The organism is Catellatospora vulcania (genome assembly GCF_009720385.1).
Classification (GTDB): Bacteria; Actinomycetota; Actinomycetes; order Mycobacteriales; family Micromonosporaceae; genus Catellatospora; species Catellatospora vulcania.
The window spans coordinates 57410-112750 of record NZ_WARX01000007.1 but is presented as its reverse complement, the minus strand read 5'-3'; the positions used below and the strand labels follow the sequence as shown (position 1 = coordinate 112750).

Below are 55341 nucleotides of genomic sequence, written 5' to 3'. Positions count from 1 at the left end.
AGGGGTCGTGGCTGAGAATCCGGAGCAGGTAGCGCACCGCGTCATCGCAGTCCCCGGCCCGGCGGCTCAGCTCGGCGAGGACCCGGGTCACGTGCAGGTACACCGCGCGGGCCTCCTCCCGCAGCGCCTGCAACCAGGTGTCGTAAGGGTCCCCGGCGAACACTTCGGCGTAGCTGGCCTCGGCGGCCCGGAGCAGCGGGCCGGCCTGGTCGGATGCCCCGCGGGCGTGCAGGCGCAGGCCGTGCCGGGCGTCGTCGAGGAAGGACTCCACGTCGATCACCAGCCGGTCGAGGTTGAGTGCGAGGTTGGTGGCATCGGCGGTGATGAAGTGGTCGGTGGCGGCCCGTCGGCCCGGGTCGAGGACGCCTCGGAGGATGGACAGCAGTGCGGCCAGCCGGTGGCCGACCTTGTCGGCCTCGTCCGGGGTGGGTTCCCAGAGCAGTTCGGCGAGTTCCTCCCGGGACGTCGGGCGACCGCGGCGGGTGATCAGGATCCGGAGCAGGTCGCGGGCCTTGCGGGACTGCCAGCTCGCGGCCGGCACCGGCTCGCCGTCGACCACCACCCGGAACTGGCCCATCGCCCGGATCTGCACCACCGGACCGTCCGCATCCGGCACCACCACGTGCAGTTCGGCGAGCCGGCCGGCGGCGAGGCGGGCCCGCGACTGCACGTCGGCTGCCGCGCCGGGCAGTCGGCCGAGCGCGACCCGGACCAGGTCCGCGTGGACCTCGGCGCCGGCGTCGCGGTGGATGGCCAGCGCCTCGCAGTACGCCTGGCGGGCCTCGCGGGGGTCGGTGCTGGCCGCGCCGCGCAGTTCCAGGGCCTCGGCGAGGCCGCCGGCGTCGCGGTGTGCCCGGGCGGCCGCAGCCGCGTGCTGGGCCCAGTCGACGGCGGTGGCGAGATCACCGGCGGCCAGCGCCACCCAGCCGTGCGCGAGCTGGGCCGGACAGAGCAGCGGGCCGGTCGCGAGTTTCAGCGCCCGGGCGGCGTGTTCGGTTGCCCGGTCGGGGTCTTCGGCGGCGAGGGTACGGGCCAGGCCGGCCAGGGCCGGGATCAGGCCCAGCCGGTTCTCGTCCTCGGCCGCGATGCGGGCGGCTTCCTCGAAGGCGGCCAGCGCCTGGCTGGTCCGGCCACGTAGGCGATACAGGATGCCGAGTCCCGACAGCGGGTAGGAGACCTTTCTGGAACCCATTTTCTGGTACGCGGCCACGCAGCGCTCATAGGTCGTGACCGCCTCGTCCAGTCTGCCGAGCTGGGACAGCAGGCTGGCCAGGTTACCGAGCGCGAGGGCCAGGTTGGCGGTGTGCCCGATCCGGTCGGCGTCGGTCACCGCCGGGGTCAGCACCGCGAGCGCGTCGGCGTACCGCGCCTCGCGTTCCAGCGCGACGGCCAGGTTCGTCCGGATCCGGATCGCCTGCACCACGTCACCGGCGGTCTCGGCCAGGGCGAGGGCCCGCTCGTAGTGGGTGTGCAGGACAGCCTGGCCGCCGTCGAGATTGGCTACCAGAGCCAGCGCCACGTACGCCGCCGAGCGGGCCCGGGGATCCCCGGTCGCCTCAGCCGTCCGATGCGCGCGGTGCGCGGCCTCCCGGCTCGCGGCGGCGTCGCCGGCCAGCCAGTGCGCCGCAGCGGTCCAGGCCAGCAGTTGCGCCTCGTCGGCCGAATCGGCGCCGGTGAGCCGGCCGCGGCGAAGGACGGCCAGGGCGTCGCCAGCGGTGCCCGCGTAGTACAGGGCGGCGCCGTATCGCCACGCGAACCCGGCCGGCAGCTCCTCGGAGCCGTCGTCGAGTGTCGCGTAGGTGTCTACGGCGGCAGCGGTGTCACCGGTGATCGCCAGGGCCTCGCCGAGCAGCAGGGTGAGCCGTTCGTTGCGGTAGCCGGCGGGCAGGGACCGGATCGTGGCGGCGACGTCCACGGCCGCCCCGCCTGCGAGCAACGCGCTGCCGGACCCGCTGAGCAGCGCCGCACAGCTGTCGGGGTCGTCGGCGGCCAGATGCAGGCGCAGGGCTTCGGCGGACCGGCCGTGCTGGACATGCCAATCGGCGGCCACCCGGAGCACCCGCCGCCGGGGCGGGTGCTGGGCGCGGACCACTGCGGCGAGCAGCGGCACCAGCCGGTGCCACTGATGGTCTGGTGTGGCCGGAACGACCAGGCCGAGCCGCGCCAGCCAGGCCAGGGTCCGCTCGGCGTCGCGGTGGCCCAACTCGCGGGCCATCTCGGGAGAGACCGCCTCGATTCGGGCACAGTCCGTGACCAGGCGCCGGGCGACCGTCGACAGGGGGGCCAGCACTTCGGTGTCGACGTACTCCGCGATGGGGTTGCCTGGCATGGCCAGCTGATCGGTTCCGACCCGGTCGCCGGCCAGCGCCGCGCCGGCCAGCAGCACCAGGGCCGGCCAGCCGGCCGTCAGCTGGTGCACGTGCGTGGCTTCCGGCTCGGCGATGCCGTACCGCTGGTGGAGCAGCCGAATCGTGCGCTGCCGTGACAGGGCGAGCTTGCCCGGCCCGACCTCGACCGGAACGCCGCCGGCCCACCGCAGGATCGCCGGCGTGGGCGGCTGGCGGGTCAGCAGCACCAGCCGGGTGGTCGGTGCCGGGCGCAGCACGGGCAGCTCGGCCGCGAGGTGCAGATCATCGATCACGACGATCGGTGCCGTCGCCGATGGACCATCCCAGGTCGGTGGGCTCAGCCAGGTGTGCTCGGCATTGCCGAGCCAGGACCGGACCGCTGTCGTCTTGCCATAGCCGGCCGCCGCCAGCACCACGGTAAAGCGGCTTGTCAGCATCACTTCCCCCTGTGGCCGACCCTGAAAAAACGGTGATCCCACCGTGACGGTTCGGCCGATGCTGAGAAAGGCAACAGTCGACATCACGATAAGGAGGAACAATGGACAATCGATCGTCGGTCCTCGTCCGGCTCGCCGTCGGACTCGCCACCGCGGTGTGCGCGATCGGGTTCGCGGGTCCGGCCAACGCCGCGCCGACCGCCGTCCAGATCGACCAGATCGGCCAGAAGATGGCGGCCCCCCAGGCCACGGCCGACGCGGACCCCGTCACCTACGAGGTGCTCCGGGTCTTCTTCCGCAGCCCCACCGGCCGGCTGATGGAACGCTGGCTGGACAACGGCTGGCACACCGCCGACCACGGCGGCGCAGACATCATCGGCGAGCCGACCGCGGTGGTGACCCCGAGCGGACTGCGGGTCTACTCCCGGTACGAGAACGGCCAGATGCGGGAGGACCGGCTGAGCAGCGGCGGAAGCTGGAGCGTCAGCACGCCGGTTCCCGGGCTGGTGTTCGCCGGCGACTTCGCCGCGGTCCACTACGGCACGACGCGGGTGTTCGGCCGCACTTCCGCCGGGGCGCTGGTGGAGGCCTGGATCGGTTCGGACGGCGACTGGCACCACGCCAGCCACGGTGGGGCGGCCATCATCGGCAACCCGTCGGCGGTGGTGGACAGCTGGAACAAACTGCGGGTGTACAGCCGGTACACGAACAATCTGCTCCGCGAGGATGTGCTGCCGAGCACTGCGGGGTCGTGGACCATCGGCACGCCGGGCGGCGCGGCCTTCACCGGCGACGTGACCGCGATCGTGGCGTTCGGCGCGCTGCGGGTGTTCGGCCGCGGCACCACCGGCACGCTCTGGGAGCTGTGGCTGGGCAATGTGGCCGGCCCCTGGTCCGTATCCGAGCACGCCGGCGGCTCGATGATCGGCAAACCGGCCGCGGTGCTCGCGTCGGGCACGCTGCGGGTGTACTCCCGGTACTCCGGCAACGCCCTCCGCGAGGACCGCCTGGCCTGCTCGGCCTGTTCCTGGGTGACAGGCAACCCGTACGGCGCGGTGTTCACCGGCGACCCGGCCGCCATCGTCTCGGTCGGCGCGCTGCGCGTGTACGGCCGCGGTACCACGGGCACGCTGTGGGAACTGTGGCTGAGCGGCAACGGCACCGGGCCGGCCTGGAACGCCTCCGACCACGGCATCCCCATGGCCGCATAGGCGGAGTCTGGGCCGGCGGGCCACACCCCGCCGGCCCAGCCGTGACCGCACTCCACGTGTTCCTCAACCATGGGATCGAAGCGGTCTTTGACACGCTCGAAAACCGACTCAGCTTCGAACGACACGGCTAACGCACCCGGCCATCGCGTCGATCGCGTTGTCGATGAGGTTCGCCCAGACCTGGATCAGCTCACCGGCGTACCCGTCGATGCCCGGTACGGCCGTAGGACCGCTGGACGGTGATGCCCGACGCCCCGGCCGCCGCGGTCCTCGCCGCCGCCCTCGACACCCGATCGGCGGCGCCGGCACGGCGCGGCTCGCAGCTCGCGCAGGGCGACACCGCGCCAGGCGTGTCCGTGGACCTCGACTGGTCGTACGACGACAGCCCAGGGCTGCTGGTGAGCCTGCCCCAGTTCACCGTGCGATCGTCACACAACCTGCTCGCGCACGCCGACCTGTTCGGACTGCGTACGGTGTCGGAAGTGTTCGGGCAGCAACTGCCGGGCATAAGTGACGTCCCGCTGCTCGTCGGCGCTGCAGCGCAAAACTTGACTGCGTCGTTCACCGCGAAAGGGTTCGAGGCGGTCGTGGCGACCGCGATCGAGGTCCAGTACACGGGCGCGCCGCCGTCGAAGCGCCCGCTGCAGGTGCGGCTGCTGCTGGACCGGCCATTCGGGTTCGTGGCCAGGCACCGCGACTCCGGGCTGGCGCTCGTCGCCGGCTGGGTCGCGCAACCAGGGTCAAAGTCCACGTAGACCGGCGCGCCGACGGACGACTGGTCGAGCCCGCCAGCCCAGCACGGATTCCATGGCCGTGGTCGATGCCGGTCTCCAGCCGCACCAACGAAACCTGGTCAGTGCGATGCGTCGACAGACAATGCCTACTCAGGCAGCTGGCGGACTGGGTTAGCCTCGCCCCGTGCGATACCTGAGCGAGTCGTTCGCGATCGGCGCCCTGCGCCGGTCGGTCTCGATCGAACAGTTTCTCGGCCCGGCCTTCCACCAGGAGCGTCGCGGCATCCGGTGGGTGGCCATCGAGCCTCGCGGCAACGGCCGGTACACGGTGGTGCTGTACCTGAGCTGGGACGTCGGCGGTGAGCATTTCGGCGATCTGTTGGAGTTCCCGCCACTGGTTCCCGACGCCGACGACGGCGAGGTCCTTGCCGAGGTCGATGACGCCGTCGAAGCCCTCGAGCTCGCCGAGCGGGTCACGGACGCCGTCCGGGAACGGTGGGCGAACTTCGGCGTCGCCGCCGAGGACTACTTCGACTACGTACGGTCTGGACGGCTGCCTGATCCGCTTACGAAGGACGCCGCGACCGACATTGTGCGCACACTCCTGACCGCTGAAGGCGGGGACGAACGATCCACCTCATGGAGGCTGGAGGGCTTGGCGCGGCGAACCGGATGTCTGCACATCAGCGACATGATCTACTGGCCTGCCGGACGATCCCGAACGGCCGAGGAGATCATCGAACACGTCGAGGCGTGTATTCCGACCGCCCTGTGAACGATCTGCGGTGGTCGCAGACCAGCCGGATCCCAAGATGGCGGACGTGTCGACGTTCCGTGTTCAGCGCCTGCGCCATCTGCGTTCTCGGCCGACCGCCGGCTCGACAACGGCAGCCTGCACCTACCCGACGACCTGACGACACTCGCGGGTTCGGTGACCACACCTGCCGCGAGCGATCACGTCATGCCGTCTCGCCGCTGAACGCGGTCATCCGGATCGACACCAGGACGCCGGGCAGTTCGACACCGAGCTTGGCCACGTAGCGTGTCGGTGGCGTGCCGGGGAACCAGGTTGCGTACTCCTCGTTCATACCGGCGAAGTCGACCGGGCGGGCCAGCAGCACGCCCACCTCGACGATGTCGTCCCAGGCTGCCCCGGCCGCCCGCAGAACTGCGCGGCAGTTGGCCAGGGCCTGTCGGGTCTGCTCCTGGATCGTCGTCCCGGCCAGCGCGCCGGTGGCGACGTCCACGCCGACCAGGCCCGACACGTAAACCATGTTGCCTGCCTTCACGGCCTGGCTGTACAACGGCGAGCTGGGGGCTTCGGCCGTATTGACGATCTCGCGCATGCGTCGCTCCAAGGTCGAGCCGCACAGGTCATTCCGGTGCGGCAGGTGGTCGAATGCGGCGGGTGCCCGAATCGAGTATGAGCGATCCGGCAAGGCGTTGAGATCCGAGCCGAACGTCCAGGCCGCCATCAAGCGCCCGACGACACCCCATGCGCCATCGACATCGACATCGACGGACGGCACGAACTCGGGCTGTTCAAGCTGTGACGTGGCGTCAAACAGCGGTGACATGCCGGGTTGGCCAAACAGTTGGTCGATGCGGCATGCCGTCAGCTCTCGGTGAGCCGCCCGCTCAGGCTTTGTGCGAGGGAGGGCCAAAATCGCTGGGCCCAGGCGAACCAGCTCTCGTCCCCGGGCGGCGGGGAGGGCAGAGACGAACCGGAGAGCTCGTCTGCGTCGGGCACCTCGAACTGCTCTCTCCAGGAGTCGAGCTCCGCCTCGGCCATGGGGAATGTCTGCTCAGGCGCGTGTTTCCAGCGATTCTGAATCCGGCTCCACTGCACCTCGCGTTCCACCGGCAGGTACACGACCTCGCATGACGCTCCCGCTGAAGCGGCCATCCAGCGCAGGGCGGAGCGCTCGTCGCGCGACCAGAGTCCGAAGTCGAGAATGACGCTGAGCCGCAGGCGCAGGGCGTCGATGGCCAGTGCGATGAGTCGGCCTTCCAGCAGCCACCGCTTGCCGTCGGGCCGTTCCTGGTGACGGTCTTCTTGGCCGAGCAGGGACAGCGCCCAGTCGTCGGCGGTGAGCAGCAGGGCTCCGCGCTCCGCCGCCAGTTCCCGCCCTCGCACGGTCTTCCCGGATCCGGGCAGACCCACCATCAGGAACAGTGTGGGCGCATGACCCGCCTGCGTATCTCTCACCGTCTCAGCCACGTGGCCCATGATGCCCGGCGTCCCCGACGAGCTGCGGGTGTCCGGGCTGGTCCTGGAGGAGACGCCGCCGCCGGACCCGATGGGTTTCACGGTGCCCGATCACGAGATCCGGCGGCACATCGTGGGCCAGCTCAACGCCCCCGATCCGGCCTGGTGGGACGCGGTCGACTCGATCACCTGCCCGGTGCTGACGGTGCGCGGCGGCCCGGACAGCTTCCTGCCCCGGGACCGCATCGCCGCGATGGCAGCCCGTTTCCCCCGCGGCCGCCTGCTGACCATTCCGGTGGGTCACTGCGTCCACCGCGACGCGCCCGACGCCTTCCTCGACGCGGTCCGATCACACCTGATCAGTCACGCGGGGCCGGGCGGCGCACCATGAACACGTCGACCGGGTCCTCGGACTCGGCCGTGAAGCCGTGCCGCTCGTACAGCCGACGGGCTGGGCTGCCCTGCAGCACCTGCAGCCGGACCACGGTGCCGTCACGATCGCACTGCTCCAGCAAGCCCGCCAGCACGGCCGCGCCGATGCCGCCGCCGTGCAGGTGGGGGGCCAGGTAGAAGTTCTCCAGCCAGTGGGTGTCCTCGGCCGGGCGCAGCGACACGCACCCGGCGAACGTGCCCGCCACCTCGATCACCCAGGTCTGCTCGGGCGCGAACCGGTCGCGCAGCCGCTGCCGCACCCGGTGCTCGTCGTAGCGTCCGAGCCGTTCCAGGTCCGCCCGCAGCACCACGGCCCGCAACTCGGCCACCGTCTCGACATCGGCCGCCGCAGCAGGCCGGAGCACCCAATCCGCCATGATCGACAGGTTAGCGAGCCGTCACCGGCATGCGTTCACCAGGTGACTGTTGCCGGCAGGCGTCAGTCGGGCGTGGTCAGCCGGGCGTCGACTGCTCCGAGCGCGGCTCGCTCAGCGGGCGGCCGCCGACGCCGACGATGTGCCAGCCGAGGTCCGGGAATCCGGCGCTGCGCGCGGTGCGGTCCGAGGCCGTGTTCGCCGGGTCGTGCAGGTAGATCGGCACCGCACCCTGTGCGAGGATCCAGCGCGCCGCCTGCGCGACCAGCGCTGTGGCCAGGCCGCGCCCCCGGTGCGCCTCCTCGGTGCCGACCGAGATCTCCATACCGGCGGTGTTGTGCCGTTTCACGCCCACGCCCGCCGCGTACCGGCCCGCGTCGTCGAAGCTGATCAGCACCTGCCCGCCGAACGGGTGCAGCCACTCCGGCACCCGCGGGTCCAGCGCCGGCACCCACTCGCCCGCGTCCGGCAGCCCGGTGGGGGCCTCGGTCCACCGGAACACCCCGCGGTACGCGGTCGCCTCCGGCCGCCCGAGCGCCCCGGGCAACCGGTCAGCCACGTCGCCCCAGGTCCGCACCGCGTCGCGTACCGCGGTGACGGCATGTGGCGCGACGGACAGCACCCCGCCGTGCGGTGTCGACACCCCGACCACGTCGCGGACCTGGCCGTCCCACCCCGGCCGGGTCCGGGCCAGGCTGCCGACCACGGTCAGGCCTTCCGCCTCGGTCCACTCCCCCAGGTACTCGACCAGGAAGTCGGTGAGGCGTCGGTCCGTGCAGATATCGCGGCTGTCCATCGCCCGAAGAATACGTCGCCCGCCCGCTGCCCCTCGGCAACCGCCCCGGTACGCCGTCGCGGTGACAGGTCCTGTCGGGCGGCGGGTGTAGGTTCGCGGACGTGGAGGAGATGCTCGAGGCGCACCGGCGGGAACTGACCGCCTACTGCTACCGCATGCTGGGTTCGGCGTTCGAGGCCGAGGACGCGGTGCAGGAGACCCTGATCCGCGCCTGGAAGGGCTACGAGCAGTTCGAGGGCCGCTCGGCGGTCCGCTCGTGGCTGTATCGCATCGCCACCAACGTCTGCCTGGACATGCTCGGCAGCGCGCAGCGCCGGGCCCGTCCCATGGACCTGGCCTCGGCCGGCGCGCCCGAACGGGTCACCAGCGCGCCCGTGCCGCTGGCCGAGTCGGTGTGGGTCGGCCCCGCACCCGACGACCGGCTGCTGCCCGACACCGCCGACCCGGCGGACCTGACCGTGGCCCGCGAGTCGGTCCGGCTCGCCTTCGTCGCGGCGCTGCAGCACCTCGCCCCCAAGCAGCGCGCGGTGCTGATCCTGCGCGAGGTGCTGGCCTGGAGCGCCGCCGAGACCGCCGAGCTGCTCGGCCTGACCGTGGCCTCGGTCAACAGCGCGCTGCAGCGGGCCCGGGCCAGCCTGAGCGCGGTCAGCGCCACCGACGCCGACGTGCTGGCCCCGACCGACGCCGACCAGGCCGCCCTGCTCGCGCGGTATGTCGAGGCGTTCGAGCGCTACGACCTCGACGCCCTGGCCACGCTGCTGCACGAGGACGCGACGCTGTCCATGCCGCCGCTGGACCTGTGGTTCCGTGGGGTCGACGACATCCGCACCTGGATGCTCGGCCTCGGCTGCGGCTGCCGGGGCTCGCGGCTGGTGCCCGTCGTCGCCAACGGCCTGCCCGCCTTCGGGCAGTACCGGCCCACCGAGGACCCGGACCGCCATGAGCCGTGGGCGCTCATCGTCCTGGAGATCTCAGCCGGACGGATCGCCGGGGTCAACAACTTCCTCGACACCGAGCGGCTGTTCCCGCTGTTCGGCCTGCCCCCCGTGCTCGTGCGGGGCAAGGAGGCCGAACTCGTCGGCTGAGCCGCCCGGGTGCGACGGCAGCACGCTGCGCAGTCCGGTCAGCTCCAGCAGCAGCCGCAGGTGCGCGCCGGCCCGCCACAGCCGCAGCGTGCCACCGGCCCGGGAGGTGTGCAGCCGCAGCCGGGCCAGCACGTCCAGCCCGGCCAGGTCCGGCCGGGCCAGGGCGCCGACGTCGCAGAGCACCACCAGGGCGCTGCCCGCCGGCACGTCGCGGGAGGCGTCGTCGACCCGGGCGCACAGCGCGGCCAGGTCCCCCGGTCCCAGTGCGGGGCCGAGGACCAGCACCGCGTACGACTCCCGCCCGTGCTCGCGCACCGCTCGCCTCCTCCGCGGCGCGCCCGCCCGCCGCCGGTCGCGGTCCGGGCACGGGGCACCTTCGTCAGATAGGACGGTCGGCGGCACCCGGATTCATCGGTCTCCCCCTGTCGACCATGTCTACGCAGGTCAGTGCCCATTCGGGCGAGCCGACAAAATTTTCTTCCCGGGACCGATGAGTTTCCGGAGGCCCGTTCGTCAGAGTGGGTGTACAGCAGCCGGGCCAACCGGGCACGGCGCTGGCACCGACCGGAGGTCATCATGAGGAAGATCGTCGCTGGGCTGTTCGTGTCACTGGACGGCGTCGTCCAGGACCCCCACACCTGGCACTTCCCGTACTTCGACGACGCCATGGGCGCGGCCGTCGGCGCGCTGATGGAGGGCTCGGACGTCATGCTGCTGGGCCGCACCACCTACGACGGCTTCGCCGAGTACTGGCCCAAGAGCGAGGACGAGTTCGCGGCCGTGATGAACGGCAAGCGCAAGGTCGTCGTGTCCAGCACGCTGCAGGACCCGACCTGGGAGAACACCGAGGTCGTACGCGACCTCGACGAGCTGGCGGCGCTCAAGGCCGAGCCGGGCAAGAACCTCGGCATCACCGGCAGCGTGGTGCTGGTGCGCTCGCTGCTGCGGGCCGGCCTGCTCGACGAGCTGCACCTGCTGATCCACCCGATCGTGGTCGGCCACGGCCAGCGCCTGTTCGACGACGGCGAGACGGTTCCGCTGACGCTGGTGTCGTCCGAGACGTTCAAGACCGGCGTGCTGAACGTGGTCTACGCCCCCGCCCCCGCCCCCGCCGAAGCCTGATCCGGAGACCACGACCATGACCGAGAAGACCACTGCCGCGAAGCTGCTGATCAAGCCGAACAGCACCTACTGGACCGGGTCGGACGAGCAGTCCGCGCTGCTCGGCCCGCTGCCCGACGGGGCGACCCGGTCGGCGGCGCTGGGCGGGGCCGCAGTCGCCGTCATCTTCGCCGAGGACGCCGCGGCGGCCCACCGCGAGCTGACCGCGCACCGCGACGAGCTGGCGGGGCCGGGCGTGCTGTGGGTCGCCTACCCGAAAGGCAACCGCAGCGACGTCAACCGGGACACGCTGTGGCCGATCGTCGCCGAGTACGGCCTGCGGCCCAACGGGCAGGTCGCCGTCGACGACACCTGGTCGGCGCTGCGCTTCCGCGCGAACAAGCCGGGCGAGGCGCCGTTCACCGGCGGCGCGAAGGGCTGACCCGCACGACGGCTCCGGGCCGTGTCTTCCGGCCGTGTCTTCCGGCCACGGACACGGCTGCGGCCCACACCGCGATCGGATGGTCGCGGCCGGTGGGCGAACGGCCGGTCGCCGCTCAGGCGGTGGTGCGGGCCAGCACCGAGATGTCGCGGTTCGCATCACCCGCGGCGACGCCCGCCGCGGCGACCTCGCGGGCCGCGCCCGCCACCGGCAGCGGCCGGCGTGCCCGGTCCAGTGCCAAGCCGAGGTCCTTCTCCAGCGCACCGAGCGTGAATGGCGCGCCGTCGTAGTCGTCCGCGCCGAGCCGGTCGCGGCCGCGTCCGGCGATGCGCTCGAACGCGCCCAGCGCGAGGGTGTCCAGCACCAGGTCGCGGGGCAGGCCGAAGTCCTCGCCGAGGACGACCGCGTCGCGCATGCCCGCCGCGACCACGCCCAGGGCGAGGTTCGCCACCAGCTTCAGCGCCGTCGCGGCGCCGACCGGGCCGGTGTGCCGCAGCCGTCCGGCGTGCGACCAGACTGCCAGCACCGGCTCGGCGGCGGCCACGTCGGCCGGTTCACCGCCGGCGAGCACGGTCAGCGAGCCGCCGCGCACCGCGGGCACCGAGCCCAGCACCGGAGCCTCAACGTAACGCAGCCCGACCGCGCCGGCCCGCGCCGCGAGTGCCGTCGACTCCTCCGGGCCGATGGTGCTCAGGTTGACCACGGTCGTGCCCGGTGCCGCGCCCGCGAGCACACCGTCCGGTCCGGACAGCACCTGTTCGCAGGCCGCTCCGTCGAACAGCATCAGCACCACGATCGCGCTCGACGAGGCCGCCGCGGCGGGGCTCGGCGCGGCCGTCGCACCGTGTGCCACCAGGGCAGCGCTCGCTTCCGGGCTTCTGTTCCAGACGGTGACCTGGTGTCCGGCGTCGAGCAGGGTCTGCGCCATGGCCGAGCCCATCCGGCCCAGGCCGCACACCGCGACGCGGTCATGCGCGCTCGGGCGCGACGACCGCCCAGGCCTCGATCTCCAGCAGGAACTCGGGCGCGACCAGAGCGGCGACCTGCACCGCCGTGCTGGCCGGCAGCTGTGCGGCGTCGATGAACTCGTCGCGGGCGGCCCGTACGGCGGGCATGTGCGCGGCGTCGACGACGAAGTAGCCGAGTTTCACCACGTCGGCGAAGCTCGCGCCCGCCGCGGCGAGGCAGCGGCGCAGGTTCTCGAACACCTGCCGGGCCTGCGCGGCCGGGTCGCCGGGGCCGACCAGCTCGCCGTGCTCGTCCAGGGCCACCTGGCCGGAGACCGCGATCAGGCGGCCCGTGCCCCAGGCGACGTGGCTGTATCCGGTGGCCGGCGCCATCCCGTCCGGCGCCGGCAAACGTACGACGTGCGTCATCGTCACTCCCGTCTCGTGTGCTGCCCCGTGATCCTCTCCCGGGTCCGGGTATCGCACCAACGCATACTTGCGATGGCAGCCATGCGTGCCGCGCATGTGCGGCCTAGCATGGCCGCCGTGGATCTCACCGCGTTGCGCTCGTTCCAGCAGGTGTGCCGGCTCGGCTCGATCAGCGCGGCGGCCTCGGCCCTCGGCTACACCCAGTCGGCCGTGTCCCGCCAGATCGCCGTGCTGGAGGCGCAGCTCAAGGGCCCCCTGCTGCGCCGCCACGCCCGCGGCGTACGGCCCACGCCGACCGGCGAGGTGCTGCTCGGCCACGCCGCGGCGATCCTGTCCCGGGTGGACCAGGCCGTCGAGGAGGTGGCGATCGCCCAGGGCAGCCGGGCTCCGGTGCTGCGGGTCGGCGCGGTACCTACCGCGAGCGCCGACCTGATGCCCCGGGCGCTGACCGCGTTCGCGGCCGCCTACCCGGGCACCCGGGTCACGTTCGCGACCGGCGTGTCCCCGCAGCTGCTCCCCCGGCTGCTGGAGGGCGGGCTGGACCTGGCCGTGGTCACCGACTACCCGCCGGGCCTGCCCGCGCACGACGGCGTACGCCTGGTGCACCTGCTCGACGATCCGCTGCACGCCGCCCTGCCCGCCGGGCACCCGCTGGCCGGACGCGACGTGATCGACCTGGCCGAGCTGTCCGGCGAGACCTGGGTCGAGGACTACGCCGGGGCGGCCGCGATGCTGGTCAACGCCTGCGCGCGGGCCGGGTTCACCCCGCGCGTCGACATCGAGTGCGGCGGCTGGCTCGGCAAGCAGGCCTTCGTCGCCGCCGGCTTCGGCGTCACCCTGGTCCCCGGGCTCCTCGTGCGGGCGCTGCGCCCCGACATCGCGGTACGCGAGTTGCGCGACCCACCGGTCCGCCACGTCTACGCCGCCCTGCCCGCCGGCGCCTCCACCGACCTCGCGCTGGCGTTCACCGAAGCTCTCACGTCCGTCACCGCCCGGCCCTGAGCCCGATGACCGCGGCGGGCGGTCGCGCCGTCCCGCGACCGCCCGCCGCATCGGTCAGTGGCTGGACACGGCCGTGAACCGGGTGTGGGTCGGGTCGAGCAGGTGGATCCGGCTGGTGGCGATGTCGAAGTACATGCCGACCAGTTCCAGGTGTCCGTCGCGGACCCGTTCGGCCACCGCCGGGTACGTCATCAGGTTCTCCAGCTGCTGGACCACGTTCTGCTGGCAGAGCCGGGTCAGGTGGTCGCCCTCGCCGCCGGTCCCCGGCCGCACCCGGTGCAGGCTGGGCTGGGCGTGGCGCAGCCAGCGGAGCAGGTCCGGCATCGGCGTCGAGTGGGTGGCCGGGCGTAGCAGCGCGGCCAGCGCCCCGCAGCCGGAATGCCCGCACACCGTGATGGTGCGCACCTGCAGCACGTGCAGCGCGAAGTCCATCGCGGCGGGCACGCTGCCGTCGTGGTCGTCGACCCCGTGCCGAGGCACCAGATTGCCGACGTTGCGCACGGTGAACAGGTCCCCCGGGCCGGTCGACGTGATCATGCTGGGCACGATGCGCGAGTCGGCGCAGGTGATGAACAGCTGGGTGGGCTGCTGGCCGGTGCGGGCCAGCTCGGCCAGCAGCGGTCCGACCCGGCGGGCCCCGTGGCGGTGGAACAGCCGCGCGCCGCGGGCCAGGCGCTCACGGGCCCCGTGCGGCACCGCGCGGTGCACCCGGGGCAGCAGCCAGGCCGTGGGGTGCATCTTGCGGGCCGGGGAGCGCTGGCCGGTGATCGCGTCGGCGTACCAGTGATGGTGCAGTTCGTGCACCTCGACGTTGCCGCCGCCGCGCTCGTGGCCGGTGCGCCAGTCGTGCAGCGCGGTCACCGCGGCGTGGTCCATGAAGTCGGCGTTGAGCTCGACGCCGACCGCGGCCCCGGCGGGCACCTGGGCCAGGGCACGGGCCAGCTGCGGCACCGCGAGGAAGGTCAGCGAGCCCTCGATGGCGACGTGCCAGCCGTGCTCGTCCTGGTAGGCCCGCACCGTGGCGTGGGTGAGCCGCCAGATCGACAGCAGCAGCGCGCACGCCATGCCGACCAGGACGCCCTCGAACAGGCCCAGCACCACCACGGCCAGCATGGTGAGCAGGTAGACCGGAATCTCCCGGTGCTGGTGCACCGACTGGGCGTGGGTCAGGTTGACCATCTGCACCCCGGTGTAGACCAGCAGCGCGGCCAGCGCGGGCAGCGGGATCAGCTCGATGACCGGCGCGGCGGCGAGCACCAGCACCAGGATCCACACGCCGTGCAGCACCGTGGACAGCCGCGACCGGCCGCCGGCCTTGACGTTGGTGGTCGACCGCACGATCACCCCGGCGACCGGCAGGCCGCCGAGCGCCCCGGCGACGATGTTGGCCGCGCCCTGCCCGGCCAGCTCCCGGTCCAGGTTGACCCGGGGGCCGTCGTGCATCCGGTCCACCGCGACCGCGCACAGCAGCGACTCGACGCCGGCGACGAGCGCCACCGCGCCGACCGCGGCCAGGAACGTCGACGGGGACGCGTCGGGCCAGATCGGGCCGGCGTCGAAGGCGAGCAGGTCGTCGGGGATGTCCACCCGCTGCAGGTCCCACCCGGTCGCCGCGGCGACGGCGGTGCCGACGACGATCGCCGCGAGCGGCGCGGGCACGAGCCCGGCCAGGGTCGGCACCGCCCGCCAGCCCCACAGCACGGCGAGGGTGAGCACGCCGACGAACACCGCCGGGGTGTGGTTGTGCAGCAGCTCCGACGGCAGGGCGCGCAGGTTGGCCAGCGCCGACGCCTGCGGGGCGTCGCCGAGCAGCACGTGCACCTGCGACAGGACGATCACGACGCCGACCCCGGCGAGCATGCCGTGCACGATGGCCGGTGAGACGGCCAGTGCCGCCCGCGCCACCCGGGACGCGCCGAGCAGCAGCTGCAGCACGCCCGCCGCGACGGTGACCGCGCAGGCCCCACGCCAGCCGAAGGTCGCCACGGTCTGCGCCACGATCAGTGTCAGCCCGGCCGCCGGGCCGCTCACCTGCACCACGGACCCGCCGAGCGCCCCGGCGACGATCCCGCCGATCACCGCGCTGATCAAACCCGCCATCACCGGGGCGCCGGACGCCACCGCGATGCCCAGCGACAGCGGCAGCGCCACCAGCACCACCACCAGGGACGCGGGCACGTCCGTCCGCAACCGCTCACGCCATTGTGCGCTCATGTAGACGACCACCTCTCCTTACGCGTTCTGCCCACCTCAACTGCGCCAAGCTGAGAAAACGCTGATGAAGAGATCGTCGATCAATCCAGCGGACTGTCCGGATCGTGCGGCCGGTAGAGACCGAGCAGCAGGCCGTACCGCATGCCGTCGTCTCCGGCGTCAGGAGTGTCCTCGGCCAGCGCGGTCAGCGTCGCGGTGAGTTCACGCACCTGCTCGGCGGTGAGCCGCACGTGGCGCAGCACCAGCAGCGGGTCGGGCGCGGCGGCGGCGATCTCCGCCCCGAGCGCCTGGAACGCGACCGCCGTGTTCTCCGCGGCTGCCGGGCCGGTGTAGTGCAGCGCGCGGGCCGGGCGGGCGTAGTACTGCTCGGTGCCGCCGCGCACGGTCCGGGTGCCCGCGGGCCGCACCAACCCGGCGTCCACCAGCACCTTCAGGTGGTGGGCCACATTGCCCTTGTTGGTACGCAGCGCCGCCGCGAGCCGGCTGACCGTGGCGGGCCGCTCCAGGGCGAACAGCAGCCGGTGGCGCATCGGGTGGGCCAGCGCCCTGTAGTGCTCCGGCGAGGTCACCTGCATGACCGGCGCGTCCCGCTCTGCCGCCGGTGGGTCCTCGGAGTCGTTGTCGCGTGCTGTCATGACTCAAGCGTCAAGAACTCTTGACGCTTTGTCAAGCGGCGTGCTTACCTGGACGCCATGCAGAACCCTGAGATGACCGGACTCGTCGACCGGCTGCGGACCCTGATCGAGGACCGCTACGTGTTCCCCGACGCGGCCGCGGAGATCTCCGCGCGGCTCGCGGCCCGCCGCGACGGCTACCCCACCGACCCCGCCGCACTCGCCGCCGCGGTCACCGCCGACCTCCAGGCCGTCAACGGCGACAAGCACCTACGGCTGCTCCACCACGCCGAGCCCCAGCCGGAGCAGGCCCCGGGCGACGACGCGGCCGAGTACGCGGCGATGGCGCAGTGGGCCGAGCGCACCTGCGGCGGGATCGCCGGAGCGCGCCGCCTGCCGGGCGACGTCGGCCTGCTGGAGATCACGCCGGTGCTGTTCCCGGCGGTCCTCGTCGGCGACGTCTACGCGGCCGCGTTCACCCTGCTCGCGCCCGTGCAGGCGCTGATCGTGGACCTGCGCGGCTGCCTGGGCGGCGAGCCGTCCGCCGTGGGCCTGTTCATGAGCTACCTGTGGGACCACGAGCCGGTGCAGCTGACCGGGATGTTCGAACGCGCCACCGGCCAGGTCCGACAGTCGTGGACCCACGCGCACGTGCCCGGCCGCCGGTTCGGTCGCGACCGGCCGCTGTACGTGCTGACCAGCGGGGCCACCTTCTCCGGCGGCGAGGCGCTCGCGTACGACGTGCAGCAGACCGGCCGCGGCACCGTCGTCGGCGAGCAGACCCGCGGCGGCGCACACCCGCGCGAGGGCTTCCGCCTGCACCCGCACCTGGAGGCGACGATCTCGGTAGCCCGCGCCGTCAACCCGGTCTCCGGCACGAACTGGGAGAGCGTCGGCGTCACCCCCGCCGTGCCTGTCCCCGCCACCGATGCGCTGTCCACGGCGTACCGGGCCGCGCTGGAACAGGTCCGTGACCAGGACGGACCGTCCTCCGCCGAGGCCCGCGCCGCACTCGACGCAGGCGCTCCGCTCTAACCCCTACGGCGAAGGAAGGGCACCTTCACATCGCTATGTGTTGTAGAAGGTGCCCTTCCCATCACAACAGGCGTGCCAGGTAGGACTCCATGACGGGCAGCGGGGCGGCGTGCGGGCCTTCCCACTCCATGTCGAGGAACGCGAGCAGGTCGGCGGCCGGGTCGTGGTCGTCGAGCAGCGGAAGCAGGGCGTCGGCGGTGTCCTGGCCGTGGGTGATGAGCAGGTTGACGCGCAGGTAGCCGAAGTCGTAGCCGGGCCTGCCGCGGGACGCGTTGGTCCAGTCGACGATGCCGGTGAGGCGGCCGTCGTGCCAGAGCGTGTTACCCGGGTGGTAGTCGCGGTGGATCAGAGTGGACCGGGCGGGCGGCCCGATGGCTGCGCCCGCCGCGATCGCCCGCTCCCACAGCTCGGGCCTGGTGCTGGCCTGCGGCGGCCGCGCTTCGGCGAGCACGACGTACGGCTCCCACGGGGCGACGCCCGTGCCGTCGGCGGCGTGCACGGTGCGTGCGGCGGTGACGAGCTGGCGCAGCATGTCCGTCGACGGCGGCGGTTCGGCGGCTGCGCGGTGCGTGGCGCTGGGCAGCATCGTGCCCGGCAGCCAGGTCATCAGCAGGGCCGGGAAGTCGGTGTACGCGCCCGTCGGGTCCACTGCGACGACCTCGGGCACGGGCAGGCCGGTGCCGGACAGGGCAGTCAGCGCGGCGACCTCGTTCGCCGGGGTGAACCACGGGTCCTCGACCTGCCAGCCGGGCCGGCACCAGCGGCGCAGCGCGTACCGCCGCCCGTCGGCGGTGTCGACGGCGCTGACGGCGTGCGCGATGCCGCCGACCAGCGGGGTCACCGAATTGATCGGAGTTCCGAGAGTGCGGTGCAGCCAGTCGAGGGTCTCGGGCGTCGGCGGCGGATAGGCGTTCACACTCCCACCATCGCAGCCCGGCGGCCATCACCACATCCCGCCTCGGGCCCGCCGTGTGACAGCCCCACACACCAGCTACGGCACGAAATAACCGATGCCCTGGTGCGAGATCAGTTCGCTGCTGGCCTTGAGCCGGTCCAACGCGTTGCGCACGCTCCCCAGGCTGCAACCGTAGTGGTCCCTGAGCGCGGGCAGGCTGGGCAGCTGATCGCCGGATTTGAGTTCTCCGGCCGAGATCTGGCGTCGGATGTCCGCGACGATGTTCGCGGCGTACGGCGGGCTGATGGGCATGGCTGTACTCCTGGCAGGTCGGCCCCGCCATCAAAGCACCGACAGCGGCTAACCGTCTAGCACTGCCAGCACTGATCACAGCCTTCCAGTTGACACTGCTAGCAGAGTTAGCAGAGACTGTTGTCGCTGTCGGGCAGGTCGGCAAACTCGCCAGGCAGCACGAGCCTTCCTGCTGCCGTTGGTCGGCTCAACGGGTGGCCGCGCCCTGCGTTTGGCCACCCGCCTTCAAGGCCCTCGCCGTATCAGCAGTTTGACGGTGCGGCGGGTGCGTTCTGGACGGACGGAGGCACCCGTGCACACACCCACGACCTCACGGCCCGCGTGGGCCGACGAACAAGCGCGTGAGCTGACCCCCGTTGATCGGGTCGCCCGCGACTTTCCAAACCTGATCGCTTGGAACACTTCAACAAGCGTCTTACTCGAAGTGCTCACGCGCCTGCGCGCTGACCTCGACGACATGTCATGAGCGCGCCGTCGTTCTGGGTGATCGCCGACGGCACCGGCGTACGGCTGGGTGATGTTGTCGCCACGGAGGACGGCGAGGGTCCCATCATCGCAGTGACTGTGACCGGCTTCCCGATCGTCGAGGTTACCTCCGGGAAACGCTCCGGCGACCGCCTCGGCGTGCGGCCCTTCGACATCCTCGCTCTGGTGCGCCGAAGACGTGAGTAGACAGCTCGCCTGACGGCTTGCCCGCTCGTGGGTCAGCGCAGGGTGCGCTGGTCGCCTACCGTGGGTCGTCCGTCCACCGCAGGGAGCGCCCGTGACCGTCCGCAGTCTCGACAGTGCCACGGGCACGTCCCTGCCCGCCCGGTTCCTGCTGGTCTTGTGCGGGCTCATGCTCGCCGGGGCGGTGTGGCTGGTGAAGATGCCCGGGAGGGACGCTCAGGAGCAGCCGGTCCCGCAGGCACAGGCCGCTGCCGACTGCCTCGCCACCGGGGAGGGCCCGGAGCCGCGCGGCACGTTGACCGAACGCCTCGCGATGCAGAGCGGCGACGACTGGCTGCGCATGTCCGTGTCGGACGCCCCGCGCTGGGTCTACGTTTGCGAAGGCAACCAGTACGGCCACTATCAGGGCTTCGGGTCGATCATCGAGGAGCCGCCCGCGCAGGGGCTGCACTTCTTCGGCGGCTGGGACGCCGTCGCCAAGCCGAAGGTGCTGATGGGCGCGCTGCCCGCCGGCGCGACGGCGATCGAGGCGCGGCTGGTCTCCGGCGAGGTGCTGCGCGGCACGCACGATGGCGTCTACTTCGCCATCTGGTCGCCGGGCGCGATCGTCGAGGGCGCGACGGTGACCGCGACCGGCGCGGACGGCAAGGTGGTCGTCACCGGGCCCGCGCCGGTCGGGTGAGCAGCCGGCATCCCGCCGCAGCCCCTGTCACTAGCGTCCGCGCGATAGCCTGTCGTCCATGCGGCGGTCCGGCCTGGATCGCCTGGAAGGAAACCCACGATGCGGCTCATGTGGCTCGGCGCGATCGCAGCGGTTGTCGGCGTGGTCGGCGCGCTCGTCAATTTCTGGGCGAGCCGTGAATTCCCCTCGACCTGGGGCGGCCCCAACATCGGCGGCGGAATCCTGCAGCTCCTGTGCTACGCACTCATCCTCGCCGGCGCCACTCTCGCGATCGTCGGCGGACTCGCCGCGCGCAAGCGCGGTTAGCAGCACGCCGGTGGTCGCCACCGGGCCCACGCCGCTCGGGTGAGCTAGATCCGGTAGTCCAGGTCGGCGGGCACGACTGCGACCTCCATCTGCGCCTTCTGCAACCGGCCGGAGTAGTCCCAGTTCAGGGCCTGCCAGCGGGTGAACTGGTCGAGCACCCACATGCCGGACTGGCGGCTGCCGTTGCCGGAGCGGCCGTTGCCGCCGAAGGGCAGGTGTGCCTCCGCGCCGGAGGTCGAGTTGTTGACGCTGACCATGCCCGCGCCGATGCCGCGGCGGAACGTGAACGCCTTCTTCGGGTCCGTGGTGTAGATGGCGCTGGACAGCCCGTACCCGGGGGCGTTGGCGAGCTCGATCGCCTCGTCGAGGGAGCCGTAGGTGGTCACGCCGACGAGCGGGCCGAACGTCTCGTGGTCGAAGATGTCGTCGCCGGGGCGGACCGCGTCGACGATCACCGGGTGGTAGTACAGGCCGCTTGCCGGGTCGCCGACGAAGCCGGTGCGCGGGTTGTCCGCGGTGATCCGGCCGGTCGCGCCGTGCACCCGGTGCTCACCGGAGATCCAGCCCAGGCATTTCTCGTACGAGGCGGCGAAGCGCTCGTCGAGCATCGGCCCGTACAGGACGTCGCGGGTCGGGTCGCCGATCGCGGCGGCGGCCGTCGCCGCGGTGAACCGGCGCAGGAACTCGTCGTGCACCGTCTCGTGCACGATGGCGGTGCCAAGTGACGTGCAGCGCTGGCCCGCGGTGCCGAACCCGGCGAACAGCGCGCCCTCGACCGCCAGGTCCAGGTCGGCGTCCTCGGTGACCACCATCGGGTTCTTGCCGCCCAGCTCCAGGCAGGGGCTCTGCAGGTGGCGGCCGCACAGTTCGCCGATGGCGCGGCCGACCTCGGTCGAGCCGGTGAAGCCGACCTTCTGCACCAGGCCCTCGTCCAGGGCCTGGGACAGACCGGCGAAGGTCTCCGCGCCGTCGGCGTGCACGATGTTCAGCACCCCGGCGGGCAGCCCGGCCCGCACGAACAGCTGGTAGAGGGCGTCGGCGGCGGCTGCGGCGTACAGCGCGGGCTTCCACACGACGGTGTTGCCGCACAGCAGCGCGGGCACCAGGTACCAGGACGGCACGGCGACCGGGAAGTTGCCCGCCGTGATGATCATTGCGGTGCCGACCGGCTCGCGGAAGGTGAACAGCTGCTTGTCCGGCATCTCCGAGGGCACGGTCTGGCCGTAGAGGCGGCGGCCCTCGCCGAGGAAGAAGCGGCAGGTGTCGACGATCTCCTGGACCTCGCCGCGTGCCTCGGCCAGCGGCTTGCCGATCTCGCGGGTGACCAGCCGCGCCAGCGCCTCGGCGTTGGCCTCGACCAGCGCGCCGATGTTCGCCACCACCTGGCCGCGGACCGGCGCGGGCACGTCGGCCCAGGATTGCTGCGAGGCGCGCGCCGACCGGGCCGCCGCGGTGACCACGGCCGGGTCGGCGAGCACGACCTGCGCGACGACGTCGTCCAGGTCGGCGGGGTTGCGGCTGTCCTGGATCCGGGCGCCGGCGGTGACCGGTGCGCCGTCGATCATCGAACGAAGCATGCCAGCATCATGGCCCCCGCGGGCGGGGTCCGCCAAGGTCCGGCCCGGTTGGCGAATTTCGTGTCAGAATTCCCGAATGCAGCGAGTAACAGGTATCGGCGGCGTCTTCCTCCGCGCCCGCGATGCCGAAGCCCTGCGGGCCTGGTACGTTACCCATCTCGGCATCGATGTGAGCGAGTGGGGCGGCCACACTTTCCGCTGGCACGCGGGCGGCACGACGACGTGGACGGTCCTGGAGAAGGACACCGACTACCTCGACAGCCCCGACCAGCCGTACATGATGAACTTCCGGGTGGACGATCTGGACGCCATGCTCGCCCAGCTGCGGGCCGCCGGGGTCAGGGTCGCCGAGGAGGTCGAGGACGGGGAGTTCGGGCGGTTCGGCTGGGCGTACGACGCCGAGGACAACCGCTTCGAGCTGTGGCAGCCGCCGCGCGGCCGGTGAAGCCGTTCCTCACCGGCGACCGGGTCTGGCCCGCGGGCTGGACCCGGCTGCACGTGTACCTGCTCCCCGACCTGGATCAAGACCAGGGTCTGCACCGGCTCGTGCGCGGCTGCCGGGCGGCCATGGCCCCGTTCGGCTTCCTCACCCCGGTGCCCGACCCGTGGCTGCACGTCACCGTCCAGCCGGTGATGGGCATCCCCGCCGCCGAGATCGGCCCCGGCGAGCGCGACAAGCTCACCGCCCGGCTCACCGAGGCGCTGTCCGATGTGCCCGCGTTCACGCTGACCGCAGGGTCCGCGCTGGCCAGCGTCACCGTCGTGCTCGCCGACCTGGACGGCGACCTGCCCGGCGAGCCGCTGCACACCGTGCACGCGCGTTGCCGTACCGCGATCTCCGACGTGCTGGGCAGCGAAGCCGTGGCGTACCAGGCCATGCCGGGCCATCTCACGCTCGCGTACGCCACCGGATCGGGCGACTCCGGCCGGGTGCAGTCCGCGCTGCGGCAGGTGCGCCCCGGCCACGCCACGCTGACGGTACGCGAGGTGCACCTGCTCGACGTCGCGCAGGACACCCGGGCGGCCGGATACCGGTGGACGCCGGTGGCCCGCATCCCGCTCGCCGCCACGCCGCCTTCCGGAACATGATGTACGCACCTCACGTGCCGTGTCGCCGCCACTGAGGTGGGATCAGCCGCGACAGCGGGCAGGGGCACGTGCCATCATCGCCACATGCTCGAGCAGTGGCGCACCATCGCGGACCTGGACGCGGCACGGCAACGCTTCGAGGCGGCGATCCCCGGCTGGCAGCCGCCGGCCGCGTTCGGCGTGGCCCGCCTCGTGGCCGGACGGCCCGTGTTCGCGCGGGTCGCGGTCGGCGACGGCTTCCTGCCCGCGGTCGTGCTCGCCAGCGTGTGCGGGCATACCGGCGGCTCGGCGTCCTACTCGCTCACCCCGGCCGACCTCGACCGCGTCATCGCGCTGCTGACCCCGGCCGTGGCCTGCACCGACCTGCCGCACCCCAACCTGCACGCCTGGCGCGGGCTGCGCCTTCAGCTCAGCCTCGGTGAGCACGCGCTGGCGGCGTTCGCCGGCGACCTGTCCACGCCGTCCGCGGACCCCCACGTCACCGCGCTGCTCGAACAGGCCGCGGTCCCCCGCTGACCCGCACGCCCTACCTGAGATCGTCCGGCTTGCCCGGCATCTGGGCGTATCTTGAACCCGCTTTCGCACGTATGCCCGGCAGGTCCGACGATCGAGGCGGGCGGGCGGACGGGCCGCCGTCAGACGGGGCGGGCCATGCGGCGGGTCAGCTCGGCGGCGCGGTGGAGTTGGACGCCGCGGGCCTGGCCGGTGACGAAACCGCGCATCGGCGCGGCCATGTGGATCTCCATCTGGTCGTCCACCGTCGTGCCCGCGCCGTCGGGGGCGAGCCGCACGGTCCAGTCCAGACGCACCCCACCCGGGCTGACCACACTCTGGCGGAGCGCCGTGCCGGGTTCGACCACGCGCATGCGTACCCGGATCAGGTTGTCCCAGCGCAGCACCTTCAGGAACCGGAACCGCTCGACGGCGACATAGTCGGTGACCGGCCCGCCCTGCTCGTCGGTGCCGTGACGGACGTCGCGCACCTCGACGAGCAGCGGCGACAGCCCGATGTAGTGCTGCGGCTCGGTCAGGTGCGCGAAAACGGTCTCCGGCGGGGAGTCGACGCGCCAGGAGTGGGCGAGGTGTGCGACGGCCATCGCGACAGCGTAGTGGTCACCGGTCAGGCCAGGAACCGGTAGTGCGTGGTCAGCCGCAGGTCGTCGTCGAGCACGTGAAAGGCCAGGCCCGGTGCGGCTTCGTAGTCCAGCGGCGGATCCTCGCCCTCCCAGGGCAGTCGCAGCCGCGAGGCGACCCCGGGTGCGACCAGCAGCGGCCTGCCCGCGAAGGTCGTCGCGGCCGGGGTGTGCGCGTGCCCGCAGAGCACGGCCACCACGTTCGGGTGGGCGGCGACGAGGTCGGCCAGCGGCTGCGCCTCGTGCAGCCGCAGCGAGTCGATGAACGGGGAGCGCAGCTCCACCGGCGGGTGGTGCAGGCAGACCAGCGCCGGGCCGTCGGTTCCGGCGAGGACGCCGCGCAGCCAGTCGAGCGTCTCGTCGTCGAGGCGGCCGTCGTCGCGGCCCGGGATGCTGGAGTCGCACAGCGCCAGGGTCACCCCGCCGACGACGACCGCACGGTTGACCGGACCGTCGGCGGCGGGCTCGCCGAGCAGTCCCGCCCGGTAGGCCGCGCGCACGTCGTGGTTGCCGGGCAGGGTCAGCGCCCCGGGCACTGCTGCCAGGACCTTGCCGGCCTGCTCGTACTCGTGCGGCAGGCCGTTGTCGGTGATGTCGCCGGTGACCAGCACGGCGTCGACCGGGTGCGGCAGCGCGGCCAGGTAGGCCAGCACCCGCCCGGCCCGTTCGGCGTTGCGCGGCCCGCCGTCGAAATGGGTGTCGCTGACATGCGCGATTACGATCATGAGGTCCCCCCGTGACACCGCCGACGGCGCGGATTCCATTCTCGCCGTCCACTGTGCGGTACGGGCATTGTCCTACGGAACCTCCGGCGGGGCGGCCCCGTCGGAACGGCCATGAAGCTGCGTGCCGCCATCTTTCTCGCCCTGGCCGCCATCGGTCTCAGCCTCGTCACAGTGATCGCACCCGCGGAGCCGGCCTGGGCCTGCTCCTGCGCCTGGGCCGCCGGGCCGGAGCAGGACAGCCACGCCCAGCGCATTGTCGTCGGCACCGTCGAGCAGGTGACGGACCAGGCGATCCGGCTCGTGGTCGACTCTGTCGAGAAGGGCGACGCCGCGATCGGCGAGACGGTCGCGCTGCGCGTCGGCCGCAGCGAGGCCAGCTGCGGCTACGAGTTCCGCGTCGGCATCCGGTACCGCGTGAACACCAGCAACGGCGTCACCGGGCTGTGCAACGGCGTCGTCCCGGCTCCGGCGCCGCCGTCAGCTTCCCCGGTGTCCACACTCACGACGGACCCGACGCCTGCCGTGGCCGAGCCGGGCCCTGCCCGGACATCGAGTCCCTGGTTGTTCGTGGCCGGTGCGCTGCTCGTGATCATCGTTGCCGGACTCGCGGCAGCGGGGCTGCGGCGGCGCAGAGCCGCGGGCCGGTAGCGCGCCTCATCCGGCCGCGGCAGCCGGCCCGCCTGGACGCGCCGGCACTGGTTCGGTGAGCGCGCCCTCGGCGGCCAGGGCGAGGAGGACGTCCACGACCGCGGGGTCGTACCGGGTGCCCCGCTCCTCGCGCAGCACCCGTCGAGCCTGGCCCGCCCCGGACGCGGGCGTCGCGCCGCGACAGGCGTCGGCCCAGCCGTCGCACACCGCGATGATCCGCGCCCCGATGGGGATGCCGGACCCGGCGAGCCCGCGCGGGTAGCCGGAGCCGTCGTGGCGCTCGTGCGCGGCGGCGAGCAGCGGTTCCAGTTCCGGCCGGTGCGCCAGGTCGGCGAGCAGGCGGGCGGCCTGCTCCGGCCCGGCGCGGGCCGCGTTGTCGCGGTCCGCGTCCGCGCCGCCGGGAGCCGGTGGCGGGCAGCCGACGCTGAGACAGCCGATGCCGTGCAGGCGGGCCGCGGCGGCGATGTGCAACCGGGTCGCCTCGTCCAGGCCGAGCGCGGCGGCCGTCCGCCAGGCCCAGTCGCCGACCGCCGCGCTGCGCGCGCCGTCCCCGCGGATCCGGTCGAGTTCGTCGGCGAACCAGACCAGCTCCGGTGGCAGATCGAGCAGGGGCACGGCCTCGGCCTGCTCGCGCGGGCCGCAGCCGAGCACGCGGTCGCGGCCCTGCGCCTTGGCCCGGTACAGCGCCCGGTCCGCGTCGTCGACGAGCTGGTCGACGCGGAGCTGCCCGGAGTCGGCGGGGCCGGCGCAGGCGACGCCGAACGACGCCGTCAGCGCCAGCGGCTCGGCGACGCCGGGCACGGTCACGGGGGTGGAGCGAAGGTCGACCCGGAGCCGCTCGGCCAGCTCCCGGGCCGCCGTCGCGTCGGTGCGCGGCAGCAGGCAGACGAACTCCTCCCCGCCGTAACGGCACAGCAGGTCGCCGGCCCGCAGAGAGCGCCGCAGCCTTTCGGCGACCTCGGCCAGCACCGCGTCGCCCACCATATGGCCGTGGGTGTCGTTGATGGCCTTGAAGTGGTCGAGGTCCACCAGCACGACGCTCCGCGGGGCGCCGTGCCCGTCCGTGTCTGCGGCGAGCATCTCTTCGAAGAAGCGGCGGTTGTAGACACCGGTCAGCGCGTCGGTGATGGCGGCGCTACGCAGTTGCTCGGTGAGCCGCGTCCGGTCGCGGGAGGCGACGATCTGGCGTACCAGCAGGCCGATCAGCAGCAGCATGGCCACCGACAGGGTCACCCGGCTGAGGTGCCCGGACAGGATCAGGTCGGCTGCGGCGAGGCCGCCGACGACGAGCACGGCGACCAGGGCGGGCAGGAAGGTCACCTCGTGGGTCGGCTGGTCCTCTTCGTCGCGGGAGTGCCGCGCCGCGACCAGCGCCGCCAGGCACAGCAGCAGGATTTCGGCCTGCCAGCCCACGTTCAGCCAGGTGGAGCTGGTGTACTGGTGCAGCACGCTGACGTAGGCGTACACCCCGTCCATCACCACGGCGAACCCGAACGCCACGGTGAACAGGACCATCGCGGCGGGCACCCGCCGCGCGCCGGTCAGCATCAGCGCGACCAGCACGCTGAAGATGACGACCGAGAAGACCGGGTACAGGAACGTGACGAACGCGTCGGGGTCCCAGCTGGCCGGCACCAACGGGCTGATGACCAGCTGCCAGCCGATCGCCGCCCCGGCCGCGGCCACCAGCAGCGCGTCGAGCAGCCCGCGCAGCTTCAACCCCAGCGCGATCATGATGGCGGGCATGGTCAGCAGGAAGCGCAGCAGGTAGAAGGCATCGGCCAGCGTCGGCACCGGAGGGTCGCCGCCGGGGGTGTTGTACACGTAGTACGCCCAGACCGTGTCCCCGCACACCCAGGCCACGTTGGAGGCGACCAGCAGCCGCCACGCGGTCCTGGTCCGGCCCGTGGTGCGCCGGGCGGCGTAGATGCTCAATCCGAGCAGGGTGGCCACCGGCACCAGGTACAGCACCTCGCCGGTGAACCGGGCCAGGCCGGGTCTGTCCTGGCCCAGGTAGGTCAGTGCGGCGTACAGCGCCAGCCACCCGAGGCAGCCGAGTGCGAAGACGACCAGAACCCGATCGCTTCTCAGCGACATCCGGCTCCTGTGCACCATCCCGCGCCCCCGTGATGACCCGTCGGCATGGGTGGCAGCCTGCTCAACCATCTTGTCAAGAATGGTCAGCAGACATCCGGTTTAATGCGGATTCCGGTCCGTCTGCCCGGCGGCGTACGTCAGCAGGCGTCGACGATGACCTCGGCGCGCAGGCGCTCATAGACGTCGGGGTCGACGGCGCCGGCGACCGGCGACAGCACCGCTGCCGCGGACAGGGCCACGGCGTCGCGCAGGCGCTCCGGCCAGGGCTGGCCGGCGAGCAGGCCGCGGGCCAGGGCGGCCACGCAGGCGTCGCCGGCCCCGGTCGGGTTGCCGGTGAGCGGTGCGGGCAGCCGGGCACGCCATACGCCTTCGGCGCTGACCGCGACCAGGCCGCCGCCGCCGAGCGAGGCGACCACGTCTCCCGCACCCAGCTCGCGCAGCGCGGCGACGGCGGCGCGGGCCGCGTCGGGGCCGTCGACGCGGATGCCGGTGAGCGCGTGCAGCTCGGCTGCGTTGGGTTTGACCAGGTCGGGCTGCACGCGCAGCCCCTGCCGCAGCGGGTCGCCGTCGGCGTCGAGGATCGTGGCGGCGCCGGCGGCGTGGGCCAGGGCCAGCAGTTCCGCGTACGCCGTAGCGGGCACGCCGGGTGGCAGCGAGCCGGACAGCACGACGACCTTCACCCCGCCGAGCAGGGCGGCGAAGTGCGCGGTGAACGCCGACCATTCCGCACCGGACACGTTCGGGCCGGGTTCCCAGAAGCCGGTGGCGTCGGCCCGGTCGGCGACGACGACGGTGCGCCGGGCGTCGCCGGTCACCGGCAGGAATGCCTCGGCGACGTCGTCGGCGACGAGCAGCTCGCGCAGCCGCTGCCCGGTGGGTCCCCCGGCCAGGCCGGTGGCCAGCACCGGGGTGCCGAGACCGTGCAGCACCCGGGCCACGTTGACGCCCTTGCCGCCGGCGCGCTCGGCGACCGCCGCGACCCGGTGCGTCGCGTACGGGGTGAGCGCGTCGACTTGGTACGTGACGTCAAGCGCGGCGTTGGGCGTGACGGTGAGAATCATCGAGTTACCTTAACCGGCGTTACGGTGACCATTTCGAGGCTGGTCAATACGTTGCGGCGCGGAGCGTCCGGAATGTTCTGAAGGTGGGGAACGGCGACCGTGGTGCAGCCCGCGCCCTCGGCGGAAGCCAGCCCGGCCAGGCTGTCCTCGATGGCCACGCAACGTGACGGGTCCACGCCGAGCAGTGCCGCCGCAGTCGCGTACGGCAGCGGGTCGGGCTTGTGCCGCGGCACGTCATCGGCGGTGACGGTGTACGCGAACGCCGCCCGGCCGAGCACGTCGAGGATGATCTCAGTGTCGGCCCGGCCCGACGAGGTGACCAGCGCGCACGGCATACCGGTCGCGGTCAGGTCGTCGAGCAGCCGCCGCGCGCCGGGGCGCAGCCGCACGCCGACCTCGGCCACCTTCTGCTTGACCGCCTGGTCGATCCACAGGTCCAGGTCGGCGGCCGCGTGCCGCCCGCCGGTGGCCGCGCCGACCACCGCCACGATCGAGGCCACCGTGCCGCCGATGAGCCGGGCCTGGTCCAGCGGGTCCGCGCCCAGCTCGGCGGCGACGCCGAGCACCGCCTCGATCCACAGCGACTCGGTGTCGACCAGGGTGCCGTCCATGTCGAGCAGGACGGCGTCGAACGAGCCGAGGTCGAACCGCATCAGGCCTCCAAAACGAACGTGCTCAGCACCGCCCAGTGGTCCGAGGTCCACTCATTGTCGGCATGGTGCGGCATCGCCCGAGGCTCGCCCACGCCGACGGTGTCGGACGCCACCGGCCGCAGGGGCCCCGCGTAGTGCACGAAGTCGATGCGGTCCTGCGGTTCGAGCACGCCTTCGCGCTGCTCGTGCCAGTGGTTGAGCGGCGACCAGGTGTGGCCGGGCTTGGCCGCGGCGTCGGGGTGCACCACCCGGTAGGAGTCACGCAGCCCGGCCCGCTCCACGGCGACGCTGACCTGCCACGGCAGGTTCGGCCAGTCCAGGTGCGAGGGCACGTTGAAGTCGCCGGTGAGCAGCACCGGCAGATCGCGCTCGGCCAGCGCCGGGCGCATCGCGTCGATGATGTCGGCGATCTGCCGCGGGCGGCCCGCCTCCTCCTCCCGCGCCAGCACCTGCGGGACGGTCATCCCGGACAGGTGGAAGTCGTAGGGCCCGTACGGCTCGTAGTTCAGGTGCGCGCTCCACGCGACCAGCTCACGGCCGGTGGGCAGCCGGACACGCGCGCCGACGCCGCGCAGGGACTCGTCGCCGTACCGCGCGGTGATCGGGTGGGGCGAGATGATGCCGCAGCTGCCGCCCTGGTGGTGGTGCCAGCCGAGGTCCTCGGCCAGCTCACGGGCCGCCTCGCCCATCGTCTCCTGCAGGCCGACCACGTCGGGCGCCTGCTCGCGCAGGAACGCGAGCTGCTTGGGCCGGGCGTCGTCGATGAACCGGCCGGCCAGCCAGAGGTTCCACGACATGACCTTCAGGTAACCGTTGTCTACGTTCATCGCCGCTCAAACACTCCTGCTCGCATACGACATGGTGGTCGTTGTCGACCGGCCTCGCAGCGCAGCAGCGTATACGTTTCCAGGCCCGGCGGGAACACCGCAGGCGTCACGGCGCCTCGTCGGTGGCGATGCCCAGTTCGCGGCTGTACGCCTCGTCGAGTTCGACCCAGCCGTGGTTCTTGGCCTCGTGGCCGCGGATCGGCGGCACCGGGTCGCCGTCGAGCAGATGCCCGGCGACCACCAGGCACAGGTGCCAGCCCGCGGCCACCTTGGGCACCCAGTCGCGGTCGGCCATGGTGTGCCGCAGGGTCAGCCGGGTGCCGCCGGCGGTGGGCGCCAGCTCCCAGCGCAGCAGGTCCTCGCCCCAGGTGTGGACCAGCAGGTGCGGCGGCTCGGCGCGCTGCACGGTCGCGGACAGGTCCTCGGTGTGCTCACCGTCGATCATCGTGAGCGTCGCCGCGCCGGTGCTGCCCAGGTCACGGTCGGCCAGGTAGGGCGCCCACCGGGCGAGCTGCCCGGGTTCGGTGAGTGCGGCCCACACCTTCGCGGGCGGGTGCGCCAGGTCGCGGTGCAGCACCAGGGTCCAGCGCCCGCCGGAGGCGTGGCACTCGACCGGCCAGATCGGGCCGGGGTCGATGGCGTTCATGGTTCGTCACTCCTGGTTGTCGAGATGCCGTTCCAGCGCGTCGAGGTGGCGGTCCCACAGCCGGCGGTACTGCGCCAGCCAGTGCTCCAGCTCGGCGAACGGCTCCGGTTCGATGCGGTAGATCCGCTGCTGGGCGGCGATGCGGCTGCTCACGAAGCCCGCCTCGCGCAGCACCCGCAGGTGCTTGGAAACGGCGGGCTGGCTCATGCCGAGCCGGTCGACGAGTTCGCCGACGCTGCACTCGGCGCCGCGCAGGTGCTCAAGGATGCGCAGTCGGCTCGCCTCACCCAGCACCGCGAACGCGCCCACCACCGCCACGCTCTGAACATGCCCTACCGGTTATATGCCTGTCAAGTTGTACACAAGTTTTTCGGGAAATCGGGAAGGAGTCTTAACAGTTTTGGGTTCATGATCAGCATGACAGTCGTGCCCCCCGGTAGCGGTCGTATGTGGACCCGTGATTTCAGCCTGTACTTCGTCGCCCGCGCCGTCGCCCTGCTCGGCGACGGCATGCTGCCCGTCGCCGTGGCGCTCGCGGTGCGCTCGGCCGGGCACGGCGACTCCGGCGTCGGGCTGGTGCTCGCCTCGTGGATGACGCCGCTGGTCGCCCTCATCCTGTTCGGCGGCGTGTTCGCCGACCGCTTCGGCGCCCGCCGCCTGATGATCGGCGCGGACGCGGCGCGCGTGCTCACCCAGTCCGTCGTCGCGATCGCCCTGATCACCGGGAACTCGCCGCTGTGGCTGCTGGTGACGATGTCGGCGCTGGCCGGGGCTGCCGCCGCCATGTTCCAGCCCGGCGTCGCCAGCATGGTGCCGCGCGTCGCCGTCGACGTGCAGCGCGCCAACGGGATCCTGCGGGTCGCCGACGCGGGGGCGCAGATGCTCGGCCCCGCACTGTCGGCGACGCTGGTCGTGCTCACCGGGCCGGGCACCGTGTACGCCATCAACGCCGCCACCTTCGCCGTCAGCGCGCTGTGCCTGCTGGCCCTGCGCCTGCCGGCCGTCGTACGCGCCCCCCGCCCCGACGTCACGATCCGCCGCGACCTGCGCGAAGGCTGGCAGGAGTTCCGCGCGCGCAGCTGGATGTGGAGCGTGATCGGCATCTGGGTGGTGTTCGGCGTGACCCTGTTCGGGCCGTACATCCCGCTCAGCTCCGGCGTCATCACCGGCTACCTGGGCGAGAGCGCGTACGGCTGGGCCATGTCGGCGATGGGCGCCGGCACCGTGCTCGGCGGCCTGGTCGCCATGCGGGTCCGTCCCGCCCGGCCACTGGCCGCCGGCGGCCTGGCCATGTTCGGCTTCACCCTGATCCCGCTGTCGGTCGCCTTGCACGCGCCGTTCGCGCTGCTGCTCGCGGCCCACGCGGTCGGCGGCGCGGCCTGGGCGTTCTGGTCGGTCATGTGGGCCACCAGCGTGCAGACCCAGGTCCCCGGCGACGTCCTCAACCGCGTCTCGGCCTACGAGGTCGCCGGCTCCGTCGCCGGCATCCCCATCGGCCAGGTCCTCGCCGGCCCCGCCGCCGCCCTCATCGGCGCCGACCAGGTCCTCGGCGCCTCCGCCCTCATCGGCGTCCTCGGCTGCGCCGCCCTGCTCGCCCTGCGCCCCGTCCGCCAGCTCCGCCTGAACGAAGGAAGGGCACCTGCACAACGCTATGTGTAGCAGAAGGTGCCCTTCTTAACGGTCACCCGAGGTTCGCCCTGGTCAGGCGTGCGGTATCGGGGCCGGCGGTGACCGTCAGCGGTGTTCGGCCGGGCCGAAGGCGGTGAGGAAGCGGTCGCGGAAGGTGTCCATCCGCCAGACGGGCGCGGAGGGGCCCGGCCTGAGCCCGTCCTGCCACCCCCAGGCCGCCGTCCGGTCCATGACGGCCCCGTCGTGCGCGAGGATCGTGATCGGCACGTCGCGGTTGGTGTCCTCGCCGATGACCTCGGGGCCGGGCTGGTGGTCGCCGAGGAAGACCAGGACGAGGTCGTCGCCGGCGTAGGTCTCGACATAGGAGACGAGGGTGCGCAGCGAGTAGGCGATGGCGTCCCGGTAGGCCGCGCGTGCGCCGTCGTCGGCAGCCGGCGCCGGAATCGTGAAGGCTGTGCCGTCGCCGACGTCGTCCCAGCTCCGGAGTTCGGGCAGGGGTTTCCAGGGTGAGTGGCTGGAGATGAGCGGGATCGCCGCCATGACCGGAGCGCGGTCGCGGGCCGCCCGTTCGCGCTGCTGGAAGGTGGACAGCGTGTACTGGTCCGGCACGACGGAGTAGCCGTACGCCGGGCCCTGGTAGCCGAGGTCGGGACGGGCGTAGAGCCGGTCGTAGCCGTACCGCGCCTTGCCCTCGGGCCACGGCTCGGTGGTGGCCGGCATGAGCGCGGCCGTCCGCCAGCCGGCCCGCCCGAACGCACTGGGCAGGGTGAATCGGTCACTGTCCAGAAACGCCTGGTACCGCTGCTGGTTGTTGATCCACAAGCCGGACAGCAGGGTGGCCTGGGCCAGCCAGCTGCCGCCGCTGGTGGTGGGCGAGGTCAGCCAGCCGCTGCGTGAGGTGTACCCGGACGCCCGCAGCCTGCCGGCCGCGTCGTCGAGCAGGGCACTGGTGGGCACGGCCAGGTCCGGCTCGTCCAGGGCGACCCGGCCGTAGCTCTCGACGAACGCGATGACGACGTCCTTGCCGCGCAGCGCGGACAGCAGGTCCGCACCCCGGGTGTGGCCGAAGGCGTCCGTGGCGATCTGCGCCGCGAACGTCTGCTTGTCCTGCACGCCGGCCTGTGTCTGGCGTACCAGGTCGTAGGCGTCCCGGGAGGCGACCGGCACGCCCGGCACGACCTGCACGCCCGCGGCCGCGGCGAGCAGCCCCGCCGCGGCGAGCACGCTCACGGCGCCGGCCGCGGCGGGCCGGCGCCGGGCCACGATCATGGCGATGCGCCGGAAGGACACCGCCATGCCGGCGAGCACGACGAGGGCGAGCATCACGGCAGCCGCCAGGGCCGCGTTCGCGGTGGCGTCACCTGCCGACTGCCGCAGGTAGTCCAGCCCTGCGGCGAGGAAGGGCCCGTCGGCCATCGGCTCGAACGGGCGGTCGAGGAAGTACGAGAAGCCCACGCTGACGATCTTCAGGATGCACAGCAGGCCGAGCACGGCCCCGACGAGCAGCGCGACGATGCGTCTGGCCCTGGCCGGCGCCATGACCACGAGGAGGATGCCGACCAGCCCGTCCACCGGGATACGCAGGAACGCCGCGGGTGTGGTGAGCCGGTGGGCGTCGCCCGGCGCGGCGAGCAGGAGCAGCACGACCAGACCGGAAAGGATGGTCGCGGTCCGCGCGGCGGCGCTTGCTCCCACCGGGCCGTCGGCGCGTTCATCCCGCTCCGGCCCCTGGCCGCCGTCGGCCGCCGAGCCGCTCCCACTGATTCTTCCGGGCCGCGCGGACAGCGGCCAGAAGTGTCTGATGCGCAAGTCGGGTCCTCGGGTTTCAGCGGCGGCACGATGGGCTCAGGAGACGGCGGCGACAGGGTCCGGCGTCCCGGGTGGGCACACCTGCGTCCCTGGTGCGGACACCGACCACCGTAGTCATCTCGGGCCCGGCCTGTCAGCGCCCGCCGGAGGCCGGGGCCGTGTCCACCGGTCAATGCCGGTCGTCGTGCGCGTTTGACAGTCCCTGGCCGGACTGGTTGCATCTGTTGGACATCCGGCCGCCGGGCCGTTCACGGCGCGCGGCCGATGCTTTTCATCTCGGGGGGATTTCTTTGACGGGGAGCGGCGCTCGCCTCGATTCTCTGCGCCTTCCTCGCCTCGACCGGTACAGCGGCGCGGCCTTGCTGGCCGGTGCGCTCGGTGTCGGCTGGCGAACGTGGCTCACCGCCTTCTCGACGCCGAACACCAACAGTGACGAAGCAACCATGGGACTCGCGGCGCTGCACATCAGCGAGGGCCGGGAGCTGCCGATCTACTTCTACGGCCAGCACTACATGGGCACCATCGAGGCGTACCTGGCCGCCCCCGTCGTGGCGCTGTTCGGCACCTCGGTCACCGCGCTGCGAGTGCCGACCATCCTGCTTTTCGCGTGCTTCCTGACGGTGATGTTCGTGCTGGTCCGGCGGCTGTTCTCGCCCGGCCTGGCCGTCGTCGCCGTGGGGCTGCTCGCCTTCGGGGCCGACCGGGTGGTGAAGAACCAGCTGATCGCCGGCGGCGGCTACCCCGAATCCGCCCCCATGGTCGCCGGGCTCCTGCTGCTCACCCACGGGCTGATGACCCGCCGCCTGACCTCCCCGTACGCCTTCGGCGGCTGGGGGCTGCTGTTCGGGTTGATCGTATGGAACCACTGGCTGCCGGTGCCGTATCTGCTCGGCGCGCTCGTGGCGTTGCTGTCCGCCCGGGTGCTCACCGGACGGCGAACCGCCGTGCTGCTCGCCGGCGCGCTGGTCGGCGCCCTGCCGCTGGTGATCGACAATCTCACCGCGGGATGGCAGGACAACTCCGTCGCCGTCTTCCTCGGGCTGAACGGCGCCGGCACCGACGCGCCGCTGCTCGACCGGCTCCACGGCGGAGCGTGGTTCGGCCTGCCGATGGGCATGGGGCTGTGCTCGCCAAGCCGCTGCGAAGGCTGGTCGCTGTGGTGGGCTCCGGTGTTCGTACTGCTGCTGGCGGCGGCGATCGTCGGGTCCGTGCGCGGGCTGCGGCGGCTGCGCACGGCCGGTGGCGACGGCGCCGAGGCCGGGCAGGGTCGCGCTCAGGAGATCATGCGCCTCGTGCTGGCCGTGGGCGGGTTGCTCAGCCTGCTGAGCTACGTGCGCAGCCCGGCCGCGGCCGACACCCCGATCGAGAGCGCACGTTACCTGGCCCTGCTGGGCATCTCCCTGCCCGCGGCGCTGTGGCCGCTGTGGCGCGTCATCCGGGCCCGTACGGTGTGGGCCGTTCCGGCCGCGCTGCCCGTGGTCGCGCTGGCGCTCACGATGCTCGCGGCGAGCATCGGCCTGGCCCGGCAGGTACCCGGCTACCACACCGCGGGCGAGGGCCAGCGGCAGGTCGTGGCGGCCCTGCGGAACTCCGGCTACCGCTATGTCCACGGCGAGTACTGGACGTGCAACTGGATCAGCTACCTCAGCACGGAGCAAACCGTCTGCGGTGTGGTGGACGAGCAGCTCGGACGGGGCTTCAACCGCTACGAACCCTACTGGCGGGCGCGGGCGGAGGCGGTGGTGGCTGCCACCGGTTCACCCCTGGACGCGGAGCTGGCCCGGCGTATGCCGACGTCCGTGCCCGTGTCGGTCGGCGGCTACCGCATCTACCCGATGCCGACCGCGCCGTAGGCCTCAGTCTCCCTCCGGCGCGTCGCGGAGTTCGACGTAGGGCTCCTCGTCGGCGGGATGGCCCGCGGCGATCGCACGCGCACGGTGCAGCTCGGCGTCGAACTCGGCGCCCAGCAGCAGCGCGACGTTGCTGATCCAGAGCCAGATGAGGAAGACGATGATGCCCGCCAGGCTGCCGTAGATCTTGTTGTAGGAGCCGAAGTTCGCGGCGTACAGGGCGAAGGCGGCCGAGGCGAGCAGCCAGATGAACACGGCGAGCAGGCTGCCGGGGGTGATCCAGCGCCAGCCGCCCTGCCGGGCGTTGGGCGAGGCCCAGTAGAGCAGCGCGAAGATGAGCGCGATCACGACGATGACCAGGGGCCATTTCGCGATGTCCCAGACCCGCACCACCCCGGTGCCCAGGTGCAGGTACTCCCCGGTGCGGGCGGCGACCGGGCCGGTGAAGACCAGCGCGACGGTGACGGCGACGATCGCGATCACGGACACGACCGTGACGCCGAGCCGGATCGGCAGCGTCTTCCACATCGGCCGCCCCTCCGGCACGTCGTAGATGACGTTGCTGGCCCGCATGAACCCCGACACGTAGCCCGAGGCCGACCACAGCGCCAGCAGCACGCCGACCACCGCGACCAGGCCCGCGGCGCCCTGGCCGCGCTGCAGTTCGGTGAGCGCGTTGTTGAGCACGTCCCGCACCGCGCCGGGCGTGAACGAGCCGACCTCAGCCGCGGCGCGCTGCGCGGTGTCCGCGCCGGTCAGGCCGAGCACCGCGACGAGCACCAGGACGGCGGGGAACAGCGACATCACCGCCCGGTAGGTCAGCGACGCGGCCCAGTCGCCGAGATTGTCCTGCTGGTACTCCTTGGCGGTGCGTTTGAGCACATCCCACCAGTCGCGGCGGGTCAGCTCGCCGGGGCGGTCGGGCGCACGGTCGGCGGGCGGCGGGCGCAGGGACACGGTGTCCTCCGGTGCTCGGATGTCAGGACGGGTGCGTACCCGGCAGACCGTGATCCGAATCGTCGGCGGTCGGGGGTGCGTGCTCGGGCGGCAGCGGCTCGCGCAGTTCGGCCAGCACCGTCTTGACCATGGCCGCGATCGGGATGGCCATCAGCGCGCCGATCAGGCCCAGCAGGCCCGCGCCGACCAGGCTGGCCAGCAGCACCGCGAGCGCGGGCATGTCCAGGCTCTGCTTCATCACCTTCGGCACGATGACGTAGTTCTCGATCTGCTGGTAGATCAACAGCCAGACGACGATGCCGACCGCCGCGGGCCACACGCCGGCCGCGACGGCCGCGACCAGACCGCAGACCGCGGTGCCCAGCGTCGCCCCGACCAGCGGGATCAGGTCGGTCACGGCGACGATCAGCGCGAGCGGCAGCGCGAACGGGATGCCGAGGACCAGCAGGCCGGCGTACGCGACGACACCCGCGATCAGCGAGATCACCAGATTGCCGATCATGTATGTGCCGACCTTGTCGACCACCACGTCGACGATGCGGCGGGTGCGCTCGCGCTGCCGGTCGGGCGCCATCAGCTGGATCCGGCGGCGCAGCCGCGGCATGTCGGCCAGGAAGTACAGCGACAGCACGAGCACGGTCAAGGCGGCGGCGAGCACGCCGAGGAAGGTGCGGAACAGGCTGAGCAGGCTCGCGCCGACGCGTTCGGGCACCGTGGCGGCGAGTTCGTTGAGCCGGTCGCCGAGCCCGTAGCGGGCGCTGAGCTCGCGGAAAGCCCGTGAGCGATCGTCGAGGGCCTGGATGTGGCCGGGCAGGTCGTCGGTGAGCTGCCCGGCCTGGCGGGCCAGCGGCGGCCCGATGCCGAGGATCAGCAGGGCGAGCAGCGCCAGCAGGGCGAGCAGGATGATGGTGACCGCGTACGGGCGGCGGACGTGGTGGCGGACCAGCCAGCGGACCGCGGGGTCGAGGCTGACCGCCACGAACAGCGACACGAGGACCAGCACGAGGATCCCGCGCACCGACCAGACGGCGGCCAGGGCCACTCCCACCAGGGCGACGCCGCACGAACCGGCCACCGCCCAGCGGAAGACATCGGCTGCGCTCACTCGACGCCCGTTTGTCACCGACTAAGCGTTCCCTGACCTGCACATTCCTTAAACATGTCCATTATCCAGGATTCACCTCCTACATTACGGGACACGATCTCTAGACTCTCCTGGTAGGAGGGATCACCCATGACGACGTACACGCACGGACACCACGAGACGGTGCTGGTGTCGCACCGCTGGCGCACCGCGGCCAACTCCGCCGCGTACCTGCTCCCCCACCTGCGGCCCGGCCAGGCGGTCCTGGATGTGGGCTGCGGTCCGGGCACCATCACCGCCGACCTGGCCGACGCGGTCGCCCCGGGCCGGCTCACTGCTCTGGAACTCACCGACGACGCCCTCGGGCTGGCCCGCGCCGAGATCGCCGCGCGCGGCACCGCCAACGTCGACTTCCTGGTCGCCGACGTGCAGGCCCTCGACCTGGCCGACGGCTCCTTCGACGTGGTGCACGCCCACCAGGTGCTGCAGCATCTGGCCGACCCGGTGGGCGCGCTGCGCGAGATGGGCCGGGTGTGCCGGCCCGGCGGGGTGGTGGCCGCCCGCGACGGCGACTACGCCGCGTTCACCTGGTATCCGTTGATCCCGGCCCTCGACGAGTGGCTGGCGCTGTACCGGCGGATCGCCCGCGGCAACGGCGGGGAGCCCGACGCCGGGCGGCGGCTGCACTCCTGGGCGCGGGCGGCGGGGTTCACCGACGTCACCGCGACCGCGAGCGTCTGGTGCTACGCCTCCCCCGAGGAGCGGGCCTGGTGGGGCGGTATGTGGGCCGAGCGCGTCGTGCAGTCGGCGCTGGCCGCGCAGGCCGTCGCGCAGGGCCTGGCCACCGAGGCCGATCTGCGGCGGATGGCCGAGGGCTGGCGGGAGTGGGTGGCGGCCGAGGACGGCTGGTTCGCGGTGCCGCACGGCGAGATCATCTGCCACGTCTGACCATACCCCCGGGGGGTATTCGGAGGTATGCTGGGCGGCATGGATCACCACGACCATGCCGCCCACGGCCACGTCACCGACGACCCGGTCCGCGAGGAGCACGCCACCCACCAGCACGCTGCTGTCGCGACCTGGCGCATGGCCGCCTCGGCGACGCTGCACTGCCTCACCGGCTGCGCCATCGGCGAGGTGCTGGGCATGGTCGTCGGCACCGCGCTGGGCTGGACGGCCGGGCCGACGGTGGTGCTGTCGGTCGCCCTGGCGTTCGTGTTCGGATACGCGCTGACCATGCGCGGCGTGCTGCGCGCCGGGGTCGGCTTCCGGCAGGCGCTGAAGGTCGCGCTCGCCGCGGACACGGTGTCCATCGCGGTGATGGAGCTGATCGACAACGCGATCATGGTCGGCGTGCCCGGCGCCATGGACGCCGGGCTGAGCAGCGGGCTGTTCTGGGCCGCGCTGGCCTTATCGCTGCTGGTCGCGTTCGTGCTCACCGTCCCCGTCAACCGCTGGCTGATCTCCCGCGGCAAGGGCCACGCCGTCGTGCACCGGTTCCACTGACCCCTGCCGTGGACGCCTCCGTCCCGTCGGACGGGGCCGGCCGACGCCGGGATGCCGGCAACAGGCGCACGGACGCCGGCCGGGCACCCGGATGGCGCGGCCCCGAACCGCGCCACCCGGCCTGGTTCACAGTCGCGCCAGCAGCGCCTTCATCGTCGCGATCTCGGCCTGCTGGGCCGTGACGATCTGCCCGGCCAGCTCCTTGGCGGCGGGGTTCGCGCCGTTCGCGAGTTCCTGCTGCGCCATGGTGACCGCACCCTCGTGGTGCGCGATCATCAGCTCGCTGAACATGCGGTCGAAGTCCCGGCCCGACGCGGCCTCCAGGGCCGCCAGCTGGGCGTCGCTCATCATGCCGGGCATGCCCTGGTGGCCGGACTCGTGGCCGGGCATGGCCGTGGGCCGCTGCCAGGTCTGCAGCCAGCCGGTCATGGTGGCGATCTCCGGATCCTGGGCCGCCCTGATCTGCTCGGCCAGGGCCTTGACCTCGGCGTCGGCGGCGCGGTCGGGTGCGAGCCGCGCCATCCGCACCGCCTGCTGGTGGTGCGGGATCATCGCCTGGGCGAACGCCACGTCGGCCTCGTTGAACGAGCCGATCGCCGAACTGGCGGTCGCCGTGGGCGGCGTGCCGGAGCCGTGGTCCATACCGGAGTGGCCGGCGCCGCAGCCGGTGAGGACCAGGGCGGTGACGGCTGCGGCGGCCGGTATCAGGGCAGCGCGCAGCAGGGTGTTCCTGAACATGATCGAATCGACCTCTCGGTGTCGGCAGAAGGGTGTACGGCAGGACCTGCCGCGCCGGAGCGCGGCAACGGGGGTCCTAGTGCCGCATCACCGACACCGTGGCCAGGGTGAGACCGAGTCCGCGTACGGGCGGCCCGCGCGACGCCGCACCCGCGCGGAAGTGAGACAGTCCCGCGGCACGACGCCGCGACACCACTCCCGCCAGCCAGAACAGCACCAGCAGCACGCCGAGGGCGGTCAGCACCGCCACGCACACGTCCCACCAGTCCATGCCGGCATCGTGGCGCGCGGGCGGCGCCGACAGCCGAGCGCAGTGGCCGTCGGGGCAACCGCTCCACGGCACGACCTCGGCCGGTGCGCCCGCCGTGGTGGCGGTGCCGTCGGCCATCGTGGCGGTGCCGTCGGCCATCGTGACTGTGCCGTCGGCCATCGTGACTGTGCCGTCGGCCATCGTGGCTGTGCCCTCGGCGGCGGTCGCGTGCGCGGGCATCGGCGTCATGGCGGCGTGGGCCGCGGTGCCGTGCCCGAGGGTGTGCATCGCGGCGAGGCCGACCAGTGTCACGAGCAGCAGCAACACCCGGGCCGTCCGGCCCGGTCGGGCCGTCGACAGCCGCCGCATGCCGCCCACCGTATCCGATCGCCCGACGCCGCACCCCCCGCTCCCCGCACCCCGGCGGCATGCCCGGGCGGCGTCACGCGGGGCGGTGGGCGATGAAGCAGTCGCGGGGGGTGCGGTCCTCGGTGGTCTGCTCGATCACGAGTTCGGGGATGAACCCGGCCTCGGTGAGCAGCTTCAGCCACACCTCGCGGGCGAAGACGCCGGTGCGATGCGTCTCGTGCACGGTGCGCACGCTGCCGTCGGCCTCGCGGAGCAGGAAGGCGTACTCGGTGACGGTCCAGGTGTCGGCGGGGTCGGGGTCCCACGACCATTCCAGGAAACGCACCCCGCGCCCGTCCGGGCCGTCGACGCCGCCGTGGTCGGCACCGGGTTCGTAGGTCTGCGTCGTCTCGTCGGGCAGCAGCACGGCCGCGCCGCCGGGCCGGCAGTGGGCGTACGCGGTGGCGATCGCCTGGCGCAGGTCGTCCTCGGTGGTCATGTATGACACCGCGTCGTGCAGGAACACCGCGTCGAAGGTGCGGCCCAGCCGCAGCGTGCGCATGTCGCCGACGTGGTGCTCGCAGCCCGGGTTCAGCCGCCGCGACATGGCGACCATCTCGGCGGACAGGTCCGACAGCGTCATGGTGAACTGCTCGCGCAGGTGTGCGGCGTTGTGGCCGCCGCCGCTGCCCAGCTCCAGCACCTCGCGCACCGGGATCGACGCCGACCGCAGCAACCGCGCCGTGAACGCCATCTCCTCGGCGTACTCGTCGACCGGCGAGATCAGCGGCCACCACCGCGCCAGCTCGCCGTAGAACCGGTACCGCCCATCCGCCGTGTCAGTCACCTGCCCATGTTAGGAAGGGCGCCTTCCTCTACGCATTTGGTTAACAAGGTGCCCTTCCTTTCTCGGTGGTGGGGTGGGATAGGCTCGGTGCATGTTTTCCGCTGTTGCGCATGCCGGCCGTTGTGGCCGTGGCGTCGTGCGCCCGGCGGGTCTCGTCGTCGTGATCGAGCGACGACGAATCGTGGCAGCTCGCTGACGCTTTCCCGCGCGCGACGCCTGCCTTTCTCCGCATCTTCTGCTGTCTGATCCTCGTGATGGTCCGTGTCCGGCGCGATGGCGTCCCGGCGGGCCTTCCTGCCTGTTTTCTCAAGAGAGCTGAGTTCACGTGACTGATCTGGAGAGTCTGCTCAACGACCGGTTGGCGGCCGCTTTCGCGGCGGTGGCGGGCGAGGCGGTGGATCCGGTGGTGCGCCGGTCGCAGCACGCCGACTTCCAGGCCGACGGCGCGCTGCCGCTGGCCCGGCGGCTCGGTCGGGCGCCGCGCGAGATCGCCGCCGACGCGCTGGGCCGTGCCGACCTGGCCGACCTGGTCGCCACCGCGGAGATCTCCGGGCCGGGGTTCATCAACCTGAAGCTGCGCGACGACGCCCTGGCAGGGCTGCTCGCCGCGATGAGCCGCGACGAGCGGCTCGGCGTGCCCACGACCGCCGCACCGGAGACCGTGGTCATCGACTACTCCGCGCCGAACGTGGCCAAGGAGATGCACGCCGGGCACCTGCGCACCACCGTGATCGGCGACGCCGCCGCGCGGACCCTGGACTGGCTCGGCCACGACGTACGGCGGGCCAACCACGTCGGCGACTGGGGCACCCCGTTCGGCATGCTCATCGAGCACCTGCTCGACCTGGGCGAGACCGACGCGGCGCACGACCTGTCGATCGGCGACCTCAACGCCTTCTACCAGTCGGCGCGGATGAAGTTCGACGCCGACCCGGCGTTCGCCGAGCGGTCCCGGCAGCGGGTGGTGGCGCTGCAGTCCGGCGACCCGGCCACGCTGCGGCTGTGGCGGCTGCTGGTCGACGAGAGCGAGAAGCACTGCCTGGCCGTGTACACCAAGCTGGGCGTCACCCTGACCGCGGAGCACTTCTGCGGCGAGTCGTACTACAACGACATGCTCGCCCCCGTCGTGGACGCCCTCGACGGCCTCGGCCTGCTCCGCGAGAGCGACGGCGCGCTGTGCGTGTTCCCGCAGGGCTTCACCGGCCGCGACGGCGAGCCGATGCCGATCATCGTGCGCAAACGCGACGGCGGCTACGGCTACGGCGCGACGGACCTGGCCGCGATCCGGCACCGGACCCAGGACCTGAAGGCGACCCGGCTGCTGTACGTGGTCGGCTCGCCGCAGCATCAGCACCTGGAGATGGTGTTCCAGACCGCGCGCGAGGCGGGCTGGCTGAGCGAACCGGCCCGGGCCGTGCACGTCGGCTTCGGCCAGGTGCTGGGCGCGGACGGCAAGAAGCTGGCGTCGCGGGCCGGGGACGCCGTCATGCTGATGGACCTGCTCGACGAGGCGGTGGCGCGGGCCGCGGCCATCGTGGAGAACAATCCGGACCTCGACGCCGACACCCGGGCCGAGGTCGCCCGCATGGTCGGCATCGGCGCGATCAAGTACGTCGACCTGTCCAGCGACCGGATCAAGGACTACAGCTTCAACTGGGACCGGATGCTGTCGTTCTCCGGCGACACGGGGGCCTACCTGCAGTACACGTACGCCCGGATCAACTCGATCTTCCGGAGGGGCGGGGTCGTGCCGGACCGGGCGGCCGCGGTGCTGCTCGACTCCCCCGCCGAGCGGGCGCTCGCGATGGAGCTGCTGGGCTTCGCCGCGGTCGTCGCGGACGCGGGCGCCACGATGCAGTTCCACCGGCTCGCCGGCTACCTGCAGGGCCTGGCCGGGGCGTACACGGCGTTCTACGACAGCTGCCCGGTGCTCAAGGCCGACGGCCCCGTCCGGGCCAGCCGCCTGCTGCTGTGCGACCTGACCGCGCGGGTCGTCGCGCAGGGCCTGGACCTGCTCGGTATCGAGGCCCCCGAACGCATGTGAGCCGGTCGGCCCGCGCCGCGGTCCGCCGGTCAGGCGGGCACGGCGCGGGCCGACCGGGTGTGGGTCGGGGGCGGGCGGGGGGGGTCGGCCCGCCTGTGCGGACCGAGGTTCACCCCGCCGGCCGAGGATTTCGAGCCACCGCCCGAGCAGGAGCCGCTGCCCGAACCCGAGCCCGAGCGTGAGCTGCCTCCACCGGGGCTGGACGACCTGGGCACCGCCGCAGGCGAGTCCGACGACCCGGACCGGGACCCGCACGACGTGGCGGGCGAGCCCCCGGACTGAACCGGGTCACGGCGCCCCCTCCTGAGGGGGCGCCGTGAACTCATGCCGTCGCACTCACACCTGCCGTCGCACTCATACCGCGTCGGCGGTGGTCAGCTCCTGCCGCAGGGTCTGGAAGGCACGCGCCAGCAGACGAGAGACGTGCATCTGGGAGACGCCCACCTGGTCGGCGATCTCCGACTGGGTCAGGTTGTCCACGAAACGCATCCGCAGGATGACCTGGTCCCGCTCGGGCAGGGTGTCGATCGCCTGCCGCAGCGCCTCCCGCTCGGGCAGCGCCTCCAGGGTGTCGTCGGTCCCACCCAGCAGGTCCTGCAGCTCGCCGTCGCCCTCGTCGCCGGACGCGGGCGCGTTGAGCGAGCTGGCGGTGTACGCGGCCGCGCACTGCATGCCGCGCAGCACTTCCTCCTCGGTGACGCCCAGATGCACGGCGACGTCCTCGGCGCTCGGCGTGCGCTGCAGTGACTGGCTCAGCTCCGGTATCGCCCGGCACACCGCCAGGTGCAGCTCCTGCAGGGACCGCTGCACGTGCAGGGTCCAGGTCCGGTCACGGAAGTAGCGCTTGATCTCGCCCAGCATCGTCGGCATGACGTAGTTGGCGAACGGCACCCCGCGCTCGGGGTCGAAGCGGTCCACGGCCTTGATCAGGCCGATCGTGGCCACCTGGACGAGGTCTTCGACGTCCTCACCCCGGTTGCGGAAGCGCATGGCCAGGCGGCGCGCCACCGGGGCGCAGCCGCAGATGATCTCGTCACGCAGCCTGCCGCGGCCGGTGTCGCCGTCCGGGAGCCGGTGGAGCAGCAGCAAAGGGTCCTCGAACCTCGCCAGCACGTCGATCGGGCTCGCGGCGGACTTCGGGGACGAAACGGTAGCGGTTCGCATCGTTACACCTGCCATCGCCTGCACCGCGTCACCCGTGCACCGCACGGGCCGGCAGGCTGTTCCTGGCGGGCCGCGGCGCCCTGCTGCTAGAGCGCCGTGTCTGCCGTTCGCACGGCAGGACTCCAATTGTACGCGCGAACGGCCTCAGGAAGCCTCGGCGCGCCGCGGACCGGCGACCGAAGCCAGCGCCCAGACGACCTTTCCGCCGCTGGTCAACAGGCTGCCCCAATCGGTGGCCATCGCTGACACCAGCTCCAGGCCCGCCCCGCGGTCCTCCGGGCCGGACTCGTGCGGCAGCCGCGGGTCCCCGTCGCGGATCGCCACGATCACGCCGTCACCGGCGCGGCGCAGCGTCAGCTCCATCTCGGTGCGCGCGTGCGTGACCACGTTCGCGGCCAGCTCGGAGGCGAGCAGCTGGGCGAGCTGCCCCAGCCGCGGCAGCCCGAACGCCGTACAGGCGCGCTGGGCCAGGTCACGGGCACGGGCACAGCTGGCCGGGGTCGGCGGCAGGGTCACCGAGCGGCGCGGGCTGACCGGCAGCGCCTCGGCGGCCTTCTCCGCCAGCGCGGCGTCGTCGTAGACGGAAAGGCCCGGATGGGCCACCGGCACGGGGCACGGCGGCGCGGCGACCATGATCGGCACACCGGGCCAGCGGGAAGCGCTGACCGCGGCACGGTGCAGCCACGGCACGAGCCGCTCGTCGGCACACCGCGTGTCGGCCAGGTCGAGCACGACGGCCTCCGGCTGGGCAGCCAGCACGTCGGCCAGGGTGACCCCCGCCTGGATCAGTGTGTCCTGGTCGAGGGTTCCGGCCATCGCGACGAGCGCGAAGGGCTGCTGCCGCCGCACATGGCACACCAGCATGGACATACTCCTCACGTGCCCCTCTGGCACGGCGACGAAGCCTGCGCCGGTGATATTTCCGAAAAACGTCAGCCAGGTCCCCCGGGGGACGCTCAGGCGGGCGGGGCCAGCAGCTTGCCGACACCGGTCACGTCGAGCACCTTGGCCACCCACTGGCGGGCCCCGGTCACGTAGAAGCGGTGACCGAGCTCGTTGGCGGTGCGGTAGGCGTCGAACAGCGCCCGCACGCCGGTCGAGTCGAGGAAGCCCACACCGGCAAGGTCGACCACGACCTCGGGGGACTGCTTGACCGCGTCGCACAGCTCGTCGCGCAGACTTCCCGCAGTCATCAGGTCGATCTCGCCGCGGACCCTGACCACGATCCGGTCGGCGTCCACCACCCGTTCGACACCGAAACCCCGGTCCATCCCACATCCCTCCGCCGCCTGAAAACAGTTCCATTAACGCACGCCCAGCGCCGTTCGCGCACCCGCCGTACGCACGGTCACGCTCCTGCCGGACAATGACGTGATCACCGTTTCGGCGCGACTGGCGATGGGCAGAGTACGAATCATGGCACGGCAAGCCGAACCTCGGCCCGCGGAGGCAGACTGGGTGACGCGCGTGCAGCGCCTGGAGGCCGAACTCGCCGGCCTGCGCAAGGCGATGCGCACCCGTGGCCTCATCGAACAGGCCAAGGGTCTGCTCGCCGAACGGCACGGCTGCGACCCCGAGACGGCTTTCGGCCGCCTGTCGGCGATGTCCCAGCAGCGCAACATCAGCGTCATCGACCTGGCCGCCGACCTCGTCGGCGCGACCGTGCCCGACACCGCCGAGGGCCAGGACCCGCCCGCGGCAGCCGCCCCGGACCTCGGCGCGCCCGGCCAGAACGCGTCCGGCCTGCGCGCCACGGTCGGCCTCGACGACGGCCCGGACCGGCCGCTGCCCCAGGCCCGTGCCCGGGTGCTGCGCAAATGCCTGGCCGCGCTCGATGCCGCCCACGACTTCGCCACGGTCGCCGACGTGCTGGTCACCATCGGGCTCGGCGACCCGCCGGGCGCGGCCGCCGCGGTGTTCGCCGCCGAGGCCGACGGCGCGGTGCGCCTGGTCGCCAGCCACGGCTGGCCGGCCCAGGTCGCCAGCGAATGGCAGCGCTCCCCCAGCTCCCTGAACACCACCATCGGCGCGGCGGTGCGCACCCGGCGGCCGCTGCTGCTCGACGGCGTGCAGCCGCACGACTTCGTCCTGATCGGCTCCGGCCCGGCTCGTGCCGTGTACCCGCTGGCCGTCGGCGATCAGGTCGTCGGCGCGCTGTCGCTGGTCTGGGGTGAGCCCCGCGAGTTCACCGCCGTCGACCGCGCCTACCTGGACCGGCTCGCCGCCGGGGCCGGCCGCGCGATCCGCCGGCTGTGGCCCACCGCCGACACCGACGCCGCCCGGCTGCCGGTGTGGCTGGCCAGCGCGCTCGACGTCATGGGCGGCCGGGGTCACCTGCTCACCCCGGTGCGCGACGCCGACGGCACGGTCGCCGACTTCGTCATCGCCGCGGCCGGGCCCGCGGTGCGCGCCTCCGACGGCGACACCGTCGGGCGGCTGCTGCTCGACGTCTACCCGCGGCTGCGCGTCAACGGCGTCTTCGACGCCTACGTCGAGCTGCTCACCAAGGACGTGCCCTTCGCCCGCGACGGCGTCGTCGAGGACGCGCTGGTCAACGGCAGGCCCCGGCGGGTGATCCTGAATCGCCGCGCGGCCCGCGTCGGCGACGCGCTGCTGGCCTCCTGGGAGCGCATCGACGCCACCGTCAGCAACGACGCCCGGATGGCGCGGCTGGAGACGCTCAGCCGCTCCGGCTGGGCCGAATGGGATCTGCAGGCCGGCGACGCCGTCTGGTCGCCCGGCCTGTACGGGCTCGTCGGCCGCGACGAGGCGCACGGCCCGACGACGCTGGACAAGTTCGGGTCGTTCTTCGCCGCCGCCGACCGGGGGCTGCTGCGTGAGCTGCTCGCCGGGCTCGCCCAGGGCCGGCCCGACCTGGCGCTGCTGCGGCTGAACACCAAACACGGCGTGGTGCCGGTGCGGGTGTTCGCCGAGGCCGACCTCGCCGGCGAGGACGTACGCCTGATCCGGCTGGTCCTGCACGACGTCAGCGAGCAGCACGCCGCCGAGGACCGCTGGACCCGCAGCGAGACCATCGCGGCGTCCCGGCAGATCCAGCTCGCCACCGAGCAGTCGCTGACCGCCAACCTGACCCGCCTGCTCTACCCGAGCCGCGACCTGGTCCTGCACACCCCCGGGGCGGCGGTCACCGGCCGCCACTACGCGGCGACGTCCCCGCGTACGCAGCTGCGCGGCGACTTCTGCGACGCCGAGCGGCTCGACGACGGGTCGCTGCTGTTCGTCATCGGCGACGCGTTCGGCACCGGCCTGGTCGCCGCCGCCGCGGTGGTGCGGCTGCGGTTCCCGGTGGTGACCCTCGGCGCGGCCGGCACCGCCCCCGCCGAGATCCTGCGCATCGTCAACGGCATGCTCATGGGCGCCCCCGACGGGCCGCTGGCCAGCCTGCTGATCGGGCACTACCAGCCGGCCGACGAGACGCTGCGCTGGGCGTCGGCGGGCCACCTGCAGCCGCTGCTGGTGCGCGACGGCGTCGCCGGCGTCGTCGACTCCCCGGCCGGGCCGCTGCTGGGCCTGCTCGACGGCCAGCGCTTCGACACCCACACGCTGCGCCTGCAACCCGGCGACAGCTTCGTGTCGTTCACCGACGGGGTCCTGCACAAGCGCAAGCGCGACCCGCTGGCCGAGTTCGCGACCCGGGTCGCGGCCGCGCACCGCAAGGACGGCACCGCGGGGCTGTGGCAGCTCACCCCGCCGGAGCGCGACGACGAGGCGTGCCTGCTCGCCCTGGAGATCTCCGCCCGCTGACCCGCGGACGTCAGCGGGTGCGTCGGGCCAGCGGCTCGGGGTCGTGCGGCAGGGCGGCACGCAGCGCCTCGCGGGCCTGTTCGACGTTGTCCAGGCCGGGCTCTTCGAGCAGGCGTACCGCGTCCTGGGCCGCGCCCGACAGCCGGGCCCACTGCTGGGCCTGCTGGCGCAGCTGCTGCGTCTTGACCCACAGGTCGACGAAGATGGCCACCTTGGCCCGCAGCACCCACGGATCGAACGGCTTGGTGAGGTAGTCGACCGCACCCGCCGCGTACCCGCGCAGCGCCAGCCGGGCGTCCCGGTCGGCCGCGGTCAGGAAGATGATCGGGATGTGCCGGGTGCGCTCACGGCGCTTGATGTGCCCCGCCGTCTCGAACCCGTCCAGGCCCGGCATCTGCGCGTCCATCAGGATCACCGCGAAGTCGTCGACGAGCAGCCGCTTGAGCGCCGCCTCGCCGCTGTTGACCGCGACCGGGTCCACCGGCAGCCCCTGCAGCATCGCCTCCAGCGCGATCAGGTTGTCCTGCCGGTCGTCGACCAGCAGCACCTTCGCCATAGCAAACCCCGCCTCCAGCTCGCTCACGCCGCCTCCCCGCTGCGCTCGCTCACGGCATACCCGGACAGCGCGCTCATACGCCCCGCCCCGGCTGGCCGATCCAGCGCGCCATCAGCCGCAGCAGTTCGTCCAGGTCGACCGGCTTGGTGATGTAGTCGCTGGCGCCCGCGCCGAGCGCGGCCTCGCGGTCGCCCGGCATCGCCTTGGCGGTCAGGAACACCACCGGCAGCGTCGTCAGGTGCGGGTTGCGCCGGATGATCCGGGTCGTCTCGTAGCCGTCCTGCTCGGGCATCATCGCGTCCATCAGCACGATGTCGATGTCGGGATGCTCGGCCAGCAGCTGGATGCCGTCGTTGCCGTTGTCGGCGTACAGGACCTGCATGCCGTGGTGCTCCAGGGCGCTGGCCAGCGCGAAGACGTTGCGGACGTCGTCGTCGACGATCAGCACGCGCGACCCGTCCAGGGTGGATGACACCTCGGCGCCGAGCGCGTCGGTCGACGGGCGGCTGATGATGGGCCGCGAGACCGGCGTCGCGTAGTGCGCCTGCGCCGACGGGCTGACCGGCACCGCACCGGCCGGCGCGCCCACCCCGGTCAGCGCCGGCACCAGCGGCAGCGTCGGCGCCGTCGTCGGCCCGGTCAGCATGCCCGGCAGGTACAGCGTGAACGTCGAACCCTGCCCCGGGGCGGAGGTGACCGTGATGGTTCCGCCGAGCAGGCGCGCCAGCTCCCGGCTGATCGACAGGCCCAGGCCGGTGCCGCCGTACTTGCGGCTGGTAGTCCCGTCGGCCTGCTGGAACTCGTCGAAGATCAGCGCCAGCTTGCTGGCCGAGATGCCGATGCCCGTGTCGTGCACCGCGAACATCACCACCTCGCCGGACTGGCTCAGCGACGGCTCCTCGAACACCAGGTCGGCGGGCGCGGGCCCGATCTCCAGGTGCACGGTGCCCGAGTCGGTGAACTTGACCGCGTTGGACAGCAGGTTGCGCAGGATCTGCTGCAGCCGCTGCGCGTCGGTGATCATCCCGGCGGGCAACTGCCCGGACAGGCTCAGCTCCAGTTCCAGCCGCTTCTCCTCGGCCTGCGGCCGGAACGCCTGCTCCACGTAGTCGCAGATGTCCTGGAAGCGGACCTCGCCCGGCTCGACGTCCATCCGCCCGGCCTCGATCTTCGACAGGTCCAGGATGTCGTCGATCAGCGCCAGCAGGTCCGACCCGGCGCTGTGGATGGTGCGCGCGAAGTCGATCTGCTTCGGGGTGAGGTTGGCCTCCGGGTTGTCGGCCAGCAGCCGCGACAGCAGCAACAGCGAGTTCAGCGGCGTACGCAGCTCGTGGCTCATGTTGGCCAGGAACTCCGACTTGTACTGCGAGGCCGCCGACAACTGCCGGGCCTTGTCCTCCAGGCCGAGCCGCGCCAGCTCGATCTCCCGGTTCTTGATCTCGATGTTGCGGTTCTGCTCCGACAGCTGGGCCGCCTTCTCCTCCAGCTCGTTGTTGGTGCGCTGCAGCTCCACCGACCGGTCGCGCAGCTCCTGCGCCAGCCGCTGCGACTGGGCCAGCAGCTCCTCGGTGCGCCGGTTGGCCAGGATCGTGTTCAGCGCGATGCCCAGCGTGCCCGCGAGCCGGTCCAGGAAGTCCAGGTGCAGCTCGGAGAACGGGGTGACGCTGCCGAACTCGATGACGCCCAGCGCCTCGCCCTCGAACACGATCGGCACCAGGATCAGGTCCGAGACCTTCGTGTCGGCGATGCCCGAACGCACCGTCATCTTGGTGCGACCCGCCCCGACGCGGATGGTGCGCCGGTCCACGGCCGCCTGGCCGACCAGACCTTCCCCCGCGGCGTAGTTCGCCGAGGTGCCGCCGCCGGCGTACCCGTAGGCCGCGGTCAGCTGCAGGCGGATGTCCTCGCCCTCGGGCTCGGACAGGAAGAACGCGCCGATCTGCGCCTCGATCAGCGGCGTCACATCCGACATGATCATGCGGGAGACCTGCTCCAGGTCCCGCTGGCCCTGCAGCAGCTCGCCGGCGCGGGCCAGGTTGGAGTCCAGCCAGCCCTGCTCGGCGTTCTTCTTCGTGGTGTCGCGCAGGGTGACGATCATCTGGTTGATGTTGTCCTTCAGCTCGGCCACCTCGCCCTGCGCCTCGACCGAGATGCGCTGGGTCATGTCACCGCGGGTCACCGCGGTCGACACCTGGGCGATCGCGCGCAGCTGCGTGGTCAGCGTCGAGGCGAGCTGGTTCACGTTCTCGGTCAGGTGCCGCCACGTGCCGGACACGCCGCGCACCTGGGCCTGGCCGCCGAGCTTGCCCTCCGAACCCACCTCGCGCGCCACGCGCGTCACCTCGTCGGCGAACGAGCTGAGCTGGTCCACCATCGTGTTGACGGTGTTCTTCAGCTCCAGGATCTCGCCGTGCGCGTCGACGGTGATCTTCTGCGAGAGGTCGCCCTTGGCCACGGCCGTGGTGACCTGGGCGATGTTGCGGACCTGGCCGGTCAGGTTCGACGCCATGAAGTTCACGTTGTCGGTCAGGTCGCGCCAGGTGCCGGCGACCGCGGGCACCTGCGCCTGGCCGCCGAGCTTGCCCTCCGAACCCACCTCACGGGCCACCCGGGTGACCTCGTCGGCGAACGCGGACAGCTGGTCCACCATCGTGTTGACGACGTCCTTGAGCTCCAGGATCTCGCCCTGCGCCGCCACCGCGATCTTCTGCGACAGGTCGCCGCGGGCCACCGCCGTCGCGACCTGCGCGATGTTGCGGACCTGCGCGGTCAGGTTCGACGCCATGACGTTGACGTTGTCGGTCAGGTCGCGCCAGGTGCCGGACACCCCGCGCACCTGCGCCTGACCGCCGAGCTTGCCCTCCGAACCCACCTCACGAGCAACACGCGTCACCTCGTCGGCGAACGAGCTGAGCTGGTCCACCATCGTGTTGACGGTGCTCTTCAGCTCCAGGATCTCGCCCCGGGCGTCAACCGTGATCTTCTGCGACAGGTCGCCCTGCGCGACGGCCGTGGTGACCTGCGCGATGTTACGGACCTGCGCGGTCAGGTTGCCCGCCAGCTGGTTCACGTTCTCGGTCAGGTCCCGCCACGTGCCCGACACCCCGGCCACCTGCGCCTGACCGCCGAGCTTGCCCTCCGAACCCACCTCACGAGCAACACGCGTCACCTCGTCGGCGAACGAGCTGAGCTGGTCCACCATCGTGTTGACGGTGCTCTTCAGCTCCAGGATCTCGCCCCGGGCGTCAACCGTGATCTTCTGCGACAGGTCGCCCTGCGCGACGGCCGTGGTGACCTGCGCGATGTTACGGACCTGCGCGGTCAGGTTGCCCGCCAGCTGGTTCACGTTCTCGGTCAGGTCCCGCCACGTGCCCGACACCCCGGCCACCTGCGCCTGACCGCCGAGCTTGCCCTCCGAACCCACCTCACGAGCAACACGCGTCACCTCGTCGGCGAACGAGCTGAGCTGGTCCACCATCGTGTTGACGACGTCCTTGAGCTCCAGGATCTCGCCCTGCGCCGCCACCGCGATCTTCTGCGACAGGTCGCCCCGCGCCACCGCCGTCGCGACCTGCGCGATGTTACGGACCTGCGCGGTTAGGTTCGACGCCATGTAGTTCACCGCGTCGGTCAGGTCCTTCCAGGTGCCGGCCACGTTCGGCACCTCGGCCTGACCGCCGAGCTTGCCCTCCGTGCCGACCTCCCGCGCCACCCGGGTCACCTGCTCGGCGAACACCCGCAGCGTGTCGGTCAGCGAATTGATCGTGTCGGCGAGGTCGGCCACCTCACCCTGCGCCGAGATCGCGATCTTCTGCGACAGGTCGCCCTGCGCGATCGCCGTGGTCACCTGCGAGATCGACCGCACCTGCGCGGTCAGGTTCGACGCCATGAAGTTCACGTTGTCGGTCAGGTCACGCCAGGTGCCCGACACGCCGCGCACGTCGGCCTGGCCGCCCAGCTTGCCCTCGGTGCCGACCTCACGCGCCACGCGCGTCACCTCGTCGGCGAACGAGCTGAGCTGGTCCACCATCCGGTTCACGGTGCGGCCGATGGTGAGGAACTCGCCGCGCAGCGGCCGCCCGTCGATGTCCAGCGTCATGTGCTGGCTCAGGTCACCCTCGGCCACCGCCACGATCACGCGGGCGATCTCCGCGGTCGGCCGGCCCAGGTCGTCCATCAGGCTGTTGACCGCGCGCACACCGTCGGCCCACGCCCCCTCGTACGCCTCCTCGTCCAGGCGCTCGGTGACCCGGCCCTCCCGGCCGACCACCCGGGAGATGCGCAGGAACTCGCGGTTGCGCTGCTCCTGCATCATCACGACCTCGTTGAACGCGTCCGCGACCTCGCCTACGATGCCCGAACCCCGGGACAGACGCACCTTGAAGTCACCGTTGCGCACCGCCCGCAGCGCCGCCGCGACCTCATGCCATCGCGCGTCGGTGTCATCCACCGCCGTACGCTGTGCCGTCGTCCGATTCGCCGTCACCAGGACCAACTCCCCTCGATGGCCGACCCCCGCCCCAAGGCCCACCGCCGCGCCACACCGTCGCGACGCACGCTTCATCATCGTCGGTACGGCCCCCGGATGCGAGCCACCGGCACGCGGCGGCGGGCCCGCGCTGGAAACCCGGCGCTGATCGGCGGACACTACTAGAGTGCCGAACCGCGCTCCGGACCAGGAGCACACCCACGACGCCGCCGGGCCGCTGGCCGCCGTCGACGCCCTGCTCGACGTCGCCACCACCGCCGACGAGACGGGCACGGTGCACGGATTCGCCGGCGACCTGCTGCGCACCCTCGCCGCACACACCGCCGCCACCGGCAGCGCCGTATGGCTCGACCGCGGCGACGGCGACGGCGCACAGCTGCTGGCCGCCCAGGGCAAGCGGCTGCACCCGGCCTCGACCGCCCGCCGGATCAGCGTGCCGGTGAGCCTGCCCTGGGCGGCGGAGCTGCGGCTGGACGCCCCCGACACCCCGCAGGCGCGCACCCTCACCCACCTGGCGACCCAGCGGCTCGGCATGACCCTCGAACACCAGCGGCTGCGCGACAGCGACCGCCGCCGGCAGACCTCCCTGGCATTCCTCGCCGAGGTCAGCGAACTGCTCGCGCAGTCCCTGGACCTCACCCTCACCCTGGCCCTGATCCCCCGGCTCGTCGTGCCCCGCCTCGGCACCTGGTGCACCCTGCACCGCGCCACCGCGGGCCGCCGGCTCGAACCGGCCGCCGCCGCCCACGCCGACGAGGCGCTCAGCGCCTGGCTCGACGCCGTCAGCGACGACCTCACCCGGTCACTGCTCACACCACCGCTCGCCGACGCGCTACTGGCCGGCAAGAACGTCCCCCTGCCGGGCTCCCTGTCCGGAATCGCCGTGCCGCTGTTCGCCCGCGGCGAATGGCTCGGCGTGCTCAGCATCGGCCGCGACACCGACTCCCCCCGCGACCCCGACGAGATCCCGGTCGCCGAGGAGGTCGCCCGGCGCTGCGCGCTCGCCATGGACAACGCCCGCATCCACGAGGACCGCCAGACCGTCTCGCACACCCTCCAGCAGGCCCTGCTGCCCGCGAAACTGCCGACGATCCAGGGCCTGGGCATCGGCGCGGAGTACGTGCCCGCCGGACGCGGCGTCGAGGTCGGCGGCGACCTGTACGACATCATGCCGATGCCGGACGGCCGCTGGCTGGTGATGGTCGGCGACGTGTCCGGCAAGGGCGTGCATGCCGCCGCGGTCACCGGACTGATCCGCGAGGTCATCAGAGTGCTCGTCAAGGACGGCCGACCGCTGCAGTCGGTGCTGTCCACCCTCAACGACACCCTCAGCGAACGCTCCGAGCGCTACTGCACCCTCGCCCTGGCCGCCTTCGACACCCGCGACGGCGGCCCCGACGTCGAGGTCTCACTCCACCTCGCGGGCCACGACCGGCCGCTGGTGCTGCACGCCGACGGCCGCGTCTCCTCCGCCGGCCGCTGGGGCACCGCGCTCGGCCTGGTCTCCCCGGTGACCTGCCCGCCCGCCAAACTCGTCCTGCACCCCGGCGAGACCCTGGTCTTCTTCACCGACGG

General features: G+C 72.5%; 56 protein-coding genes (2 of these 56 only partly in view). 24 read left to right on the top strand and 32 right to left on the bottom strand.

Translation table 11 applies throughout. The features are described 5' to 3' along the window. Positions 1 to 2785, bottom strand: the 5' portion of a protein-coding gene (locus F6W97_RS41300; RefSeq protein ID WP_196279372.1) for a tetratricopeptide repeat protein. It extends 200 nt beyond the left edge of the window; only the first 2785 of its 2985 coding nucleotides appear in the window; its start codon is at positions 2783 to 2785; its stop codon lies beyond the left edge, outside the window. Between the two features lie 101 nt (positions 2786 to 2886). On the opposite strand from F6W97_RS41300, the gene F6W97_RS28555 reads away from it, so the two are divergent. The 3 genes from F6W97_RS28555 to F6W97_RS28545 all read left to right on the top strand — a co-directional run bounded on the left by F6W97_RS28555 (position 2887) and on the right by F6W97_RS28545 (position 5505). Then, positions 2887 to 3996 (top strand): PLL family lectin, encoded by a 1110-nt coding sequence (locus F6W97_RS28555; protein ID WP_155373645.1) that lies wholly within the window; start codon positions 2887 to 2889, stop codon positions 3994 to 3996. Between the two features lie 242 nt (positions 3997 to 4238). Further along, positions 4239 to 4751 (top strand): serpin family protein, encoded by a 513-nt coding sequence (locus F6W97_RS28550; protein WP_155373644.1) that lies wholly within the window; start codon positions 4239 to 4241, stop codon positions 4749 to 4751. 163 nt (positions 4752 to 4914) lie between these two features. Further along, positions 4915 to 5505, top strand: a complete 591-nt coding sequence (locus F6W97_RS28545; RefSeq protein ID WP_155373643.1) for a hypothetical protein — start codon at positions 4915 to 4917, stop codon at positions 5503 to 5505. A gap of 184 nt (positions 5506 to 5689) precedes the next feature. On the opposite strand, the gene F6W97_RS40965 is transcribed toward F6W97_RS28545, so the two are convergent. Together F6W97_RS40965 and F6W97_RS28535 are read right to left on the bottom strand one after the other, a co-directional pair. Further along, positions 5690 to 6307 (bottom strand): RidA family protein, encoded by a 618-nt coding sequence (locus F6W97_RS40965; RefSeq protein WP_230687057.1) that lies wholly within the window; start codon positions 6305 to 6307, stop codon positions 5690 to 5692. 38 nt (positions 6308 to 6345) lie between these two features. After that, on the bottom strand, positions 6346 to 6951 hold the full coding sequence (locus F6W97_RS28535) for a P-loop nucleotide/nucleoside kinase family protein (protein ID WP_230687056.1): 606 nt from the start codon (positions 6949 to 6951) through the stop codon (positions 6346 to 6348). A 10-nt stretch (positions 6952 to 6961) separates the two neighbouring features. On the opposite strand from F6W97_RS28535, the gene F6W97_RS28530 reads away from it, so the two are divergent. Next, entirely contained in the window at positions 6962 to 7330 is a 369-nt protein-coding gene (locus F6W97_RS28530; protein WP_155373641.1) for an alpha/beta fold hydrolase, read from the top strand. Here F6W97_RS28530 and F6W97_RS28525 read toward each other — a convergent pair. Next, positions 7299 to 7748 (bottom strand): GNAT family N-acetyltransferase, encoded by a 450-nt coding sequence (locus F6W97_RS28525; protein WP_155373640.1) that lies wholly within the window; start codon positions 7746 to 7748, stop codon positions 7299 to 7301. The genes F6W97_RS28530 and F6W97_RS28525 overlap by 32 nt on opposite strands. Before the next feature lie 76 nt (positions 7749 to 7824). Continuing rightward, positions 7825 to 8541: a GNAT family N-acetyltransferase gene (locus F6W97_RS28520; RefSeq protein ID WP_155373639.1), complete on the bottom strand. Its 717-nt coding sequence runs from the start codon at positions 8539 to 8541 to the stop codon at positions 7825 to 7827. A 110-nt stretch (positions 8542 to 8651) separates the two neighbouring features. Here F6W97_RS28520 and F6W97_RS28515 point away from each other — a divergent pair, with 110 nt between their 5' ends. After that, positions 8652 to 9626 carry a sigma-70 family RNA polymerase sigma factor gene (locus F6W97_RS28515; protein WP_155373933.1) on the top strand — a complete coding sequence of 325 codons (975 nt, stop codon included), beginning with the start codon at positions 8652 to 8654 and terminating at the stop codon, positions 9624 to 9626. Here the strand turns inward: F6W97_RS28515 and F6W97_RS28510 are convergent. After that, entirely contained in the window at positions 9513 to 9941 is a 429-nt protein-coding gene (locus F6W97_RS28510; protein ID WP_196279371.1) for an STAS domain-containing protein, read from the bottom strand. The two genes, F6W97_RS28515 and F6W97_RS28510, sit on opposite strands and share 114 nt — an antisense overlap. 261 nt (positions 9942 to 10202) lie before the next feature. Between F6W97_RS28510 and F6W97_RS28505 the strand changes: the two genes are divergently transcribed. Further along, complete coding sequence (locus F6W97_RS28505) at positions 10203 to 10748, top strand: dihydrofolate reductase family protein (RefSeq protein ID WP_155373637.1); 546 nt, start codon at positions 10203 to 10205, stop codon at positions 10746 to 10748. Between the two features lie 16 nt (positions 10749 to 10764). Continuing rightward, entirely contained in the window at positions 10765 to 11169 is a 405-nt protein-coding gene (locus F6W97_RS28500) for a LysM peptidoglycan-binding domain-containing protein (RefSeq protein ID WP_155373636.1), read from the top strand. Between the two features lie 115 nt (positions 11170 to 11284). Here F6W97_RS28500 and F6W97_RS28495 read toward each other — a convergent pair whose 3' ends face one another. Beyond that, complete coding sequence (locus F6W97_RS28495; RefSeq protein WP_230687055.1) at positions 11285 to 12127, bottom strand: NAD(P)-dependent oxidoreductase; 843 nt, start codon at positions 12125 to 12127, stop codon at positions 11285 to 11287. Between the two features lie 10 nt (positions 12128 to 12137). Further along, on the bottom strand, positions 12138 to 12545 hold the full coding sequence (locus tag F6W97_RS28490) for a RidA family protein (protein ID WP_155373635.1): 408 nt from the start codon (positions 12543 to 12545) through the stop codon (positions 12138 to 12140). A gap of 117 nt (positions 12546 to 12662) precedes the next feature. Here F6W97_RS28490 and F6W97_RS28485 point away from each other — a divergent pair, with 117 nt between their 5' ends. Further along, positions 12663 to 13547: a LysR family transcriptional regulator gene (locus F6W97_RS28485; RefSeq protein WP_155373634.1), complete on the top strand. Its 885-nt coding sequence runs from the start codon at positions 12663 to 12665 to the stop codon at positions 13545 to 13547. Positions 13548 to 13601: 54 nt separating this feature from the next. Here the strand turns inward: F6W97_RS28485 and F6W97_RS28480 are convergent, their stop codons facing one another. Together F6W97_RS28480 and F6W97_RS28475 are read right to left on the bottom strand one after the other, a co-directional pair. Further along, complete coding sequence (locus tag F6W97_RS28480) at positions 13602 to 15761, bottom strand: SulP family inorganic anion transporter (RefSeq protein ID WP_155373633.1); 2160 nt, start codon at positions 15759 to 15761, stop codon at positions 13602 to 13604. Between the two features lie 80 nt (positions 15762 to 15841). After that, positions 15842 to 16396, bottom strand: a complete 555-nt coding sequence (locus tag F6W97_RS28475; protein WP_230687054.1) for an ArsR/SmtB family transcription factor — start codon at positions 16394 to 16396, stop codon at positions 15842 to 15844. A gap of 57 nt (positions 16397 to 16453) precedes the next feature. Between F6W97_RS28475 and F6W97_RS28470 the strand changes: the two genes are divergently transcribed. Further along, positions 16454 to 17410, top strand: coding sequence for a S41 family peptidase (locus F6W97_RS28470; protein WP_155373632.1), 957 nt, complete (start codon positions 16454 to 16456; stop codon positions 17408 to 17410). A gap of 61 nt (positions 17411 to 17471) precedes the next feature. Here F6W97_RS28470 and F6W97_RS28465 read toward each other — a convergent pair whose 3' ends face one another. Beyond that, positions 17472 to 18326: a phosphotransferase family protein gene (locus F6W97_RS28465; protein ID WP_155373631.1), complete on the bottom strand. Its 855-nt coding sequence runs from the start codon at positions 18324 to 18326 to the stop codon at positions 17472 to 17474. A gap of 75 nt (positions 18327 to 18401) precedes the next feature. Beyond that, complete coding sequence (locus F6W97_RS28460; protein ID WP_155373630.1) at positions 18402 to 18617, bottom strand: winged helix-turn-helix domain-containing protein; 216 nt, start codon at positions 18615 to 18617, stop codon at positions 18402 to 18404. Between the two features lie 462 nt (positions 18618 to 19079). Between F6W97_RS28460 and F6W97_RS28455 the strand changes: the two genes are divergently transcribed. The 3 genes from F6W97_RS28455 to F6W97_RS28445 all read left to right on the top strand — a co-directional run bounded on the left by F6W97_RS28455 (position 19080) and on the right by F6W97_RS28445 (position 20274). Beyond that, a complete protein-coding gene (locus F6W97_RS28455) occupies positions 19080 to 19289 on the top strand; it encodes a hypothetical protein (RefSeq protein WP_155373629.1) in 210 nt (69 codons plus the stop codon). Positions 19290 to 19380: 91 nt separating this feature from the next. Further along, the gene (locus tag F6W97_RS28450; RefSeq protein ID WP_155373628.1) at positions 19381 to 19968 is read left to right on the top strand and encodes a hypothetical protein; all 588 of its coding nucleotides are present in this window, start codon (positions 19381 to 19383) and stop codon (positions 19966 to 19968) included. A gap of 99 nt (positions 19969 to 20067) precedes the next feature. Continuing rightward, the gene (locus F6W97_RS28445) at positions 20068 to 20274 is read left to right on the top strand and encodes a hypothetical protein (protein WP_155373627.1); all 207 of its coding nucleotides are present in this window, start codon (positions 20068 to 20070) and stop codon (positions 20272 to 20274) included. A 44-nt stretch (positions 20275 to 20318) separates the two neighbouring features. Here F6W97_RS28445 and F6W97_RS28440 read toward each other — a convergent pair whose 3' ends face one another. Beyond that, complete coding sequence (locus F6W97_RS28440) at positions 20319 to 21851, bottom strand: aldehyde dehydrogenase family protein (RefSeq protein ID WP_155373626.1); 1533 nt, start codon at positions 21849 to 21851, stop codon at positions 20319 to 20321. Positions 21852 to 21927: 76 nt separating this feature from the next. On the opposite strand from F6W97_RS28440, the gene F6W97_RS28435 reads away from it, so the two are divergent. The 3 genes from F6W97_RS28435 to F6W97_RS28425 all read left to right on the top strand — a co-directional run bounded on the left by F6W97_RS28435 (position 21928) and on the right by F6W97_RS28425 (position 23456). Next, positions 21928 to 22296 carry a VOC family protein gene (locus F6W97_RS28435; protein WP_155373625.1) on the top strand — a complete coding sequence of 123 codons (369 nt, stop codon included), beginning with the start codon at positions 21928 to 21930 and terminating at the stop codon, positions 22294 to 22296. Further along, positions 22272 to 22940: a 2'-5' RNA ligase family protein gene (locus F6W97_RS28430; protein WP_155373624.1), complete on the top strand. Its 669-nt coding sequence runs from the start codon at positions 22272 to 22274 to the stop codon at positions 22938 to 22940. Before F6W97_RS28435 ends, F6W97_RS28430 begins: the two co-directional genes overlap by 25 nt. 84 nt (positions 22941 to 23024) lie before the next feature. Further along, positions 23025 to 23456: a hypothetical protein gene (locus F6W97_RS28425; protein ID WP_155373623.1), complete on the top strand. Its 432-nt coding sequence runs from the start codon at positions 23025 to 23027 to the stop codon at positions 23454 to 23456. Positions 23457 to 23575: 119 nt separating this feature from the next. Here F6W97_RS28425 and F6W97_RS28420 read toward each other — a convergent pair whose 3' ends face one another. Together F6W97_RS28420 and F6W97_RS28415 are read right to left on the bottom strand one after the other, a co-directional pair. Continuing rightward, a complete protein-coding gene (locus F6W97_RS28420) occupies positions 23576 to 24037 on the bottom strand; it encodes an SRPBCC family protein (RefSeq protein WP_155373622.1) in 462 nt (153 codons plus the stop codon). 23 nt (positions 24038 to 24060) lie between these two features. Continuing rightward, complete coding sequence (locus F6W97_RS28415; RefSeq protein WP_155373621.1) at positions 24061 to 24798, bottom strand: metallophosphoesterase; 738 nt, start codon at positions 24796 to 24798, stop codon at positions 24061 to 24063. A 111-nt stretch (positions 24799 to 24909) separates the two neighbouring features. On the opposite strand from F6W97_RS28415, the gene F6W97_RS28410 reads away from it, so the two are divergent. After that, positions 24910 to 25446, top strand: a complete 537-nt coding sequence (locus F6W97_RS28410) for a hypothetical protein (RefSeq protein WP_155373620.1) — start codon at positions 24910 to 24912, stop codon at positions 25444 to 25446. Positions 25447 to 25452: 6 nt separating this feature from the next. Here the strand turns inward: F6W97_RS28410 and F6W97_RS28405 are convergent, their stop codons facing one another. From F6W97_RS28405 to F6W97_RS28380, 6 genes are all read right to left on the bottom strand, one after another. After that, a complete protein-coding gene (locus tag F6W97_RS28405; RefSeq protein WP_155373619.1) occupies positions 25453 to 27543 on the bottom strand; it encodes a bifunctional diguanylate cyclase/phosphohydrolase in 2091 nt (696 codons plus the stop codon). Between the two features lie 137 nt (positions 27544 to 27680). Continuing rightward, on the bottom strand, positions 27681 to 28604 hold the full coding sequence (locus tag F6W97_RS28400) for a 1-phosphofructokinase family hexose kinase (RefSeq protein WP_155373618.1): 924 nt from the start codon (positions 28602 to 28604) through the stop codon (positions 27681 to 27683). Next, a complete protein-coding gene (locus tag F6W97_RS28395; RefSeq protein ID WP_155373617.1) occupies positions 28601 to 29257 on the bottom strand; it encodes an HAD family hydrolase in 657 nt (218 codons plus the stop codon). Before F6W97_RS28395 ends, F6W97_RS28400 begins: the two co-directional genes overlap by 4 nt. After that, positions 29257 to 30084, bottom strand: coding sequence for an endonuclease/exonuclease/phosphatase family protein (locus F6W97_RS28390; RefSeq protein WP_155373616.1), 828 nt, complete (start codon positions 30082 to 30084; stop codon positions 29257 to 29259). Before F6W97_RS28390 ends, F6W97_RS28395 begins: the two co-directional genes overlap by 1 nt. A gap of 106 nt (positions 30085 to 30190) precedes the next feature. After that, positions 30191 to 30730, bottom strand: coding sequence for an SRPBCC family protein (locus tag F6W97_RS28385; RefSeq protein ID WP_155373615.1), 540 nt, complete (start codon positions 30728 to 30730; stop codon positions 30191 to 30193). Between the two features lie 6 nt (positions 30731 to 30736). Continuing rightward, positions 30737 to 31048: an ArsR/SmtB family transcription factor gene (locus F6W97_RS28380; protein WP_230687053.1), complete on the bottom strand. Its 312-nt coding sequence runs from the start codon at positions 31046 to 31048 to the stop codon at positions 30737 to 30739. Between the two features lie 99 nt (positions 31049 to 31147). On the opposite strand from F6W97_RS28380, the gene F6W97_RS28375 reads away from it, so the two are divergent. Then, entirely contained in the window at positions 31148 to 32389 is a 1242-nt protein-coding gene (locus F6W97_RS28375; RefSeq protein ID WP_407924618.1) for an MFS transporter, read from the top strand. A 75-nt stretch (positions 32390 to 32464) separates the two neighbouring features. Here the strand turns inward: F6W97_RS28375 and F6W97_RS28370 are convergent, their stop codons facing one another. After that, positions 32465 to 34168: an alkaline phosphatase family protein gene (locus F6W97_RS28370; protein ID WP_155373614.1), complete on the bottom strand. Its 1704-nt coding sequence runs from the start codon at positions 34166 to 34168 to the stop codon at positions 32465 to 32467. A 443-nt stretch (positions 34169 to 34611) separates the two neighbouring features. On the opposite strand from F6W97_RS28370, the gene F6W97_RS28365 reads away from it, so the two are divergent. Continuing rightward, on the top strand, positions 34612 to 36021 hold the full coding sequence (locus F6W97_RS28365) for a glycosyltransferase family protein (protein ID WP_155373613.1): 1410 nt from the start codon (positions 34612 to 34614) through the stop codon (positions 36019 to 36021). Positions 36022 to 36024: 3 nt separating this feature from the next. On the opposite strand, the gene F6W97_RS28360 is transcribed toward F6W97_RS28365, so the two are convergent. After that, positions 36025 to 36975, bottom strand: a complete 951-nt coding sequence (locus F6W97_RS28360; protein ID WP_230687051.1) for a YihY/virulence factor BrkB family protein — start codon at positions 36973 to 36975, stop codon at positions 36025 to 36027. A 22-nt stretch (positions 36976 to 36997) separates the two neighbouring features. Continuing rightward, entirely contained in the window at positions 36998 to 38080 is a 1083-nt protein-coding gene (locus F6W97_RS28355) for an AI-2E family transporter (RefSeq protein WP_230687050.1), read from the bottom strand. 129 nt (positions 38081 to 38209) lie between these two features. Here F6W97_RS28355 and F6W97_RS28350 point away from each other — a divergent pair, with 129 nt between their 5' ends. Together F6W97_RS28350 and F6W97_RS28345 are read left to right on the top strand one after the other, a co-directional pair. Next, entirely contained in the window at positions 38210 to 39007 is a 798-nt protein-coding gene (locus F6W97_RS28350; RefSeq protein ID WP_155373611.1) for a methyltransferase domain-containing protein, read from the top strand. Positions 39008 to 39046: 39 nt separating this feature from the next. Then, on the top strand, positions 39047 to 39565 hold the full coding sequence (locus F6W97_RS28345; protein WP_155373610.1) for a DUF4396 domain-containing protein: 519 nt from the start codon (positions 39047 to 39049) through the stop codon (positions 39563 to 39565). A 126-nt stretch (positions 39566 to 39691) separates the two neighbouring features. Here the strand turns inward: F6W97_RS28345 and F6W97_RS28340 are convergent, their stop codons facing one another. From F6W97_RS28340 to F6W97_RS28330, 3 genes are all read right to left on the bottom strand, one after another. Further along, positions 39692 to 40303 (bottom strand): DUF305 domain-containing protein, encoded by a 612-nt coding sequence (locus tag F6W97_RS28340; RefSeq protein ID WP_155373609.1) that lies wholly within the window; start codon positions 40301 to 40303, stop codon positions 39692 to 39694. 76 nt (positions 40304 to 40379) lie between these two features. Continuing rightward, positions 40380 to 40922, bottom strand: a complete 543-nt coding sequence (locus tag F6W97_RS28335; protein WP_155373608.1) for a hypothetical protein — start codon at positions 40920 to 40922, stop codon at positions 40380 to 40382. A 73-nt stretch (positions 40923 to 40995) separates the two neighbouring features. Next, positions 40996 to 41748, bottom strand: a complete 753-nt coding sequence (locus F6W97_RS28330) for a class I SAM-dependent methyltransferase (RefSeq protein WP_155373606.1) — start codon at positions 41746 to 41748, stop codon at positions 40996 to 40998. A 325-nt stretch (positions 41749 to 42073) separates the two neighbouring features. Between F6W97_RS28330 and argS the strand changes: the two genes are divergently transcribed. Then, positions 42074 to 43792 (top strand): arginine--tRNA ligase, encoded by a 1719-nt coding sequence (gene argS, locus F6W97_RS28325; RefSeq protein ID WP_155373604.1) that lies wholly within the window; start codon positions 42074 to 42076, stop codon positions 43790 to 43792. A gap of 57 nt (positions 43793 to 43849) precedes the next feature. Then, entirely contained in the window at positions 43850 to 44074 is a 225-nt protein-coding gene (locus tag F6W97_RS28320) for a hypothetical protein (RefSeq protein ID WP_155373602.1), read from the top strand. Positions 44075 to 44146: 72 nt separating this feature from the next. Here F6W97_RS28320 and F6W97_RS28315 read toward each other — a convergent pair whose 3' ends face one another. The 3 genes from F6W97_RS28315 to F6W97_RS28305 form a co-directional block, all read right to left on the bottom strand. Then, positions 44147 to 44956, bottom strand: a complete 810-nt coding sequence (locus F6W97_RS28315; RefSeq protein ID WP_155373600.1) for a SigB/SigF/SigG family RNA polymerase sigma factor — start codon at positions 44954 to 44956, stop codon at positions 44147 to 44149. A 144-nt stretch (positions 44957 to 45100) separates the two neighbouring features. Continuing rightward, a complete protein-coding gene (locus F6W97_RS28310) occupies positions 45101 to 45820 on the bottom strand; it encodes an ATP-binding protein (protein ID WP_155373598.1) in 720 nt (239 codons plus the stop codon). A 92-nt stretch (positions 45821 to 45912) separates the two neighbouring features. Beyond that, entirely contained in the window at positions 45913 to 46227 is a 315-nt protein-coding gene (locus tag F6W97_RS28305) for an STAS domain-containing protein (RefSeq protein WP_155373596.1), read from the bottom strand. Positions 46228 to 46423: 196 nt separating this feature from the next. On the opposite strand from F6W97_RS28305, the gene F6W97_RS28300 reads away from it, so the two are divergent. Then, a complete protein-coding gene (locus F6W97_RS28300) occupies positions 46424 to 48721 on the top strand; it encodes a SpoIIE family protein phosphatase (protein ID WP_196279370.1) in 2298 nt (765 codons plus the stop codon). Positions 48722 to 48731: 10 nt separating this feature from the next. Here F6W97_RS28300 and F6W97_RS28295 read toward each other — a convergent pair whose 3' ends face one another. Together F6W97_RS28295 and F6W97_RS28290 are read right to left on the bottom strand one after the other, a co-directional pair. Then, positions 48732 to 49277, bottom strand: a complete 546-nt coding sequence (locus F6W97_RS28295) for a response regulator (protein WP_155373928.1) — start codon at positions 49275 to 49277, stop codon at positions 48732 to 48734. A gap of 73 nt (positions 49278 to 49350) precedes the next feature. After that, positions 49351 to 53727: a HAMP domain-containing protein gene (locus F6W97_RS28290; RefSeq protein ID WP_230687049.1), complete on the bottom strand. Its 4377-nt coding sequence runs from the start codon at positions 53725 to 53727 to the stop codon at positions 49351 to 49353. 205 nt (positions 53728 to 53932) lie between these two features. On the opposite strand from F6W97_RS28290, the gene F6W97_RS28285 reads away from it, so the two are divergent. Further along, positions 53933 to 55341, top strand: partial view of a PP2C family protein-serine/threonine phosphatase gene (locus F6W97_RS28285; RefSeq protein WP_230687048.1) — the 5' portion only. It continues 190 nt past the right edge of the window; the window shows 1409 of its 1599 coding nt (coding positions 1-1409); its start codon is at positions 53933 to 53935; the stop codon falls past the right edge of the window.

Bases quoted from the DNA above. Each gene is read 5' to 3' on its own strand.
- F6W97_RS28555 (WP_155373645.1), top strand. From the start codon at position 2,887: ATGGACAATCGATCGTCGGTCCTCGTCCGGCTCGCCGTCGGACTCGCC.
- F6W97_RS28550 (WP_155373644.1), top strand. From the start codon at position 4,239: ATGCCCGACGCCCCGGCCGCCGCGGTCCTCGCCGCCGCCCTCGACACC.
- F6W97_RS40965 (WP_230687057.1), bottom strand. From the start codon at position 6,307: ATGTCACCGCTGTTTGACGCCACGTCACAGCTTGAACAGCCCGAGTTC.
- F6W97_RS28530 (WP_155373641.1), top strand. From the start codon at position 6,962: ATGCCCGGCGTCCCCGACGAGCTGCGGGTGTCCGGGCTGGTCCTGGAG.
- F6W97_RS28525 (WP_155373640.1), bottom strand. From the start codon at position 7,748: ATGGCGGATTGGGTGCTCCGGCCTGCTGCGGCGGCCGATGTCGAGACG.
- F6W97_RS28520 (WP_155373639.1), bottom strand. From the start codon at position 8,541: ATGGACAGCCGCGATATCTGCACGGACCGACGCCTCACCGACTTCCTG.
- F6W97_RS28515 (WP_155373933.1), top strand. From the start codon at position 8,652: ATGCTCGAGGCGCACCGGCGGGAACTGACCGCCTACTGCTACCGCATG.
- F6W97_RS28505 (WP_155373637.1), top strand. From the start codon at position 10,203: ATGAGGAAGATCGTCGCTGGGCTGTTCGTGTCACTGGACGGCGTCGTC.
- F6W97_RS28500 (WP_155373636.1), top strand. From the start codon at position 10,765: ATGACCGAGAAGACCACTGCCGCGAAGCTGCTGATCAAGCCGAACAGC.
- F6W97_RS28490 (WP_155373635.1), bottom strand. From the start codon at position 12,545: ATGACGCACGTCGTACGTTTGCCGGCGCCGGACGGGATGGCGCCGGCC.
- F6W97_RS28480 (WP_155373633.1), bottom strand. From the start codon at position 15,761: ATGAGCGCACAATGGCGTGAGCGGTTGCGGACGGACGTGCCCGCGTCC.
- F6W97_RS28475 (WP_230687054.1), bottom strand. From the start codon at position 16,396: ATGACAGCACGCGACAACGACTCCGAGGACCCACCGGCGGCAGAGCGG.
- F6W97_RS28470 (WP_155373632.1), top strand. From the start codon at position 16,454: ATGCAGAACCCTGAGATGACCGGACTCGTCGACCGGCTGCGGACCCTG.
- F6W97_RS28460 (WP_155373630.1), bottom strand. From the start codon at position 18,617: ATGCCCATCAGCCCGCCGTACGCCGCGAACATCGTCGCGGACATCCGA.
- F6W97_RS28455 (WP_155373629.1), top strand. From the start codon at position 19,080: ATGAGCGCGCCGTCGTTCTGGGTGATCGCCGACGGCACCGGCGTACGG.
- F6W97_RS28445 (WP_155373627.1), top strand. From the start codon at position 20,068: ATGCGGCTCATGTGGCTCGGCGCGATCGCAGCGGTTGTCGGCGTGGTC.
- F6W97_RS28440 (WP_155373626.1), bottom strand. From the start codon at position 21,851: ATGCTTCGTTCGATGATCGACGGCGCACCGGTCACCGCCGGCGCCCGG.
- F6W97_RS28435 (WP_155373625.1), top strand. From the start codon at position 21,928: ATGCAGCGAGTAACAGGTATCGGCGGCGTCTTCCTCCGCGCCCGCGAT.
- F6W97_RS28425 (WP_155373623.1), top strand. From the start codon at position 23,025: ATGCTCGAGCAGTGGCGCACCATCGCGGACCTGGACGCGGCACGGCAA.
- F6W97_RS28420 (WP_155373622.1), bottom strand. From the start codon at position 24,037: ATGGCCGTCGCACACCTCGCCCACTCCTGGCGCGTCGACTCCCCGCCG.
- F6W97_RS28415 (WP_155373621.1), bottom strand. From the start codon at position 24,798: ATGATCGTAATCGCGCATGTCAGCGACACCCATTTCGACGGCGGGCCG.
- F6W97_RS28410 (WP_155373620.1), top strand. From the start codon at position 24,910: ATGAAGCTGCGTGCCGCCATCTTTCTCGCCCTGGCCGCCATCGGTCTC.
- F6W97_RS28405 (WP_155373619.1), bottom strand. From the start codon at position 27,543: ATGTCGCTGAGAAGCGATCGGGTTCTGGTCGTCTTCGCACTCGGCTGC.
- F6W97_RS28400 (WP_155373618.1), bottom strand. From the start codon at position 28,604: ATGATTCTCACCGTCACGCCCAACGCCGCGCTTGACGTCACGTACCAA.
- F6W97_RS28395 (WP_155373617.1), bottom strand. From the start codon at position 29,257: ATGCGGTTCGACCTCGGCTCGTTCGACGCCGTCCTGCTCGACATGGAC.
- F6W97_RS28390 (WP_155373616.1), bottom strand. From the start codon at position 30,084: ATGAACGTAGACAACGGTTACCTGAAGGTCATGTCGTGGAACCTCTGG.
- F6W97_RS28385 (WP_155373615.1), bottom strand. From the start codon at position 30,730: ATGAACGCCATCGACCCCGGCCCGATCTGGCCGGTCGAGTGCCACGCC.
- F6W97_RS28375 (WP_407924618.1), top strand. From the start codon at position 31,148: ATGACAGTCGTGCCCCCCGGTAGCGGTCGTATGTGGACCCGTGATTTC.
- F6W97_RS28365 (WP_155373613.1), top strand. From the start codon at position 34,612: ATGGGACTCGCGGCGCTGCACATCAGCGAGGGCCGGGAGCTGCCGATC.
- F6W97_RS28350 (WP_155373611.1), top strand. From the start codon at position 38,210: ATGACGACGTACACGCACGGACACCACGAGACGGTGCTGGTGTCGCAC.
- F6W97_RS28345 (WP_155373610.1), top strand. From the start codon at position 39,047: ATGGATCACCACGACCATGCCGCCCACGGCCACGTCACCGACGACCCG.
- F6W97_RS28340 (WP_155373609.1), bottom strand. From the start codon at position 40,303: ATGTTCAGGAACACCCTGCTGCGCGCTGCCCTGATACCGGCCGCCGCA.
- F6W97_RS28335 (WP_155373608.1), bottom strand. From the start codon at position 40,922: ATGCGGCGGCTGTCGACGGCCCGACCGGGCCGGACGGCCCGGGTGTTG.
- F6W97_RS28315 (WP_155373600.1), bottom strand. From the start codon at position 44,956: ATGCGAACCGCTACCGTTTCGTCCCCGAAGTCCGCCGCGAGCCCGATC.
- F6W97_RS28310 (WP_155373598.1), bottom strand. From the start codon at position 45,820: ATGCTGGTGTGCCATGTGCGGCGGCAGCAGCCCTTCGCGCTCGTCGCG.
- F6W97_RS28305 (WP_155373596.1), bottom strand. From the start codon at position 46,227: ATGGACCGGGGTTTCGGTGTCGAACGGGTGGTGGACGCCGACCGGATC.
- F6W97_RS28295 (WP_155373928.1), bottom strand. From the start codon at position 49,277: ATGGCGAAGGTGCTGCTGGTCGACGACCGGCAGGACAACCTGATCGCG.